General features: G+C 72.6%; 37 protein-coding genes. 11 read left to right on the top strand and 26 right to left on the bottom strand.

Going from position 1 to position 43,696, the window contains the following annotated elements:
- The 3 genes from ABGB16_RS07090 to ABGB16_RS07080 all read right to left on the bottom strand — a co-directional run.
- The coding region (locus ABGB16_RS07090; protein ID WP_347667151.1) for a transposase at window positions 1-601 on the bottom strand (601 nt) is incomplete at its 3' end.
- Window positions 598-1,017, bottom strand: coding sequence for an IS200/IS605 family transposase (tnpA, locus tag ABGB16_RS07085; RefSeq protein ID WP_347667150.1), 420 nt, complete (start codon window positions 1,015-1,017; stop codon window positions 598-600). The genes tnpA and ABGB16_RS07090, both read right to left, overlap by 4 nt.
- A 53-nt stretch (window positions 1,018-1,070) precedes the next feature.
- Window positions 1,071-1,904, bottom strand: a complete 834-nt coding sequence (locus ABGB16_RS07080) for an extracellular solute-binding protein (RefSeq protein WP_347667149.1) — start codon at window positions 1,902-1,904, stop codon at window positions 1,071-1,073.
- Window positions 1,905-2,061: 157 nt separating this feature from the next.
- On the opposite strand from ABGB16_RS07080, the gene ABGB16_RS07075 reads away from it, so the two are divergent.
- From ABGB16_RS07075 to ABGB16_RS07065, 3 genes are read left to right on the top strand one after another with little or no spacing between them, the layout of a single operon-like run.
- Window positions 2,062-3,111, top strand: coding sequence for a zinc-binding alcohol dehydrogenase (locus ABGB16_RS07075; protein WP_347667148.1), 1,050 nt, complete (start codon window positions 2,062-2,064; stop codon window positions 3,109-3,111).
- Complete coding sequence (locus ABGB16_RS07070; RefSeq protein ID WP_347667147.1) at window positions 3,108-3,926, top strand: sugar phosphate isomerase/epimerase family protein; 819 nt, start codon at window positions 3,108-3,110, stop codon at window positions 3,924-3,926. Before ABGB16_RS07075 ends, ABGB16_RS07070 begins: the two co-directional genes overlap by 4 nt.
- Entirely contained in the window at window positions 3,923-5,251 is a 1,329-nt protein-coding gene (locus tag ABGB16_RS07065) for a trehalase family glycosidase (RefSeq protein ID WP_347667146.1), read from the top strand. Before ABGB16_RS07070 ends, ABGB16_RS07065 begins: the two co-directional genes overlap by 4 nt.
- A gap of 131 nt (window positions 5,252-5,382) precedes the next feature.
- On the opposite strand, the gene ABGB16_RS07060 is transcribed toward ABGB16_RS07065, so the two are convergent.
- The 8 genes from ABGB16_RS07060 to ABGB16_RS07025 all read right to left on the bottom strand — a co-directional run bounded on the left by ABGB16_RS07060 (window position 5,383) and on the right by ABGB16_RS07025 (window position 12,408).
- The gene (locus ABGB16_RS07060; RefSeq protein ID WP_347667145.1) at window positions 5,383-6,528 is read right to left on the bottom strand and encodes a polysaccharide lyase family 7 protein; all 1,146 of its coding nucleotides are present in this window, start codon (window positions 6,526-6,528) and stop codon (window positions 5,383-5,385) included.
- Window positions 6,529-6,661: 133 nt separating this feature from the next.
- Window positions 6,662-7,060, bottom strand: coding sequence for a hypothetical protein (locus ABGB16_RS07055; RefSeq protein WP_347667144.1), 399 nt, complete (start codon window positions 7,058-7,060; stop codon window positions 6,662-6,664).
- Entirely contained in the window at window positions 7,057-7,644 is a 588-nt protein-coding gene (locus ABGB16_RS07050) for a hypothetical protein (protein ID WP_347667143.1), read from the bottom strand. The genes ABGB16_RS07055 and ABGB16_RS07050 overlap by 4 nt, the downstream gene beginning before the upstream one ends.
- Complete coding sequence (locus ABGB16_RS07045; protein WP_347667142.1) at window positions 7,628-8,734, bottom strand: hypothetical protein; 1,107 nt, start codon at window positions 8,732-8,734, stop codon at window positions 7,628-7,630. The genes ABGB16_RS07050 and ABGB16_RS07045 overlap by 17 nt, the downstream gene beginning before the upstream one ends.
- A 9-nt stretch (window positions 8,735-8,743) precedes the next feature.
- On the bottom strand, window positions 8,744-9,058 hold the full coding sequence (locus ABGB16_RS07040; RefSeq protein ID WP_347667141.1) for a hypothetical protein: 315 nt from the start codon (window positions 9,056-9,058) through the stop codon (window positions 8,744-8,746).
- Entirely contained in the window at window positions 9,051-9,851 is an 801-nt protein-coding gene (locus ABGB16_RS07035) for a YbaB/EbfC family nucleoid-associated protein (RefSeq protein WP_347667140.1), read from the bottom strand. The genes ABGB16_RS07040 and ABGB16_RS07035 overlap by 8 nt, the downstream gene beginning before the upstream one ends.
- Before the next feature lie 123 nt (window positions 9,852-9,974).
- Window positions 9,975-11,375, bottom strand: coding sequence for an FAD-dependent oxidoreductase (locus ABGB16_RS07030; RefSeq protein WP_347667139.1), 1,401 nt, complete (start codon window positions 11,373-11,375; stop codon window positions 9,975-9,977).
- A 142-nt stretch (window positions 11,376-11,517) separates the two neighbouring features.
- The gene (locus tag ABGB16_RS07025; RefSeq protein ID WP_347667138.1) at window positions 11,518-12,408 is read right to left on the bottom strand and encodes a fasciclin domain-containing protein; all 891 of its coding nucleotides are present in this window, start codon (window positions 12,406-12,408) and stop codon (window positions 11,518-11,520) included.
- A gap of 430 nt (window positions 12,409-12,838) precedes the next feature.
- Here ABGB16_RS07025 and katG point away from each other — a divergent pair, with 430 nt between their 5' ends.
- Both katG and ABGB16_RS07015 read left to right on the top strand, forming a co-directional pair.
- Entirely contained in the window at window positions 12,839-15,034 is a 2,196-nt protein-coding gene (katG, locus tag ABGB16_RS07020) for a catalase/peroxidase HPI (RefSeq protein WP_347667137.1), read from the top strand.
- 227 nt (window positions 15,035-15,261) lie between these two features.
- Window positions 15,262-15,918, top strand: coding sequence for a class I SAM-dependent methyltransferase (locus tag ABGB16_RS07015; RefSeq protein WP_347667136.1), 657 nt, complete (start codon window positions 15,262-15,264; stop codon window positions 15,916-15,918).
- A gap of 108 nt (window positions 15,919-16,026) precedes the next feature.
- Here the strand turns inward: ABGB16_RS07015 and ABGB16_RS07010 are convergent, their stop codons facing one another.
- Window positions 16,027-16,995 carry a hypothetical protein gene (locus ABGB16_RS07010; protein WP_347667135.1) on the bottom strand — a complete coding sequence of 323 codons (969 nt, stop codon included), beginning with the start codon at window positions 16,993-16,995 and terminating at the stop codon, window positions 16,027-16,029.
- A 437-nt stretch (window positions 16,996-17,432) separates the two neighbouring features.
- On the opposite strand from ABGB16_RS07010, the gene ABGB16_RS07005 reads away from it, so the two are divergent.
- The gene (locus ABGB16_RS07005) at window positions 17,433-20,468 is read left to right on the top strand and encodes a glycoside hydrolase family 38 C-terminal domain-containing protein (RefSeq protein WP_347667134.1); all 3,036 of its coding nucleotides are present in this window, start codon (window positions 17,433-17,435) and stop codon (window positions 20,466-20,468) included.
- A gap of 48 nt (window positions 20,469-20,516) precedes the next feature.
- Here the strand turns inward: ABGB16_RS07005 and ABGB16_RS07000 are convergent, their stop codons facing one another.
- The 7 genes from ABGB16_RS07000 to ABGB16_RS06970 all read right to left on the bottom strand — a co-directional run bounded on the left by ABGB16_RS07000 (window position 20,517) and on the right by ABGB16_RS06970 (window position 26,394).
- Complete coding sequence (locus ABGB16_RS07000) at window positions 20,517-21,020, bottom strand: hypothetical protein (RefSeq protein ID WP_347667133.1); 504 nt, start codon at window positions 21,018-21,020, stop codon at window positions 20,517-20,519.
- Window positions 21,021-21,101: 81 nt separating this feature from the next.
- Window positions 21,102-21,275, bottom strand: coding sequence for a hypothetical protein (locus ABGB16_RS06995; protein WP_347667132.1), 174 nt, complete (start codon window positions 21,273-21,275; stop codon window positions 21,102-21,104).
- On the bottom strand, window positions 21,272-22,207 hold the full coding sequence (locus ABGB16_RS06990) for a peptidoglycan-binding protein (RefSeq protein WP_347667131.1): 936 nt from the start codon (window positions 22,205-22,207) through the stop codon (window positions 21,272-21,274). Before ABGB16_RS06990 ends, ABGB16_RS06995 begins: the two co-directional genes overlap by 4 nt.
- The gene (locus tag ABGB16_RS06985; protein WP_347667130.1) at window positions 22,204-22,755 is read right to left on the bottom strand and encodes a hypothetical protein; all 552 of its coding nucleotides are present in this window, start codon (window positions 22,753-22,755) and stop codon (window positions 22,204-22,206) included. Before ABGB16_RS06985 ends, ABGB16_RS06990 begins: the two co-directional genes overlap by 4 nt.
- Window positions 22,752-23,345, bottom strand: a complete 594-nt coding sequence (locus ABGB16_RS06980) for a MauE/DoxX family redox-associated membrane protein (protein WP_347667129.1) — start codon at window positions 23,343-23,345, stop codon at window positions 22,752-22,754. Before ABGB16_RS06980 ends, ABGB16_RS06985 begins: the two co-directional genes overlap by 4 nt.
- 6 nt (window positions 23,346-23,351) lie before the next feature.
- Window positions 23,352-24,059, bottom strand: a complete 708-nt coding sequence (locus tag ABGB16_RS06975) for a hypothetical protein (RefSeq protein ID WP_347667128.1) — start codon at window positions 24,057-24,059, stop codon at window positions 23,352-23,354.
- 187 nt (window positions 24,060-24,246) lie between these two features.
- Window positions 24,247-26,394: a hypothetical protein gene (locus tag ABGB16_RS06970; RefSeq protein ID WP_347667127.1), complete on the bottom strand. Its 2,148-nt coding sequence runs from the start codon at window positions 26,392-26,394 to the stop codon at window positions 24,247-24,249.
- 7 nt (window positions 26,395-26,401) lie between these two features.
- Between ABGB16_RS06970 and ABGB16_RS06965 the strand changes: the two genes are divergently transcribed.
- On the top strand, window positions 26,402-26,983 hold the full coding sequence (locus tag ABGB16_RS06965) for a hypothetical protein (protein WP_347667126.1): 582 nt from the start codon (window positions 26,402-26,404) through the stop codon (window positions 26,981-26,983).
- 10 nt (window positions 26,984-26,993) lie between these two features.
- Entirely contained in the window at window positions 26,994-27,410 is a 417-nt protein-coding gene (locus ABGB16_RS06960) for a glutaredoxin domain-containing protein (protein ID WP_347667125.1), read from the top strand.
- A gap of 27 nt (window positions 27,411-27,437) precedes the next feature.
- Here the strand turns inward: ABGB16_RS06960 and ABGB16_RS06955 are convergent, their stop codons facing one another.
- The 6 genes from ABGB16_RS06955 to ABGB16_RS06930 form a co-directional block, all read right to left on the bottom strand.
- Window positions 27,438-27,932, bottom strand: a complete 495-nt coding sequence (locus ABGB16_RS06955) for a GNAT family N-acetyltransferase (protein WP_347667124.1) — start codon at window positions 27,930-27,932, stop codon at window positions 27,438-27,440.
- Window positions 27,933-27,993: 61 nt separating this feature from the next.
- Window positions 27,994-28,701, bottom strand: coding sequence for a VOC family protein (locus ABGB16_RS06950; RefSeq protein ID WP_347667123.1), 708 nt, complete (start codon window positions 28,699-28,701; stop codon window positions 27,994-27,996).
- A gap of 38 nt (window positions 28,702-28,739) precedes the next feature.
- A complete protein-coding gene (locus ABGB16_RS06945) occupies window positions 28,740-30,734 on the bottom strand; it encodes an EAL domain-containing protein (protein ID WP_347667122.1) in 1,995 nt (664 codons plus the stop codon).
- Between the two features lie 143 nt (window positions 30,735-30,877).
- Window positions 30,878-32,386, bottom strand: coding sequence for an aminotransferase class I/II-fold pyridoxal phosphate-dependent enzyme (locus ABGB16_RS06940; RefSeq protein ID WP_347667121.1), 1,509 nt, complete (start codon window positions 32,384-32,386; stop codon window positions 30,878-30,880).
- 40 nt (window positions 32,387-32,426) lie between these two features.
- The gene (locus ABGB16_RS06935) at window positions 32,427-33,314 is read right to left on the bottom strand and encodes a hypothetical protein (protein ID WP_347667120.1); all 888 of its coding nucleotides are present in this window, start codon (window positions 33,312-33,314) and stop codon (window positions 32,427-32,429) included.
- 627 nt (window positions 33,315-33,941) lie between these two features.
- Entirely contained in the window at window positions 33,942-35,018 is a 1,077-nt protein-coding gene (locus ABGB16_RS06930; protein ID WP_347667119.1) for an FAD-dependent oxidoreductase, read from the bottom strand.
- Window positions 35,019-35,190: 172 nt separating this feature from the next.
- On the opposite strand from ABGB16_RS06930, the gene ABGB16_RS06925 reads away from it, so the two are divergent.
- Both ABGB16_RS06925 and ABGB16_RS06920 read left to right on the top strand, forming a co-directional pair.
- On the top strand, window positions 35,191-35,943 hold the full coding sequence (locus ABGB16_RS06925) for a glutamate synthase-related protein (RefSeq protein WP_347667118.1): 753 nt from the start codon (window positions 35,191-35,193) through the stop codon (window positions 35,941-35,943).
- A gap of 94 nt (window positions 35,944-36,037) precedes the next feature.
- The gene (locus tag ABGB16_RS06920) at window positions 36,038-41,506 is read left to right on the top strand and encodes a carboxyl transferase domain-containing protein (protein WP_347667117.1); all 5,469 of its coding nucleotides are present in this window, start codon (window positions 36,038-36,040) and stop codon (window positions 41,504-41,506) included.
- Between the two features lie 139 nt (window positions 41,507-41,645).
- Here ABGB16_RS06920 and ABGB16_RS06915 read toward each other — a convergent pair whose 3' ends face one another.
- Entirely contained in the window at window positions 41,646-42,230 is a 585-nt protein-coding gene (locus ABGB16_RS06915; RefSeq protein WP_347667116.1) for a suppressor of fused domain protein, read from the bottom strand.
- 237 nt (window positions 42,231-42,467) lie between these two features.
- Here ABGB16_RS06915 and ABGB16_RS06910 point away from each other — a divergent pair, with 237 nt between their 5' ends.
- Window positions 42,468-43,640 (top strand): S8 family peptidase, encoded by a 1,173-nt coding sequence (locus ABGB16_RS06910; protein WP_347667115.1) that lies wholly within the window; start codon window positions 42,468-42,470, stop codon window positions 43,638-43,640.
- Window positions 43,641-43,696: the final 56 nt, after the last annotated feature.

The raw sequence follows: 43,696 nt of genomic DNA, 5'->3' as shown, positions 1-43,696 counted from the left end.
GGGCCAGGGCGACGTTGACGCCCCGGTCGATCCCGACGGCGGGCCCCTGGTGCTGCGCTGGTGTCCCCACCTCCACTTCGGTACGGAACACGAGGTGCCAGCCGAGCGCGTCCTTGACGAGCCGGGCGCCGGTGGTGCGGCCGGGTTCACGGCCGACGCCGGGGATCGGCCCGGACCAGCGGAACCGGACCACGCCGACTTTCGGGATGCGCACCTGACCGACGCGGCGGGACAGGCGGGTGATCGCGAGGTCTCGTCCCTGCGGCACGTCAACGGACATGCGTGACCACAGGCGGGCTTTGAACTCCGGTGCGGACGCCCGGCCTTCCCAGCAGTTTCTCCACGCCCGCACGTACGTTTTCAACACCTGCTGTGCGGCTTGCGCGGGCAGGTCCGCGAGCCACGGGATGTCCTTGCGTGCCTGCCGGATCGCTTCATCGGCCTGCTTCAGAGTGGGGCGTCGGTCGCGTCCGCCGCCCCACGTCCACCACTCGTGCAGCAGGTTCCACATTGCACGGGCCGCGTGGCCCTGAATGTCGAGTGCGGCGGCCTGCTCCGCAGTGGGGGCGAGACGACGTACGTATCCGTGGTTGATCTTCACGACGCGCCTCTCTTCCTCCACGGCCGCTCCCACTGGGTTTCGATGTACTTCTGGATGGTTACGGCGGACACGTTGCCGACCGACGACACAAAGTACGACCGGGACCACAGGGTTGGCAGCCGGCTGCGCAGGTGAGAGAACTCGTCACGAAGCACCCGCGAGGTGAAGCCCTTGAACTGGTTCGCGATGTACGACGGCGAAGCGTTCGGGTCGGCCCGGACGAACAAGTGCACGTGGTCGGGCATGACTTCCAGCGCCACGATCGACCAGCCATGCTCGTCACACTTCTGTCCGATCAGGTCCCGCAGACGTTCGGCGACTGGGCCGACGAGCACGGGGCGGCGGTACTTCGGGCACCACACCACGTGGTATCCGAGGCTGTACGCCGCCCCACGGTTCGTCTGATATTCGGCCACGAATTTAGTATACACACGGCACGTAACTAACAGAGCAGCATCAGGGCAGCGATTCACCTGCCGCCTGAAGACGGCAGCCCTCTCGCCTCAAATCGGTAGGTGGCCCGGGTGGTGTCGACGTCCTGCGCGCCCGGCACCGACCAGTTCTTCACCAGGTCGCCGTAGAGCTGGAAGGTCTCGACGCACTGCGGCGAGTCGAGGGTGACGTTCTTCGCGTCGTCGACGAGCTGGCAGCCGTTGCCGAGGGCGAAGTTCTCGAAGGTCTGCGCGGTGAACGCGTCGTTGGACACCGTCGCGATCGTCACGCCGGCCATCCCGCCGGTGTTCAGCTTCTGCGCCGCCTGGCGGATCTTGTCGAAGGTGTCCGGCGCCGGCAGGCCGGCCTTGTCGAACAGGTCCTTGCGGTAGAACAGCAGCTGCGCCCAGCCGTCGGAGGGCACGGCGAGCTGCTTGCCGTTCTGGCTGACCAGTTCCAGCGCCCGTGGGGAGAACGTGTCGCGGCCGAGCCCGTCGACGACGGACTTGGCCGCGTCGGTGTCGAGCAGGTCGTTGGAGGCCATCTGCGCCACGGAGGCCAGCGGCAGCGCGCCGACCACGTCGGGCAGCGTGCCGGCCGCCGCGGCGGAGGTGATGAGGCTGGTGAACTGGTTCTCGTCGGTGGCGACGATCTTGACCTTGACCCCGGTCTGCGAGGTGAACCTGTCGGCGATGGCCTGGGTCGCCTGCACGCGGTCGGTCTGGTTCTCCAGGCTCCACACGGTCAGGGTGCCGTCGCCCTCGCCGCCGCCCCCGTCGTCGCCGCACCCGGCCAGGCCCGGCACGGCCAGCAGGCCTGCCACGACACCGCCGGCGAGCCAGCGTCGACTGCGGGCGTGATTGGTCTTCACGAAACGTCCCTCCGAGATGTGTCGATGACTTTGCACTCTGAAGTCGTTACGGGCAGATCTCAGCAAGACTTATGCTTGATTGCAAGACATAAATAGGTAACATGTTCGATCAACGCTCGTCACCTTTCGCACCCCTACCCATCCCTTGAAGGCCAGAGTGTCCCAGATAGTCCAGTTCACCTCGCCGCGTCACGTCGAGGTGATCGAACAGTCCCCCACCGAGCTCGGCCCTGGCCAGATCCGGGTCCGCACGAGCTTCTCCGGCATCTCCGCCGGCACCGAACTGACGGCCTACCGGGGCACCAACCCCTACCTGAACAGGACCTGGGACCCGGCCCTGCGGCTGTTCGTGGACGGCACCAGCGGCCTGAACTACCCGATCGCCGGACTCGGCTACTCCGAGGTCGGCGAAGTCGTCGAGGTCGCGCCCGACGTCGCCGGGGACCCGGCGATCCCGGCCGTCGGCCAGCAGGTGTGGGGCATCTGGGGACACCGCGGCGAGGCCGTCCTGCAGGCCGATCGGCTGCGCGGCTGCGTGGTGCCCGACGGCCTCGACCCGGTCGCCGCGACCTTCGCCCGCGTCGGCGCGGTCGCGCTCAACGCCGTGCTCGCCGCCGACATCCATCTCGGCGAGGTCGTCGCCGTCTTCGGCCAGGGCGTGCTCGGCCTGCTCACCACCCGGCTGGTGCAGCTCAGCGGCGCCACCGCGGTCGCCGTCGACACCCTGCCGGCCCGGCTGGCCAAGGCGCGCGAGTTCGGGGCGGAGGCGACGGTGAACGCCGCCGAGGAGGCCGCGGCCGCCGAACTGCGCCGGCTCACCGACGGCCGCGGCGCCGACGTCGCCATCGAGATCAGCGGCTCCTACCGGGCCCTGCACGAGGCGATCCGCTCCGTCACCGTCGACGGCCGGGTCGTCTCCTCCGGCTTCTACCAGGGCGAGGGGGCCGGCCTGCGGCTCGGCGACGAGTTCCACCACAACCGGGTACGGCTCGTCTCCTCCCAGATCAGCGGGGTGCCCCCACAGCTGGCCGGCCGGTGGGACCAGGCCCGGCTCAACCACACGTTCCTCCAGCTCGCCCTCGCCGGCAGGATCGACCCGGTCGGGCTGGTCACCCACGTCATCCCCGTGGAGCAGGCGGCGGAGGCGTTCCAGATGCTCGACCAGCGGCCCGAAGAGGCACTTCAGGTGGTGTTGAAGTTCTCATGATCAAGATTTCCTGCCAGGAACAGCTGCTGCCCGGCGCGACGCTCCAGAACAAGTGGGAGTTCGCGCAGCGCGCGGGCTACGACGCGATCGAGGTACGCGGCCGGGGCGACTTCGCCTTCCGCGACCGGCTGCCCGAGCTGCGCCGCGCCGCCCGCGACGGCGTACCCATGCCGTCGGTGTGCGTGGAGATGCTGCACTTCTTCGGCGCGTTCGACGCGGACCTGCGCCGCGACGCCATCGCCCAGCTGAAGTCCCAGCTGTCGGTCATCGCCGAGATCGGCGGGCCCGGCGCCGTCGCCTGCACCCCCGCCTCCTACGGCATGTTCTCCCGCCGGCTGCCCCCGTTCGAGCCGCCCCGCAGCGAACAGGACGATCGCGCCGTGCTCCTCGAGGGACTGACCGAACTCGGCGCGCACGCCGCCCGGGAGGGAGTGATGCTGGCCCTCGAACCGCTCAACCGCTACGAGGACCACATGGTCAACCGGGTCGAGCAGGCGATCGACCTGATCGAGGCCGTCGGGCTCCCCTCGGTCAAGGTGCTCGCCGACACCTACCACATGAACATCGAGGAGGACGAGCCCACCTCCGCGCTGGTGGCGGCCGCCGCCCACCTCGGACACGTGCAGGTCAGCGACTCCAACCGGTTCCAGCCCGGCGCCGGCCACCTGGACTGGGCGGCGCTGCTCGGCACGCTCGACGCGATCGGCTACGACGGGTATCTTGCCGTCGAGTGCCGGCTGCGCGGCGAACCGGAAACGGCCGTCGCCACCATCCCCGGCTTCCTGCGCCGCCACGCCGCGGGCGTCCCGGCGTGACCCTCGCGCCCACCGTCGAGCCGCCCGCCCGCGCACCGGCGGCCGACCACCCCGACCTCGACCGGGCCGCCCGCCGGGTGCTGGTGACGAACTGGAGGCTGCGCGCCACCGTCCCGGCCAGGCACCTCTACCCGCACCAGTGGAGCTGGGACTCGGCGTTCATCGCCATCGGGCTGCGCCACCTGTCCCCCGTCCGCGCCCAGCGGGAACTCGAGTCGCTGTTCGGCGCCCAGTGGCGCGACGGCCGCGTACCGCACATCGTCTTCGACCCGCAGGTACCGGTCGACGCGTACTTTCCCGGGCCGGCGTTCTGGCGCTCCGGGGCGGCGCCGGGCGCCCCGGCCGTGCCCACGTCCGGGATCGTGCAGCCGCCCGCGCACGCCCTCGCTGCCTGGGCGACGTACCGCGCCGACCCGGCGGTCGCGCATGCGCGCGGCTTCCTGCCGCGGCTCTACCCGAGGCTCGCCCGCTGGCACCGCTACCTGCTCGACCGGCGCGACCTGGGCGGCGCCGGCCTCGCCTCGATCGTGCATCCCTGGGAGTCCGGGATGGACAACAGCCCGGCCTGGGACAGCCCCCTGTCGCGGATCACGCCGGTGCCGCCCGGCTCGTTCACCCGGCGCGACCTGGCGCACGCGGCGGCGGCCGAGCGGCCCACCGACCTCGACTACGGCCGCTACATCCGGCTGGCCGGCGACTACCGCGACGCCGGGTACGCCGACTCCCCCGACGTGCACGCCTTCGCGATCGAGGATCCGCTGTACAACGCGCTGCTGATCGCCGGCGAGCACGCCCTCGCCGACATCGCCGCGGCGATCGGCCGCGACCCGGCACCGCACCGCGCCACCGCCGACCGGCTCACCGCCGCGCTGATGTCCCGGCTGTACGACTCCGCCGCCGGCATGTTCTTCCCCCGGGACGTGCACACCGGCCAACTCGTCCGGTCCTGGACGATCGCCGGCCTGATGCCGATGGTCGTGCCGGGGCTGCCGGTGGCCCGCGAACTTGTCGCCACCGCGCTGGGCGGCCGCTTCCGGCTGCGCGAGGCGTGTCCGCTGCCCTCGTACGACCTGGCCGCACCCGACCACCAGCCGGGCCGCTACTGGCGCGGGCCGGGCTGGGTCAACACGAGCTGGCTGTTCTGGCACGGACTGCGTCTGCACGGCGAGACGGCCCTGGCCGAGGATCTGCGCGACCGGCTCCTGCGCCGGGTGCGCGAGGCCGGATTCCGCGAGTACTTCGACCCGCTGGCCGACACCGGACACGGCACCGACGGATTCAGCTGGACGGCGGCGCTGGCGCTCGACCTGATCCGCGCCGCCTGAGCCCGTCGGTCACGGTCGCCGGGGCGGCCTGGCTGCTGGCCGCCGCACCCGGCGTCGACCTGCGGCGCTCCGGCGGGGGCCGGGTTCCCGTGCCCCCCGCCGGGCGAGCCGACGTGCCGGTGGCGCCGGTGTCAGGAGTGGGTCACCGTCACGTCGTACAGACGCGTCTCGCCGTAGTTGGTGCTGCTGCAGGGCGAGGAGTTGGTGCAGTTGGCCTGGGTGTAGGCGCCCGCCTTGAAGTAGGCGCCCGAGAAGCTCCTGCTGATGGTGGTCTGCAGGACGCCGTTGTAGTACGCCTTCACCTGCCCGCCGCTGACCACGAACTTCGCCTGGAAGCGGGTGCCGAGCTGGTAGCTGCTGGTGACCAGCTTGTGGTGGGTCGTGTCGCCGTTGGTGACGTAGAGGCTGGAGCCCTCGAGCCGGAAGACGGTCACGTCGTCACTGCCGTCGTGGATCTGGGCGATCACCAGGTGCGGCTTGACCGCGGGCAGGGCCATGAACGCGCCGTCCACGACGAGGGTGTGGGTGCCGGACGTCGAGGACCAGCTGGCGTTGGCCGTACCGTTGCTGGTCATCTCCCGCAGCTCGGAGCGCGGATAGCTCGAGCCGCTGGTGGTGACGCCGTTGACGGCGGCGCGGAACTGGACGGCGCGGCAGGAGTCCGCCGTCACGAACCACGGAGAGGTCTGGTACGAGTCGAGCGTCGGCTGCTTGACCTCGGTGGGGCTTCCCGAGGAGCCGGTCGGCAGGGTGATCTTCCAGTTGGTGAGGTCGAGCACGTCGGCCGGGACGGAACAGGTGCCGCTGCTTCCGTCGGGGCCGTAGATCCGGGCCTCGGTGATGCTGTTCCAGTCGTTGTAGGTGTTGCCGTACCCGACGACGCGGACGTAGCGGGCGGTGCGGTCGGCGAAGTCGTACGTCTCGATCTGCAGCGTGCTGCCGCTGCTCTGCCGCCGGGAGACGACGGTGGTCCACGAGCTGGCGTCGGTGGAGGCCTGGACCTCGAAGGTCTCGATGCGCGTGTCGCCGCTGTGCCAGGCGATGCCGACGGAGCCGACCTGGGTGCTCGCGCCCAGGTCGAAGCGGATCCACGAGCCGTCGCCCTCGGCCGACCAGCGGGTGGAGAAGTCACCGTCGAGCGTGTTGGCGGGCACGTTGCCGTCGTGGCTGCTGGCCGTCACGCCGGCCACCGGAAGGGCGGTGGCCGCGTGGGCGGGCGGGGCAACGAGCACCGCGGCGAGCACGATGGGAACGGCGATGATTGCGGTTCGTCGCATGACACGTCCTCCGGAGAGATCCACGAATTTCGCTCCAGCCCCGGAGACCATAGGAGCACACCTTCACCGCCGTCAATGGAGGAAGCCCCCATCGCGAGGCCGGCGGAGGTGGGCGAGACACCCGCGCTCCCCGTTAGCGCAGCTTCGCCGTGTTGTGCCACTGGAGCACCTGGGTGTCGGTGTGATCCTTACGGATCATGATCGATGCCCGGTACTCCAGCCGCACCAGTCCACCGGCGGCGACCTCCACCCGCCGGCGCGCCGTGGCCGGCTGGCGCACCTCGACGTCGTGGGCACCTGGGCGCAGCGGATACCACCACCTCGACCAGCTCGCCCGCACCTGCTGCCCGTCGACGTACAGCAGCGGCGGGGGAACCCAGATGTCGTAGTTGGGGCGGTCGTTGACGAGCATTCCCGACCGGTACAGCTCGACGTGGCTGGTGAAGTGGAACGTGGCCACCACCGCGCCGAAGCCGGCCGGTGGCTGCGGCGCGTCGGCCGCGGCGCCGAGGAAAACCGGAGCCTCCGTCATCGCCGCCCCCGTAACGCCCTGCGCCGCCACCGCACCAAGAAGAGCGCGCCCGCGCCGACCCCGACCACCGGGCCGAGCACCAGCGCCAACATCAGGTGGTCGCCGAGGAGGATGAAGGGCAGCTGCGCGGCGAGACAGCCGAGCGACGCCACGCCCATGGCGGCGGCGATCGCCGCCGGCAGCGGCATCGGTGTGCCGCGCGGTCGCTGGCCGGGGGCGCCGAGGGAACCGGGCGTCACCGCGTCGTACGACGCGGCGTACTCCACCAGCACGATCGCGCCCTCCTCGACGGTGACCATGGTGCTCTGCTGCGGCTCGATGTACTGGACCTCGACCAGCCGCTCACCGGCCGGCACCACGATCAGCGCGTGGCCCCAGCCGTACGTCGCCGGCTCCCCGTCCACACCCACCATCGGCGCGAGGGTGTGCCGCTCCGCCGCCGGCGGACACCAGGCGTGCACGGCGATGCCGCCGTGCCCCGCCGGCAGGTCGGGCGGCGGGGCCTGCGGATCGTACGGCAGCACCCGGTACGCGCTCTGCGGGTGGGCGAGGTCGGCCCTGGCCGCGTCATCGGTTGGGGTCAAGGTTGCGGTCCATCTCCTCGTCGGAGAGCTCGTTGTCGTCGGTGGCGTAGTCGTTGATCCGTTTGCCTTCGTTGCCGCTCGTGGTGAGCAGCTTGTCCAGCGGGCCCATCCACGTCCGCCAGTCCTTGGCCGAGTTTACGAGGGCCGGGCCGGAGCCCTGCCAGCCCGGGGCGAAGCGCCCGTTGGGACTGCGCCGCTGGAAGGAGGCCTGTACGCGGCGCATGATCCGCGGGTGCATCCGCGTCAGGACGGCCCGCAGCCGCCTGAGGATCGCCAGCACGCGGGTGAGGAACGCGGCCCCCCGGCTCATCGCGACGCCGGCCTGGACGGTCGTCGCGGCCCCGGCGGCGGCGGTCGAGGCACCCATGGTGGGTGCGGCGGTGGCCAACGCGGCCGTCCAGGTGAAGACGAGCCACTCCACGAACGTGGCGATCAGGCCGATGACGAACGCCTGCGCCACCTCCATGACCAGCTTGGCGATGTTCATGATCATTACCAGCTGTTTGACGTCGTTCCCGATCCCGGCGACGCCGTCGGCGAACTCCTCGAACCGCTGCTTCGCCGCGTCGGCCGCCTTGCCCTGCCACCCGATCAGGCCCGCGTTCGCCGCCTCGCGGATCTCGTCGGCCAGCGGTTCCAGGGCGTTGCCCACCCGCTCCCACTTGGCGATCTCGCCTTCCATCCGCTCGGCGTTCCCGGTGACCAGGCCGAGCAGGTCTTCCAGCGGCTGGACGACGTCGATGAGGAAGGTCAGCCCCGCGGAGATGAGGAAGTTGAGCGGGTCGGCGGCGTAGACGAGCACGTTCACGCCCAGGTCGCCGGCGGCGCCGGCGATGTTGAACAGCTCGCCCCAGTCGCCGTCGCCGCTGTTCCACTTCGCCCCCGCCGAGATGGCGGTGGGGATTCCGCTCAGGCCGGGAACGTCCTTCACCGGGTCGAAGCGCAGCACGTCGTACCCGCCGACGCTCACCGAGCCGGACCCGCCGTACCCGTCCCAACTCGTGTTCACCCCCACGCCGTGGTGGGTCGACTCGCTGGTGTCGACGTCGTTGCGGACGTCGCTGTCCTTCAGATCGATCTCGTCGGTCACGCCTCCCACTCAGTCCAGCAGGTCCTGGATCGCCTTGAGCGCCTTGGCGATCTGCTCTTCGTTCTGCTTGTACGCCTGCGCCGTGCAGTCGAGCGCCTCGACCCGGTCCTGCAACACCTCGCCCATCAGCGCCAGGTGCTGGTAGATGTCGTCCGCGTACGCCCAGTAGACCGCGGCGGCCGGGGCGCCGATCAGGCCCCAGATGTACCACTCGGGGTTGGCGTCCTCGGCGAGGGTGAGGATGTCCGTCGCCTTCCGGTGGATGTCGGCGAGCCGGTTCCGGCAGGTGATGATCTCCTCCGGATCGACCTGGAAGTCACCCATGTCGGCTCGCCCCCGGCGACTCGTCGCGCAGCTCCGCCGGCAGGTACGAGGCCACCATCTCCTGGATGTCCAGCCGCGGCCCGGTCAGCCGCTGCACCCGCTCCGCCACCAGCATCGCCGCCTGCGCGGTCGCCTGCTGGATCGTGGAGAGGACGAGGGCGCCGAGGGTGTTCGCCCCGTGGCCCAGCATCTCGTCGTCGATCTGGATCCCCTGGAGCACCCCGCCCGCCGCGACCGTGGCGGCGATTCCGCCGTACGGGGAGACGGCGGTCGCGGTGATCTCCCGCAGCTCGGCCTGCGCCTCCGCGTACGCCGCGACCTGCCGATCGGCCTCCTCGGCGAGCCGCCGCACCTTCTCCTCGGTCTCGGCCTCCAGGGCCGTGAGCGGCTCCGACCCGGGGTCGTCGGCGGTGCCGCCGGAGCTGGCGCCGGGGACACCTCCGGTGCGAGCGGCCGGCGGCTCCGGGAGCACGCCGCCGAGCAGCCCGGCCACGTCCACCCGTCCCCGGGTCAGCTCCCGGGCCCGCTCGGCCAGGGCCTCGTCGACCTGCCGGCCCGCCTCGCGGATCGTCTCGACGATGACGGCGCCGAGGGTGTCGCCGTCGTAGCGGAAGGCACGCTGGCTGAGGAGAAGCTCCATGACCGCGTTCCCGGGGCCGACCGTCACGGTGACGGCGTGCTCCGGCGACGTGACCGTGACGACCGATTCCTGGATCACCGCCCGCAGGTCCGCCGCGGCGCTCCGCAACTGCGCCGGCGCGAGAGGTTGACCGTTGTTGTGGACGCCGCTCATCTCACCCCGTTGTCACTCTCGATCTCTTGAGCCGGCGGGGTTGGAGCCTAACAGGATCACGCGGGCCGGGGTGACCCCACTCCACATCGGACACTGCGGCCGGCGGGACCGGACTGCCGCCCGTCAGGATCGCCCGCCGCCGCCCGATCGGCGCGCACCCCGGTTGGCCCGCAGGGCGCCCAGGATCACCCCGGGCGTGGCCAGCGACCTCGGGTGTTCCCGCATGGAGACGACCGCGCTGAACCGCCGGGCGATCGCGACGTCCGTGACGGTCGCCGTGACGATCTGCCGGCTGACCCAACTGGAGAACCGGTACCCGCGCGGGTAGGGCCCGTCGACGTGCGGCAGAGCCAGGTCGGCCGAGGTCGACGTCGACCAGGCGGCGTCGACCACGACCTTCTGCAGGGCGAGGAACCGGTGCGCCGGCAGGCCCAGATCCGGCCCCGACCGCAGGTACGTCGACAGGCAGGCCGCGTGCAGGGCGGCGGCCGTCATCCCCTGCCCGTACACGGGGTTGAACGAGGCGACCGCGTCACCGACGCTGACGAGACCGGCCGGGAACCGCCGCACCGCGTGGTAGTCCCGCCGCCGGCTGTCGGCGTGGCGGTAGGTCCGGACGTCGCCGAGCAGCTCGTTGCCGGCGACCTCGCCGAACTCCGGGGGGAACTGCTCCCGCAGCCGGCGGACGAAATCCTCGGCGGTGCGCCCCGGGCGGTTGTCCCCGTGACCGGCCATCATGGCCATCCACCGGCCACCCTCGACGGCGAAGAACGCGGCACCGGCGACGTCCGACGGCATCCGGGGGCTGTTCAGCGCCAGCGCGATCGTGAGACCGGGGTTCGTCTCCCGACGCCGGAACAGGGCCGTGGCGTAGTTGAGGTTCACCGTCATCCGCCGCGTGACGGGCTGATCCCAGCCGGCCTGCTCCAGCCACTCGGACAGCCGGCTCGACCGTCCCATGGCGTCCACCACGAGATCGCCGCTCTCGACGCCGGGCGCCCCGTCGACGTCCAGGCGGACCCCGGTGGTCGCGGCGCCGTCGAACACGAGCCCCGTGGCGCGCGCGGTGACCGTCTTCACGTTGGGCAGGCGCAGCACCTGCTCGCGGATCAGCCCCTCCAGCAGCGGCCGGGTGCCCGCCAGGCTGTCGGCGTCGTCGGGCACGACGACCTTCAGGCGGCCGTCGAGATAGTTCCGCCTGGTCGCGGGCGGCGCCTCGACGGCCCCTCGGGCCACGGCCCGGGCACGGAATCCCGGAAACAGGTGCTCGAGCTGCAGGAGGCCGCCGGGCAGCAGCGCGTGCAGCTGCGTCCCCTGCGGCACACCGGGCCGCTCGCCGGCTCCCCGCAGGTCGTCGCGTTCGACGATGACGACGCTCTCCGCGTGGTCGGACAGCACCCGGGCGGCCAGCAACCCGGCGACACTGCCGCCGATCACGACCGCCCTGTCCATGACCGGGGACGCCTCGTCGGGCGGTCGCACCGCGTGCAGCGCGGCGAACACCCGGGCCGGGGAAGGGGACATCGTGCTCTCCAAGGGGTACGGGGCGAGCTGGCCTCCTGCGGGCCACCGACGCGTCGAGCAGACCGGCGGACGGGCCGATCGGCACCACGCCCGACGATCGTCGCACAGGCTCCGACCGCCGCCCGGTCAGGTTCACGACGGGTCAGTGGGCCGGGTCGCCCTGACCGGCGGTCGTCGGCAAATCGCCGAGCACGGCGTTGATGATGTGCACCTGGCCGCCCGCGACCCGGTAGTCGGCGCAGAGGGTCTCCGCCCCGGGGCCGAGCCGCGCCGCCGATCCCGCCCGGGTCACCGTGACCCGGGTGCCGTCCAGCGTGGTGACGGTGCCGGCCGCGACCAGCTCGGCCAGCGAGCGCGAGCCCGCCACCAGGTGCGCCCGGACCAGCCCGCGCAGCTCGTCCCTGCGGTGGATCATCAGCTCGTCCAGGTTGTCCTCGGAGAACTTCCGGCCAAACGCGTCGTCGGTCGGCGCCAGCACGGTGATCCCCCGCGCGTCGCGCAGCTCGGCCGACAGGCCCGCCGCCCGTACGGCCGCCTCGAACCTGGTCAGCACGGGAAGCCACTGGAGCGCCACGTCGGCCGGTTCGCCGGTCAGGGACTCCGGGTTACCCGGGTCGGTGCCGGAGGGCAGCGCGGCGCAGAGCGGCCCGGTCACCCCGCCGGTGGTGGTCGCGCCGGCGCCGGCCGCCGCGGCGTCCCGCCCACCGGCTCCGGCGGAGTCGCCGGTCTTCGTGTTCGCCACGGGCGGCCGGGCCCCGGCGTACCAGGGCGACACCGCCTCGGGACCGTGGACGGCCCTCGGCTCCGTACTCGGATCGTTGCCCGACTGGGCCGAGAGCGGCTGAGACGTGATCAGTTGCAGGTCCGAGACGAAGTCGGCCTGGCTGAGGCCGGTGTAGATGTTCAGCGTCGCCGCCCTGAAGGCCGTGTTCGCGGCGACGGCGGGGGTCGCCGGCAGCAGGCTGACCACCAGCGCGGCCGCACTGGCCAGAGCCGCCGCGCCGCGGGCCAACCATCGTCTTCCACTCGGCATGGGTAATCCCTTCCTGGACGTCACGTCGGCGTGACCGCGGCCGACGCGGAAGGACATTACCGCGACGGCGATAAATATCGAAAAATATCTTCGGCATGGCGGCGCCCCCACGTCGGGCGATCCCGCCACTCACCGCCCTCGACGCACCGCCGCTTTTGATGCATTCAAGAAGAATGTGGTGCATACTGCGCACGACACCGGACTTCGAGCGCATGCCGCGCGGGGCCGCGCTCCGCGTCACCCGTCCGCGGCTCGCGGTGCTGGCCACGGCGCACGCGCATCCGTCGGCGAGACTCCGTGCCTGACCGCGTCCGACCACCAGGACTTCTCGATCGACGAGGCCGGGGTCGCCTGGGGCGTTTGTCCCGGATACGTCCGGGCACCGGCAACCAGGAGCAGAACGAGGAATCGAGACAGGAGAGGGACCGACGTGCCTGAGCGCGGCAGCGAGAGCGAGAACCCGGCAATCCCATCCCCCACCCCGGCCCCGCATCGGCCCAGGACGAACCAGGACTGGTGGCCGAACCAGCTGAACCTGCAGGTCCTGCACCAACATTCACCACGGGCCAATCCGATGGGCGAGGACTTCGACTACGCCGAGGAGTTCAGGAGCCTCGACGTGGCGGAGCTCAAGCGGGACCTCCTCGCGGTGATGACGACCTCGCAGGACTGGTGGCCGGCCGACTACGGCCACTACGGCCCGCTCTTCATCCGGATGAGCTGGCACGCGGCCGGCACGTACCGCATCGAGGACGGCCGCGGCGGTGCCGGCGACGGCGCCCAGCGCTTCGCCCCCCTCAACAGTTGGCCCGACAACGCGAACCTCGACAAGGCCCGTCGGTTGCTGTGGCCGGTCAAGCAGAAGTACGGCCGCAAGGTCTCCTGGGCCGACCTGCTGGTCCTCGCCGGCAACGTCGCCCTGGAGTCGATGGGCTTCAAGACCTTCGGCTTCGGCTTCGGACGGGAGGACGTCTGGGAGCCCGAGGAGATCTTCTGGGGGCCCGAGGACACGTGGCTCGGCGACGAGCGGTACAGCGGCGACCGGGAGCTCGCCGGCCCTCTCGGTGCCGTGCAGATGGGCCTCATCTACGTGAATCCGGAGGGCCCCAACGGCACCCCCGACCCGCTGGCCGCCGCCCGGGACATTCGGGAGACCTTCGGCCGGATGGCGATGAACGACGAGGAGACGGTCGCGCTGATCGCCGGCGGTCACACCTTCGGCAAGACCCACGGCGCCGCCCCGGCCGAGTACGTCGGCCCCGAGCCCGAGGGTGCTCCCGTCGAGAGCCAGGGCCTCGGCTGGCGGAACAGCTTCGGCAGCGGCAAGGGCCGGGACACGATCACCAGCGGGCTCGAGGGTGCGTGGACCCCCACCCCGACCACGTGGGACAACAGCTTCTTCGAGACCCTCTTCGGCTACGAGTGGGAACTCACCGAGAGCCCGGCCGGCGCCAAGCAGTGGAAGCCGAAGGACGGCGCCGGCACGGACGCCGTGCCCGACGCCCACGACCCCTCGGTCCGGCACGCCCCGATGATGGCCACGACCGACCTCGCGCTGCGCGTCGACCCGGTCTACGAGAAGATCTCCCGGCGGTTCCTGGAGCACCCGGACCAGCTCGCGGACGCGTTCGCCAAGGCGTGGTACAAGCTGTTGCACCGCGACATGGGGCCCGTCTCGCGCTACCTCGGGCCGTGGGTGCCGGAGCCGCAACTGTGGCAGGACCCCGTCCCGGCGGTCGATCACGAGCTGATCGCCCACGACGACGTCGCCGCCCTCAAGGACAGGCTCCTCGCATCGGGGCTGTCCGTCTCCCAGCTGGCCCGGACCGCCTGGGCGGCGGCGGCGAGCTTCCGCGGCACCGACATGCGCGGCGGGGCCAACGGGGCGCGGATCCGCCTCGAGCCGCAGCGGAGCTGGGAGGTCAACGACCCGGCCGAACTGGCCACGGTGCTGCGGACGTTGCAGGACGTCCAGCGGGAGTTCGACAGCGCACAGCCCGGCGGGAAGCGGGTCTCGCTCGCCGACCTGATCGTCCTGGCCGGGTGCGCCGCCGTCGAGCAGGCGGCCAGGAGCGCCGGGCACGACGTCACGGTCCCGTTCACGCCGGGGCGCACCGACGCCTCGCAGGAGCAGACCGACGTGGCGTCGTTCGCCGTGCTCGAACCGAGGGCGGACGGCTTCCGCAACTACCTGCGCGCCGGGCAGAAGCTGCCGCCGGAAACCCTGCTGCTGGACCGGGCCAACCTGCTGACGCTGACCGCTCCCGAGATGACGGTGCTCGTCGGCGGCATGCGGGTCCTGGACGCCAACGCGGGGCGGGCACGGCACGGCGTCCTCACCGACCGGCCCGGGACGTTGACGAACGACTTCTTCGTCAACCTGCTCGACACCGGCACGGAGTGGAAGCCGTCCAGCTCGGCCGAGAACGTGTACGAGGGTCGGGATCGCGCCACGGGCGAGGTCAGGTGGACCGCCACCGCCGTCGACCTCGTCTTCGGCGCGAACTCTCAGCTCCGGGCCATCTCGGAGGTCTACGCCAGCCGCGACGGGCAGAAGAAGTTCGTCCGCGACTTCGTCGCGGCGTGGGTCAAGGTCATGAACCTGGACCGGTTCGACGTCGCCTGACGACGCGAGAGGGGCCCCGGTCGGCGCGGCGCTGACCGGGGCCCGCGACGCCTTCGGGCCCGCCGGCCCTCATCCCACCGGACGCCGACGCGGCCCGCCGGCTCCTCGGCGACCATCACCCGTTCCCCGTTTTGCCGAACCGGCAAAGATTCTTGCCGCCTGGCGCCCCGGCCGCGCACCATCGCCGGGTCGGGGCGGCGGCCGTCCGCCCGACGGAGAGGGAGACGATGACCGAGCACGGGGCGTACCCGGCGGACCCGGCGGTGGACGCGGGCACCGCCCGGTTCTGGGACGAGCTGTACCAACGGCGCGACCGGGTGTGGAGCGGCCGGGCGAACGCCGTCCTGGCCGAGGTGGCGGACCAACTGCCGCCCGGCACCGCGCTCGACCTGGGCTGCGGCGAGGGCGGCGACGCGATCTGGCTCGCCGGCCGGGGCTGGCGGGTGACCGCCGTGGACGTCTCGGCCACCGCCCTGGGCCGGCTCACCGTCGAGGCGGCCCGGGCCGGCGTGGCGTCCCGGATCACCACGGCCCGGCACGACCTGACCCGGACCTTCCCGGCGGGCCGGTACGACCTGGTCTCGGCGCAGTTCCTCCAGTCCCCGCTGGAGCTGCCCCGGGACGCGGTGCTGCGCTCGGCGGCGCGGGCCGTCGCGCCGGGCGGCCGGCTCCTGGTCGTGGAGCACGGCGCGCCGCCGCCGTGGGCCCGGGAGAGCCACCCGCACGCCCGTTTCGCCAGCCCGGAGGAGATCCTGGCCGCGCTCGACCTCGACCCCGACGGCTGGCACACCGAACGGCTCGGGGCCGCGCACCGGGCGGGCACCGGCCCGGACGGTGAGACGGGCACCCTCGTCGACCATGTCGTCCTGGTCCGTCGCCGCTGAGCCGCTCGGCCGGCCCCGGGTCTCCTGCCGGTGGCCTCCGAGTGCGGGCGTCGCGTCGTCAGGGGTGGCGGGTGCCAGGTCGAGCCTGGCACCCATCGAGGTCGGTGGTCAGCTGGAGAGGTAGCGGATCGCGTTGTACAGGTTCGCCACCTGGTTGCCGTAGTACGGCGAGTAGACGCACTGGGGGCAACTGCCGGACCTGGCGACGCTGTACCCGTTGAGCAATCCCCAGTTGCCGTCGAACTCGATCAACCAGGGGCCGAGGAAAGTGCCAGGAGGCATGGAGACGACCAGGTAGTAGTCGCTCCCATTGCCGTAGGCGGGGCTGCGCCCGGCGACGAGTTCCGAAGCGTAATACCCAAAGACGTACACGTCCGCGGGGAGCCCGCGATTCCAGGCGATGCCCTGACCGCCCAGGTAGTCGCAGATGCGCCAGCCGTTGTTGCGGGCAAGCACCGCCGCGCCGACGTCGTTGGCCGGGGTCGTGAAGAGTCGGGTGGGGTACCAGTAGCCGTACGGGGCCGAGCCGTTCCAGTTGGGCACGAACACCCAGTTGGTCGCCCAGAGGCCATCCCAGATGACGCAGTGGCCGGCGGTCCACACCGCTGACTTGCCCTCGGTGTTCACGATGGTCCCCATGCACGTGTAGTTGCCACCGTTGACCGTGAAGAACACCTTCCCCGTGGTGCGGGCAACCGGATGCCCGACCGGGTAGCCGGCAATAATCGGCTCGGCCGCCGGCGCGGCGGGGGCGATCGTGCCAGGCGGCCCCTGCGGCTGGCTGGCGCGCTGCCCGGACTGCCCGGCCGCGCGCGCCGCCTGCACGGCGGGGATCTCGCTCTCGGGCTTGGCCGCCCGCATCCGGGCCGGCGTCCAGTACTCCGCCAAGGCCCGCTGCCGGGCCTCGACGCCGGTGCCGGTCACCGTACGGGCGACCTCGGGGCTGAGCTGGGCCACGGCACTCACGACCGGGCCGTCGCCCGGCACGGATCTGGCCTGCGCCGCGCCGGGCGCGGCGAAAGCGACCGCGGCGGTCAGCACAACGACCGCCAGACTTCCTGGCAGTTTTCGGGACACGTTCCCACCTCCCTGAAGGGGACAGGGGGTAAAAATACGTCCCGATCACGTCGACACATCGGTCGTGTTCAACATCAATCACATCGAGAAAGACGTAACCAATAACCAGATATTGGCTTCGTTGTGAAACCGCCACGCCCGGCAAGTTCGGCAATTCGCAAAGGCCGGTGGATGGGTTTGTTCGCGGCCAGGAATCCAGGCGCGCCAGAACCGCACAACCGCTTGGGATTTCCCACCGCCGGAACACCCGGGCCGATCGAGACGGAAGAGCCAGGGCCGGGGCCCGCGACAGCGCCCGCAGCGGCACCGATTCAGCCCCGGCGGGCGTCGACCCGGGCGAACCTCGCCCACACCCTCACCTGCCCGCACCCGATGACATAGAGATCTTTACATGATTTGATATATGGCAACATTCCCACGCCCCGGCGGAGTCGCGGATGCACCGGTCGCTGTCCAGCCTGACCCAGCGGATCGAACGAGCGCTCGACGAACGGCTCATCCCGGCCATCCACCGGGACGTCGAGCCGGTGCACGTCGAGGCGGCACACCTGCCCGGCGAGCCGGTACCGGCCGGGGAGGGGTTGGCGCTGACGTACACGCCCTTCGCCGTGGGCCAGCCGTGGGGGCCGGCCTGGAGCACGACCTGGTTCCGGTTCACCGGCGAGGTGCCGGCGCGGATGCGCGGCCACCGGGTCGAGCTCCTCGTCGACCTCGGCTTCGACAACGCCGGGCCGGGGTTCCGGTCCGAGGGGCTGGCGTACACCGCGGACGGCGCGCCGATCAAGGGCATCGAGCCGCGGACGGCCTACGTGCCGATCGCCCGGCGCGCGGCCGGGGGCGAGCGCGTCGAGGTGTACGTCGAGGCCGCCGCCAACCCCCGGTTCACGGGCGCGGTCTCTCCGTTCGGGGACCGGGAGACGGCGCCCGACGTGCCGCTCTACCGGCTCGACCGGGCGGAGCTCGCCGTGCTGGACGAGGAGGTGCACGGACTCGTCCTGGACGTACGGGTACTGCACGAGCTGGCCCGCGAGTTGGCCGAGGCCGACCCGCGGCGGCACCAGATCCACCGCGCCCTCGAGCTGATGCTCGACGAAATCGACGTCGCCGACGTCTCCGGCGGCGCCCGCGCCGCGCGATCCCGGCTCGCCGGCGTACTCGCCGCCCCCGCCGTGCCCAGCGCCCACCGGGTCTTCGCCGTCGGCCACGCCCACATCGACTCGGCCTGGCTCTGGCCGGTACGCGAGACGATCCGCAAGTGCTCGCGGACCTTCTCCAACGTCGTGGCGCTCGCCGACGAGTACCCGGAACTGGTCTTCGCCTGCTCCTCCGCCCAGCAGTACGCGTGGCTGCGCCAGCACCACCCGCAGGTGTACCGCCGGGTCACGGAGAAGGTGGCGAGCGGACAGTTCGTGCCGGTCGGCGGGATGTGGGTGGAGTCCGACACCAACATGCCGGGCGGCGAGGCGATGGTGCGCCAGTTCACCCAGGGCAAGCGGTTCTTCGCCGCCGAGTTCGGCGTCGAGCCCCGGGAGGTCTGGCTGCCCGACTCGTTCGGCTACTCGGCGGCGCTGCCCCAGCTCGCCCGGCTGGCGGGTTTCCGCTGGTTCCTGAGCCAGAAGATGTCCTGGAACACGACCAACCGGTTCCCCCACCACACGTTCTGGTGGGAGGGCATCGACGGCAGCCGTGTCTTCACGCACTTCCCGCCGGCCGACACCTACAGCTCCGAGCTGTCCGGGCGGGAGCTCGCGTACGGGGTGCGCAACTTCGCCGAACACGGCCGCGCCACCAGGTCGCTGCTGCCGTTCGGCTACGGCGACGGCGGGGGCGGCCCCACCCGGGAGATGCTCGAGACGGCCCGCCGGGTCGCCGACCTGGAAGGCTCGCCCCGGGTCAGCGTCCGCGCGCCCGCCGAGTTCTTCGCCGAGGCGGAACGGGAGTACCCGGACGCGCCGGTGTGGAGCGGCGAGATGTACCTCGAGTACCACCGGGGCACGTACACCAGCCAGTCGGCCATGAAGCGCGGCAACCGGCGGACCGAGCACCTGCTGCGCGAGGCCGAGCTGTGGTGCGCGACGGCGGCGCTGCGCGCCGGGCACCCGTACCCGTACGACGAGCTCGACGCGATCTGGCAGGAGACGCTGCTGCTGCAGTTCCACGACATCCTGCCCGGCAGCTCGATCGCCTGGGTGCACCGGGAGGCGCGGCAGACGTACGCGCGGCTGGCCGAGCGGCTGGAGGCACTGATCGACCCGGCGCTGACCGCGCTGACCGGGGCCGGGTCGGTGCCGTTGACCGGCAACGCCGCGCCGCACGAACGGGCCGGGGTGCCGGCCCTCGCGCTCGGCGTGCAGCGTGCCGTCGAGGCGCCCCCGGTGTCGGTGCGCACCGGACCGGACGGCACCGTACTGGACAACGGCCTGCTCCGGGTGCGCGTCGGCGCGGACGGCACGGTGTCGGCGATCCGCGACCTGGTCGCCGGCCGTGACGTGCTGCGCGCCGGCGCGGCGGCCAACGTCCTGCAGGTGCACCCGGACACGCCGAACAAGTTCGACGCCTGGGACATCGACGAGTTCTACCGCAACCGGCGCCGCGACCTGACCGGGGTCACCAAGCTCATGGTCGACACGGCCGACCCCCGGCAGGCCCGGGTCCGGGTGACCCGCCACGACGGGGACTCGGTGTACGTGCAGACGGTGTCGCTGGCGGCCGGCGAGCGGGTGCTGCGGTTCGAGACGGAGGTGGACTGGCAGCAGCGGGAGACGCTGCTGAAGGTCGCCTTCCCGATCGACGTGCACGCCGCGCACTCCAGTTCGGAGATCCAGTTCGGTCACGTCCGGCGGCCCACCCACACCAACACGTCCTGGGACGCGGCCCGGTTCGAGATCTGCGCCCACCGCTGGCTGCACGTCGGCGAGCCCGGGTACGGCGTCGCGCTGGTCAACGACGGCACGTACGGCCACGACGTGACCCGCGACCCGCCCGGGGACGGGCTCGGCGCCTTGGGCACCACGGTCCGGCTGTCGCTGCTGCGCGGTCCCCGCTACCCCGACCCGGACACCGACCGGGGCACGCACCGCTTCGGGTACGCGCTGGTCTGCGGCGCGGAGATCCTCGACGCGGTACGCGAGGGCTACCGGAGCAACCTGCCGCCGCGCGAACGCACCGGGGCGAACCCGGTCGCCCCGCTGGTCGAGGTGGCGGACCCCGCCGTCGTGGTCGAGTCGGTGAAGCTGGCCGACGACCGCGGTGGTGACGTCGTGGTCAGGCTGTACGAGGCGCTCGGCGGGCGCGCCCGCACCCGCCTGACCGTCTCCTTCGACCTGGCCCGGGTCGAGGTCTGTGACCTGCTCGAACGGCAGAACGCCGAGATCGCCGCGCTGGCCCCGATCTCGGTCGACGGCCGTACCGTCGACCTCGCGCTGACCCCGTTCCAGGTGGTCACCCTCCGGCTCACGCCGGCCGGTCGCTGAGCCCGGGCGGGCGGGGGACGCGCTCCCCCGCCCGCCGGTTCGGTGGAGTCAGAACTGCCGTACCGCCAGCAGGCCGAAGGCGACCACGAGCACGGCGCACGCGGCCACGGTGATCGTCCGCAGGCGTACCCGCAGGTCTTCGTCCCACCGGTCGCCGTCGCCGGCGGCGCGGCGGGCCAGCGGGGTGAACGCGCGCCCGAGGCCGAAGCCGAGGCCCGCGAGCAGCGGGACGTGCAGGCGCTGACCGCCGAGCAGGAGCGCGACGGCCAGCACGTACGGCGCGCTCGCCGAGACGTAGGTGCGCAGTCCGGTGCCCAACTCCAGGCCGAACTGCAGCGCCCCGCGCCGCACGTTGCGCTGCAGCACGTCCTGCGGTATCTGCCGGGCGTTCTGCGGCAGCCGGATCGGTACCAGGCCCACCTCGCGGAGCAGCCCCAGCACGGCCACCGCCACGACGGCCGCGTACCGCCACGGGGCGGGCAGGGGCGCGGACAGGCCGGAGAGCAGCCCCAGCAGCAACGCGGTGAACAGGCCGCCGGCGACCAGTCCCACGGTGAACAGGGCGAGGACGATCCCCTGCCGATCCCGATCTCGCCACCCGGGCGAGGCCAGCGCGTACGCGCTGTTGCGCGTTCAAACCGAGCCGGAGAGGCTGTAGCCGGCGAGCCCGCCGATCATCGCCCAGGTGAGCGCGCTCCCGTACCCGGCGGCGACCAGCGCCCCGGCGGTGAGCAGCAGGAACGGCACGAGCGGATCGGTGATCCAACGGCGTACCGCCCGGGCGGGCGGGGCCGGCGTCCGGGTCATACCGCGCCGCCGGTCATGGTCCGCCAGGTGTCCCGCCCGACGATGCCGTCGGCCGTCAGACCGTTCTGGAGTTGGAAGTCCCGGGCCGCGCTCTCCGTCGCCGGACCGAAGATCCCGTCCACCGTCAGCTTGTAGGCGTACTTGTTGAGTTGGCGCTGCACGCCCCGGACGACGTCACCCGTGCTCCCGGACCGGGCCGCGATCACGAGCGCCGGCCAGGTGGTCGCGTCCACGACGCCGGTGGCGGCGAGGCCGGCCGCCGTCTGGAAGCTCTTCACCTTCGTCTCCGTGTCGCTGCCGAAGATCCCGTCGATCGCGGTCGCGTGGCCCCGGGCGGTCAGCAGGTGCTGCACGGTGTAGACGTTCACCCCGGACTCGCCCCGCCGGGTGGTGGGCCAGCTGACCGTGGTCAGGCACCCGCACTGGGTGTTCCACCGGCAGATCGAGTTCACCCAGCCCGAGCTGGTCTTCCGGTACCCGTCGTGGCAGCGGCGCTCGACCGAGCAGGCGCAGGCGCCGCACGCCCCCGTGTAGCGCCACAGCCAGCCGTCGTACGTCCCGGCGTAGCACTGGTTGGGCCGCAGGATCCAGGTGACGCCGTCGTCCTTGTGGAATCCCGTGTACGTGCCGCTGGTGTTGCAGGCGTCGGCGAAGATAGTGCTCGGACCGCACCCGGGCGAGCAGTTGTGATCGCTGGCGTAGGTGGGGCAGCTGCCGTAGATCGTGTAGCCGTCGGCGTACGCCCGGCGGGCCGCCGGGAACACGCTGAGGGCGGCCATCCCCACCGCGGTGCCCGCCTGCAGCAGGGTGCGCCGGGACAGCGCCCAGCCCGTCCGGCTGCGGCCGCCGGCGTCCGCCGGCAGGCGCCGGACGGCGGCCCCGGTCCCCGGGTCGGCTCCGCGCAACGAGGGCACGGCGTCGAGAGCGGTCATACCTGACCTCCGTGGTGATTCGTGGCGACGGCCGGTCCCGGGCCGCCGGATGGGCGGTCGAGCCCGTCGAGCAGGCGGCGCAGGGCCGCGCGGGACCCGAGCGGCTCGGCGCGGAGCACCCGTCCGGCGCGGTCGACCACGGTGGCGAACGGGGTGACGAGGACGTCGTAGCGCTCGAACAGCTCCCCCTGCCCGCCGAGCACGGTGATCGGCAGTCCCGCCGCGTGGGCCGGCGGGTCGTCCCGGTAGAGGACCCGGAACTCCAGGCGGGCGGGGTCGACCTGGCCGGCCGCCTCGGCCAGCACCTCGGCGCAGGTCCCGCACTCCGGGTCGAGGAAGAGCAGGACCAGCGGGACCGCCGTGGGCGCCGGCACCAACCGGGCCAGTCCGGGGGCGGGCGATCCCGGCCGCAGGCCGACCGACTCGGGGCGGCGCTGGACGGCCCCGCTCGACAGCGCGTGCACCTGGCGCACCAGGCCCGACACCACGAGCGCCAGCAGGAGGATCGCGATCCAACTCAGGATCAGCGCGCTGGTCTGGAAGCTCATCCGGCTACGCCGCCTCTCTCCGTCATGCTTCGGTCTCGCCGGCCGGCCACGGCCGGCTCGGCCGCGCCGGGCGGGACGTACATCGCGGCGGGCAGGTGCCACAGCAGCGCGGTGAAGGTGGCCGCGGCCAGCAGCACGACGGCGTGGGTGGCGTCGGCCCGGTCCAGCAGCGGCACGACCGAGCCGGACAGGATCACCGCGAGCAGGGCCAGCCCGGCGAGGACCACCGCCCGCGCCACCACCCAGCCGGTCATCGGCAGCTCGATCCGGGAGCACCCGCACGATCCGGTGCGCCCGGTCGACGTCACGTGCCGGCCGTAGCCGGCGTACAGGCCGAACAGCGCGAAGCTGCCGACCAGGACCGCGACGAGAACCGCGCCGCCGTCGCCGAGCGCCGCCACCAGCCCGACGCCGGCGAGCAGCCCCTCGGCCGCGATCACCGCGGCGGCGACCGGGACCGGCGCGGGCAGCACCCGGTGCGCGGCCAACGCCCGCGCGAGCGCCGCCGGCCGGGACAGGTGTTCGGCGACGGCGACGAGCAGGGTGAACAGCACGGTGTACGTCGCGACGCCGGCCACCAGGGCGGACACCCCGGCCTACCCGGCGCTGGAGACGCGGAGCTGGTTCACCAGGGTGGGCACCTGCTCCAGGTCGGTGTCGGACAGCGGCACCAGACTGAGCCAGGTGTCCTCCGTGGCCAGGACGAAGTACGGCTTCCCGTCGGAGAGCGTGTCCCGGAAGAGCTCGCCCGCCTGCGTCCGCAGCCCCCGCCAGGACGGCAGCTGCGCGGCCCGCTGTCGGGTCAGCGGCGCCATCTCCAGCAGGCCGAGGCCGGGGACCTCCTTGAGCACGGTCGCCGGCGCGGCGAACTCGGCGCCGCCCCTGCCGGCCGGGCGCAGGGTCAGTCCGTCGTCGTGCTCCTCGACGCGCAGCTTCCGCAGCACCCCGAGGAGGTCGACGGTCGCCGCGCCGTACAGCTCGGTCAAGAAGCAGTACCGCCGCCCCCGCCAGACCGCCACCAGCCGGTCCTCGGTCAGCCGGATCTGCGGGTCGTACGGCCGGGTACGCGCGGTCAGCAGCGAGCCGCCCTGGTAGGTGAGCTCCTCGTCGAACCGGTCGACGCCGAGCGCCCGGGCGACGTCGTCGGCCAGCCCGCTCACGCCGGCCGTGAACTCGTGCAGCCGGCCGTCGATCGTCACGTCGGCCACGGACGTGAACGGCGCGGTGAGGTCGAGCGAGCCGTCGAGTACGAACCGACGTCCGTCGACCGCCCGATGTGCCACCGGTACCGCTGCGGCTGCCATTCCGACCACCCTCCGCCCGGGTCCGGCGCTTCACCGGCACGATATAGCGACGTGGAAATATTTGACAAGCTCAATCATGGTCCGCGAACGGCGAGAACGCCCGGCCGGCGCTGACGCACCGGCCGGGCATCCCCGCGTGGTGTTGCCGGTTCGGCGGGCCGACCCTGGAGGACCGGTCCGCCGCGGCTCAGGCGGCCGGCGTACTCGCGTCCCGGTGGGTGAGCTGGTACGTCGCATCGACCGCGTCCGTTTCCAGGATCACCGTGACCTGTCCGGGCGGCAGCGAGCAGGAGATCGTCCGCTCGACGGCCTGGCTGGTCGGGCCGCAGTACCGGCTGCCGGTCGCGCTGAAGACCGACAGCCTGGCGTCACCCGCGCCGGAGGTCCGCTTCCAGCTGATCGCCTCCTTCGCGGCGTGCTGGTCCGCCGGGATCGAGAAGCAGACGGCGAAGCGGTCCGCCGCGGTGGTCACCGTGGCGCCGGTCGCGTCCCCGGGCAGCACCGGGCAGGCCGGCGGGCCGTCGGTCCGGGCGAAGGCGAGCGAGTAAGCCGCGGTCGGCGCTCCGTCGGGCGAGTTGAGCACCGCGAAGAACGGCGCCTCGCCGGTCAGCGTGCACTGAGACTGGCGCAACGAAGAGGACGAACTGCACACGTAGGCGCCGGTCGAGTCCAGCACCGTCACCTCGGGTGAGCCGGCACTGGTCGCGTCACCTGGCAGCAGCTCGACGATCCGGGCGCCCACCGGGCTGGTCAACTGAAGGCAGTTGTGCTGGCCGACGGCGGTGAACTCGCCGCGGTGCGGCGCGTCCTGCCAACCGGTGTCGGAGACCGGCTCACAGCCGGCGGGTAGCCACGGCAGCAGGGCGACCGCGTATCGGGATTCCATATCGATGACCGAGTCCGCGCCGTTGCCGCCAAGCACCAGGGTGTACCTCCCGGCCGCTGGAATCTGGCACTGGATGCCAGTGCAGAGCTTGTGGCCGGTGCTGTCGTAGACGGTGCCGTACTCGCGGTAGTTGTCGACCCGGACCGCCTTCACGAGGAAGGTGCCCTCGGTGGGGATGTCCAGGCTGCGGCACCGGATGCCCCCGAGCGCGCCGGCCGGCGCGGCGTCGTACGCACCCGGCGTGATCGTCGGGCAGCCCACCGGGTTGGACAGCCGCCGAACCTGCATCATGTACGTCAGGTCCGTGCTGCCGGCGTCCCAATACAACAGGTGCGAGATCACCCGGAAGGTGCCGGTGGCGGGCAGGACGCACCCGTCGTCCTCCGACCCCTCCGTGCAGAGCACGGTCCCGTGCTCGTCCACCAGCCAGGACCACACCTCGTTGTAGGTGGTCGGCCCCCGGTACACCATCACCCGGTCGCCGGCCTCGCCGTGGAACGGCTGGCAGTTCGTCTGCACGGCCGAGGTCTGGTGCGGCAGCAGGGTGGGCTGGTCCCAGTTGGTGCCGGTGGCCGCGGCGCAGCCCTCGGTGCGGTGGAGCGCGGTCGCCGCCACCTGGTAGGACACCGGCTCCCAGTACTGGTTCTGCGTCAACAGAGTGTAGGAGCCCGCCACCGGCAGGGCACACGAGCGGGCGGCGAAGTACTCCTCGCAGACCCGCCGGCCGTCAGCGTCGTACACCCGCCAGTCGAGATGCTGGTTCGCGTCCTGGTTGAAGCGGACCACGACCGTGCCAGCCTCGGTGCTGCTCAGGGCGTGGCAGGTCACGCCGTCGTAGCCCGGCACGGTCCCGCGGCCCACGGCGGCACCGGGATCGCCGAAGGACGCCAACGGCAGCGTCGGGCACCCCACGGAGTGTGAGATACGGGGCATCCTGAGGGTGTACAGGGCCTCGTTCCCGTACGTCTCCTCCAGGAAGAGCCGGTACGGCCCGGGGCCGCTCAGCGTGCACTCGGTCGTGTGGTGCACACGGCATCCCGTCAGCTGGTACTGCGCGTCGAGAATCGGACCCTGCACGTCACCGGTGCCGTTCTGGTCCATCATCTGCAGCACCGTGCCCGTGGGCTGGTTGAACTTGAAGCAGTGCACGGCCAGCCCGGCGGGCAGCGTGCCGCTACGGCCCGCGGACGCGAAGGAGAAGAAGCTCTCCGGCAGGTTGTCGCACTCCGACGGAGCACGCATCGACTCGACCGAGAGGGTGTAGGCCCCCTCACCGTGGCCGTAATAGAGCGTGACGGTGACGGTGTAGGTGCTGGCGACGCCGAGCCGACACTCGTCGAGGTAGGGGCCGAGGTAGCAGACAACCTCGCCGTCAGGGCCGCTCACCCGGGCGTCGAGGCTCTCGCCCGAGATCCTCCTCAGCCGGGCGTACAGGGTGTCCCCGTCCACGGTCGAAGTGACCGTCCAGACGTTCTCCTCCTCGCCGCTGATCGACGGACAACTCTCGATCTTGCCGAAGGCGAGCTTGCCACCGCAGCCGCCGGAGCCTGTCGTACGCGAGCCGTCCGGCTTCGCGCCGCCGGTGCTCCTCGTCGGCGTCCCATCGGGGGTGGACGCCTTCGCGGCGCTCGTCGTCGTGGCCGGGGTCGCGGCCGCTGACGGAGACTCGGACGGCACCGGCGACGGTGCCGTGGTGGTGGCGAGTCGGGACGGCGACGGTGCTGCGGTGGCGGTGGCCGGTCCGGTCAGGACGCTCGACACCGCGGCGATCGTTGCGGCGAGCATCGCCACCCGCGAGAGCTGCTTTCCGGACCGGCTCCTCCGCCGGGTTGGCACAGTTGTTCTCAACATCGACTCCCGTCTGACGCGGCGGAAACGAGGTCACTGGACATCGATCGCCATGGTGTCATCGTGGAACAAGGTGGCCTGTGGCCAGCGAACCGACTGGACGCGACGCACCAGTTGTCCCGTGTTTCGGATCGGTGCCGTTGCCAGCGGCGAGATCCGGGCGCGCGAGGGCGACCGACGCCGGCGGTAGCATTCGGCGCGTGCTGCGGAGTTGGCGGTTCGCGGGCGTGATGCTCGCGTGTGGGTTGCTCGTCGCGCTCAACCAGGACACGTGGGTGCCGGCGGTCATCGCGTTCCTGTTCTTCCTCGTGCCGGCGGTCCTGTTCTCGCCGCTGGCCTTCCCGAGGTCCGTGTCGGCCGCGCAGGCACAGCAGCGCAGCGCGCGGGACGGCCGACCGGTGGTGTACTGGCGCCCCGGCTGCCAGTTCTGCCTGCGGCTGCGGCTGCGGCTCGGACGCAGGGCCGGCCGGGCGTACTGGGTCGACATCTGGCGTGATCCGGCCGGGGCGGCGGCGGTCCGAGCCGTCACCGGCGGGAACGAGACGGTCCCGACGGTGGTGGCGCGCGGCGAGGCGGTGGTCAACCCGGACCCGGTCTGGCTGTTGCAGCGGCTGTGACGCCGGCGCCGCTTCACGGGCCGGCCGTCAGGCCAGCAGGCCCTTGGCCATGATGTGCTCCCGGCGCACGCCGTCGGGCATGAGGTCGCCGAGCTCACCAGTGTCGCGGAAGCCGTTGCGCCGGTAGAGCGCCCGGGCGTTCTCGTTGCCCGCCGCCACGGCCAGCCGCAGCGTCCCCGCGCCCGCCTGCCGGGCCCACCGCTCGACCGCCCGCACGAGGTGATCGCCGACGCCCCGGCCGCGTCCCGGCGGCGCCACGTACATCGAAATCAGCTCGACGACGCCGTCCTGGTCGGTCGGCACCCCGCTGGCCATCCCGACGGGCTGCCCGTCCAGCACCGCCAGGATGTTGTACGAGCCGGGAATGCCCAGCCGGCCGCGCCAGCGTTCCGCGCGGTCGCCGTCGCCCTGCCAGTCCGCCAGTCGCGCGCCGAAGGCGTACGGTGCCTCCGCCAGCGCGGCGAGCCGCAGTTCCCGCCACATCCGCCAGTCGCCCTCGGCGAGCACCCGCGTCTCGATCACGCCGCGAACGGTGCCGCAGGCGAGGGAAGGAGGCAACCCGTTATCCGGTACCCGTCGGCTCCTACCCGCCCGTCCCCGCGGGCCGGATGACCGTGAAGACCGCGCCCGCCGGGTCGGCGAGCGCGCAGACCCGGCCGGTCACCACGTCGCGCGGTGGCACCAGCAGCCGCCCGCCCAGCCGGCGGGCCCGCTCGGCCACGTCGTCCGGGTCGGGTACGGCGAAGTACACCATCCAGCCGGTGGGCAGCAGGGTGTCCAGCGGCGGGGGCGTCGCGAGGCGGCCGGCGACGGGTGGGCCGTCCGAGGCCAGCAGAGCATACGAGTCGTCGGGGGCGCCGGGCGGCACGGTGGCCCGCAGGCCCAGGGCCGCGCCGTGGAACCGGTCGGCCGCGGCCGGGTCCGACGTCATGTACTCGTACCAGCAGGGCCGGCCGGGACCGGGGGCGGTCGCCGCGACGCCGGTACGGAGGCGGAAGCCACCGCCGAGCGGGTCGTGCACCTCGTCGCCGTCCAGGCGGGCTCCGGCCCGGCCCGCGGCGGCCCGGACGGCGCCGGCGTCGTCGGCGCCGAAGACCGTCCACCACCGGGCCGGGCCAGGGCCGGCACGCAGCTCGGCGGCGGGAACGCCCTCAGCGGAGGCGGTCAGCCCGTCGGTGGAGGTGGTGCAGGTCCAGCCGAGCAGGTCGGCGTAGAAGGCGCCGGCGGCGGCGAGGTCGGTCGTGACGAGTTCGGCGCCGGCCGGGAACGGCGACGTGAGGGGTGCGTTCACCTGGGCCTCCAGAGCGGACGTTAGGCCACCAGGATGCCCTACGGGCGTCGTCCCGGTGGGGCGGCGCCCTGCCATTCGCCGCCGGTGGGACGCAGCAGCTCGTCCAGTGGCACCGGCCGTCCGAGGTGGAAGCCCTGCCCGGCGTCGACACCCAGCGTCCGCAGTGCCGGCACCAGCGCGGCGTGCTCGACCGACTCGGCGACCGTACGCATGCCGAGCCCGTGCGCGGCGCGGACGACCGCGTCGATGAGCACCGGGTCGGCGCCCCCGTGGTCGGCCTGACGGACGAAGTCGCCCGCGATCTTGACGGTGCTGAAGGGCAGGTGCTTCAGATAGGCGAACGAGCCGAAGCCGGCGCCGAAGTCGTCGAGGCTCAACCGGCAGCCGGCGTCCCGCAGGGCGCCGGCCAGGTTCCGCACCGCGGCGACGTTGGTGATCGCCGCGGTCTCCGTGATCTCCAGGCCCAACCGGCTCGCCTCGATGCCGGCCGCTCGGAGGGTCCGCACCACCCAGTCGCCGAAGCCCGGCGACTCCAGGGACCGGGCGGAGATGTTGATGTCGAAGCGCATGCCGGCCGCCGCGGCCACCGGGTCGGCCAGCGCCGTGGTGGCGGTGGTGACGACCCACCGGTCGAGTTCGCCGATGAGGTCGTCCCGTTCGACGGTGGGCAGGAACTCGGCCGGCGGCAGGGCGGGCTCCTGGCCGTCACGCAGCCGGATCAGCAGCTCGCGGCTGACCACCTCCCCGGTCGACAGGTTGATGATCGGCTGGGCGTCGAGGCGCATCCGGTTCTCGTCGAGGGCCTTGCGCACCCGGGTCACGACGTTGACCCGCTGCACGGCATGCCGGTACTGCTCCGGCAGGTAGAGCCGGGCCCGGTTGCGCCCGGCGTTCTTCGCCTCGTACAGGGCGAGGTCGGCGTGGGCGAGCACGGCGTCCCGCGTGTCGCCGGGCTCCACCGACGCGGCCCCGATGCTCAGGGTCACCCGCAGCCCGGTCCCGGCCAACGGCATCGGCGTGCGGACCGCGGCGTTGCACAGCGCCTCCGCCACAGCGAGAGCGTCGTCGGCGTACGCCCCGGGCAGGACGACGGCGAACTCGTCGCCCCCCAGCCGGCCGAGCACCGTACCGGGGGGCAACTGGCGCAGCAGCAGCCGGGCCAGGACGCGCAGCACGTCGTCACCCACCCCGTGCCCGTGCACGTCGTTGATGTCCTTGAAGTTGTCGATGTCGATCAGCAGCAGCGCGCCGGACGGCTTGCGCCCCTCGGCGAGCAGGTCGTCGAGCCGGGCCAGCAGGGCCCGCCGGTTCGGCAGGTCGGTCAGCGGATCGAGCTCGGCCAGCCGGGTCAACTGGTCCTGGACCTGCTGCGTCGCGGTGATGTCGTGGGCGGTGCCCAGGACGCGCACCGGCGCGCCGGTGGCGTCGGCGAAGACCTCGCCGTAGCACTCGAAGACGCGCAGGGTCACCCGGTCGGCGAGGTACATGCGATGGGTGTAGGCGAACGGCCCACCGGTGCGCAGCGCGGTCTCGAGCGTCCGCTCGATCATGGCGACGTCGTCCGGGTACAGCAGCTCCCGGTACGACTCGTAGTCCAGGTTGGTGCCGGGCGGGAGGCCGAACATCTGCAGCAGCACGTCGCTCCAGACGACCGTGTCGGTCAGCACGTCCCACTCCCAGGTGCCCACCTTGGCGAGCTGTTCGATGTGCGCCAGCCGCCACCGGAAGTTGCGCCCCCGCTCGCGCTCCCGGCGCTCGTCACTGACGTCGCGCATCTCGTACAGCCGCAGCGGCTGCCCCTCGTGCTCCACGCCGTGGCAGCGGACCTGCAGCCACCTGGTCGCCCCGTCGTCACCCGGCACCGGTAGTTCCACGGCCGGCCCGTCCGGTTCGACAGGCGCCAACGGCAGCTGCTCCGGCGCGACGCCCAGCCGGCCGCCGGCCGGATTGGACCAGAGGCACCGGCCGTCGGGTGCGACCATCACCATGGCGGTGAAGGCGGCGTCGGCCGCGAGTGCCGGCAGAGTGCTCACCTGGTGGCCACCCACTTCCTGTGCGGATCAGGGCGCGGCCGACGACGGCCGACGCACCGTCATCCAGCCGAGACGGGGAGTCTACCGAGCGGTGCGGGCGCTCAGTCCTCCGCACCGGGTCGGAAGCGGGCCGACGTGAACGCTCAACGCGTCTCCCCGGTCACCTGCTTTGCGGCGCGGCGTACGTCGTCGAGCAGGATCTCCATGTCCCGTCGGGTGGTGCGGTAGTTGAGCACGCAGCCGCGCAGCGCGAAGCGGCCGTTGACGGTGGCGTTCGACAGGTACGAGCTGCCGGCCTGCTGCAGTGCCACCATGATCCGCTCGTTGAGGCGGTCGAGTTCCTCCTCGTCCACCCGGGACCACGCACCCGCACGTGCGCTCGGCGGCAGGTAGCGGAAGCAGAAGATGGACAGTTCGACCGGGGCGAGCAGCTCGAAGTCGGCGCTGGCGTCGACGAGCCCGGCCAGGTGACGGGCGCGGTCGAGGTTGCCCTCGATCGCGTCGCCGACCGCCCGCGAACCGGCGTGCGCCAGCGTCATCCAGACCTTGAGCGCCCGGAACCGCCGGGACAGGTCGGGGCCGTAGTCCCAGAAGGCGAAGGCCTCGGCCGGCTCGGTCTGCACGACCCGGGTGTAGTCGGCGTCCAGGCTGAACGCGGGGCGCGCCGCCTCGGGGTCGCGGTAGATGAGGCAGCCGCAGTCCGCGGGCAGGTAGAGCCACTTGTGCGGGTCGAGGGCGATCGAGTCGGCCTCCGCCATGCCGTCGAAGAGCGGACGGGCCGAGGGGGCGAGCCGCGCGAAGCCGCCGTAGCAGGCGTCGACGTGCATCCACAGCCCGTACCGCCGCGCCACCACCGCGATCTCGGCGAGCGGGTCGACGGCGCCGGTGACGACCGTGCCCGCGTTCGCCACCACGCAGAACGGTTCCGCCCCGGCGGCCCGGTCCTCCTCGACGGCGCGGACGAGGGCGTCGACGTCCATCCGGAAGCGGGCGTCCACCGGGATCTCGCGGACGTTCGCCCGCCCGATGCCGAGCAACGCGGCGGCCTTGTGGATCGAGTGGTGGGTCTCGGTGGAGGCGTAGACGCGCAGCGGCGCGGGGTGTGCTGCGGCACCGTGGGTGGCCACGGCGTCGCCGCAGTGGCGGTGGCGGGCGGCGGCGAGCGCGGTGAGGTTGGCCATCGAGCCGCCGCTCATGAACAGGCCACCGGCGTCCGGGGCGCAGCCGATGGCCTCCTTGATCCAGTCGATCGCCACGTGCTCCACCTCGGCGGGGGCCGGCGCCGACCGCCACGCGGTGAGGTTGGCGTTCAACGCCGACGCGAGGAAGTCGGCCACCGCGGCGACCGCGGTCCCCGGTGCCGACACGTACCCGAAGAAGCGGTGATGCCCGTTGTGCCGGCTGCCGGGCACGACCACCTCGCGGAAGGCCGTGAGCAGGTCGGCGAAGTCCCGGCCCTCGACGGGCAGCGGCTCGCCGAGCAGCTCCTTCAGCGCGGCGGCGGAGGTACGCGGGGCGATGGGCAGGTCCCGGATCGAGTCGTGGTAGCCGGCGATCCACTCGACGGCGCGCGCACCCATGTCCCGGATCTGCTCGGGCGAGGGGTCCAGGGCGGAGTCGACGCCACGCCCGTCCGGCGAAATCGAGGTCATGGCCCGCAGGATACGGGGCGGACGTTGCCCAGCCAGCCGGTCAGCTGCCGGCTGGCCACCTCGCCGAGCGCCGGTGCGGCTCGGGCAGCCAGCGGGTCACGTCCGCCCTGCCGCGTTCGGCCAGGCACGGGTCCGCGTCGAGGGCGAGGATCAGTGCCGCGCGCAACGCGGCGGTCACCTCCCGGACCACCGCCGGCGACGGATCCCGCAGCAGCGGAGCAAGCTCTCCCACGACGACCGCGTCCAGCAGACGCAGGCCCCGGACCGCCTGGGCGCGGACCCCGGCCCGCTCGTGTACGAGCAGCGGCCGCAACAGCGGGGCGTCCGCGGCCGAGCCGGTTTCGGCCAGTCCGGCGATCGCGCCCAGGGCGGGGGCACCGGTGCTGACGACGGTCCGGTAGTGCGCCCGGGCGTCGACACCGAGTCGGCGGGCGGCGTCCCGGGCCACCGCCCGGACCAACGGTGCGTCGTCGTTCAGGTACGCGGCGGCCTCGTCGTCCTGGCCGCCCCGGACCAGTCCGGTCACCGCGACCACCCGCACCTCGGGCCGGGCCGCCCCGGCCAGGCGCCGCAGGACGTCGAGCCGGCGGGTCCAGACCGTCTCGCGGCACGCCGCCTCGGCCGCCCGGGCTCGGATCCGCACGTCCGGATCCGTCTCGGCACAGGCCACGAGGTCGGGCAGGCGCAGCCGCCCCTGCGCCAGCGCGGTGTCGAACACGAACCGGCGCTCCCGGCGACCGCCCGAGGCGAGCAGGCCGCGCCACACCTGTTCCGCCGCCGAGAGCAACGCCGCCCGCACCTGGTCGACGGCGAAACCACCGCGCAGACGCGCGTCGAGGCGCAGCACCGTCGGCAGCACCGTCGGCAGACAGGCGCCCGGATCGTCGGTGAGCAGCAGCGCCAGCCCGGCCCGCGCCCGGTCCCGCACCGGCTTGGCCCAGTCGGCGGTACGCGGCCCGCACCGCCCCGACTGACCCGTCCTGGCCCACCACCGGCGGCGGCTGAACCCGACTGCTCCGTCTCCCCCAGATCACCGCGCCATCCTCTCCGGAACCGTCAGCCGACCCGCTTCCACCGGCGCTACCTTGCGTCACCTTCACGGATGCCTTTCGCCACCACTACGCACCGTCGCCGGAGCTGCTGGCACCCACACGCTCTCCCGCTCCCTTTGCTCTGCACCCACCACCGCAACACCGCGCCGTCCTGGGCCTTCGGCGTCCAGCCGTGGCGGCAGGCGCCCTGGCGGCGACGACGGAGGGTGACCGCTGCGTCCACGGGTGCAGAGCAAAGGGACGACACGTCCACGTGGCCTGCACGCGGTCGATGACACGGTGTGATCCCAACACATCGGTGGGGCGGAAGGGGAAGCCGCGGTAGACCGGGCCGGTCGAGGACCGGAGTCCGCGGGAGGACCAGGCCGAGCCACCTGGTGAGGCTGGCGGAAGCACCGCCCGGGCCGACGCGCTCCCAGCCGGATCGGGTGCGACCAGCCTGTGGAGGCATGGGCGCAGAAGGAGCGCGTCGACCAATCGGAAGGCCACTTCGGACCCGGCACTCAGACACCGGTGCCGGTGCGGGCGCCGAACCTCGCACCGCGGCAGGCCACCTCCTTGAGCACGGCCGCGGTACGCCCACCGAGGTAGGCCCGTCGGAGGGTGTCGTCGCGTCGGGTGAACTGGACCACCGCGTCCCTGCGTCCGACGCTGACGCAGACCGCGAGGTAACGCAGCGAGTACGGCTCGGGCTCACGACCCTCGACCAGGCGGACCAGGGTGTCGGCCGCGTGCGCGGCCTGCGGCTCGGCGGACTGACACGCGAAACGGGCTCCCGGCACCGCCGCGCAGTCGCCCACCACGAAGATCCGTTCGTCGGTGACGCTGCGCAGGCACTCGTCGACGATCGCGCGGCCCTCCGAGTCGACCGCGAGGCCGCTGCGGGCGGCGAGGTCGGGGACGCCGGCCACGATCGCCCACAGGGTCAGGTCGGAGGCGAACGCCGTTCCGGACCGGAGGTGCACGGTGCCATCGCACCGCCCCGGGCCCGCGGCCACCTCCGTGACGTCGTCGTCCACGATGTCGACCCGCAGCCGCTCCAGTCCGGCGCGGGCGCGCTGCCGCGCGCCGTGGGAGAAGCACCCGGCGACCGACGAGCCGACGAGGCGTACCCGGACGTCCGGCCGCACGCCGGCCACCTCCGCCGCCGTCTCGATGCCCGTCGGACCGCCCCCGACGACCGTGACCGTGCCACCCGCGGGAAGCGCGGCAAGCGCCACCCGGGCCTGTTCCGCCCCCTCCCACGTGCCCACCGGGACCGTTCCCCGCATCGGCCGGGCCGTGCTGCCCACGGCGAGGAAGGCGTAGTCGAAGTCGACGCTCTCGCCGTGGTCGAGGACGACGCTGCCGTGGCCGATCTTGTCGACGGTGCCGACGCGCGACGTGATCCCGTCCCGCAGCATCGACGCGAGGGGCGCCGCGGCGGTGGCGGTCCCGGCGAGCTGCTGGTGCAGTCGTACGCGCTCCACGAAGTCGGGTCGCGGGTTGACCACCGTGATCTCGGCAGACTTCAGCTTCCTGGCCAGCCGGTTCGCCGCGAATGTGCCCGCGTAGCCGGCGCCGATTACCACGATCCTCATCTTGGCCTCCTGTCCCGGATGACTCTGTCGAACACGGGACGACGGCGACCCGGCCCTTGTGACACGGCGCCCGCGTGACGTGCGACACGAGCAGGCCGCGGCAAGTTGACCGTCCCTCGTCGCCGCCGCGGCCCTCGCCGCACGCGACCTGTTCCAGCGCGACCACGCGCTGTTGCGCAACTTCCCCGTCCTCGGCCGCGCCCGGTACCTGCTCGAGTCCATCGGGCCGGAGCTGCGCCAGTACATCGTGGCCGGCAACAACGAGGAGCGGCCGTTCACCCGCGACCAGCGGCGCTGGGTGTACGCGTCGGCGAAGCGGGAGAACAACTACTTCGGGTTCGGGACCGACAACGACATCGAGTACACCCCCGGCTATCCGATCATCAAGCACCGCACGTTCGGCCGGGCGATGCCGCCGTCCTTCCCCGGCGCCGGGCACGACGTCGCGCTGCCGTGCGCGAAGGTGCTCGGCGCCGCCCGGCGGCGGGCGCGCGCGTTCCGCCCGGAGTCGGTGGTCAACATCTCCGGCATGAGCTTCGGTTCGCTCTCGGGCAACGCGGTGAAGGCGCTCAACCGGGGTGCCGCCCTCGCCGGCTGCCTGCACAACACCGGCGAGGGCGGACTGTCGCCGTACCACCGCAGGGGTGGCGACCTGGTCTTCCAGGGACCTGCACGAGCAGGTGGTCTTCGTCGGCGCCGGCAAGCTCGGGCTGCCGGACAACGCGGTGGTGGCGTTCGCCCTCGGTGCCGACATGGTGAACGTCGGCCGGGAGCGTGGCCGGCCGGGCCGTGGTCGCGCCGCACGGCCGCTGACGCAACCCAGCCACGCCACCCGCCTCGCGACCTGACCAGAGGCGGGGGCTGCCAAAAAGTTTTGTTCGGTTCCTACAAATGCTCCCGCCCGGGTTCGGTGGTTACGACATAGCGCCGCCAGCCGGAGCGCGGAAGGGTGATCCGTACCGAGGGTCGCCGTCGTCCCCGGTGCGTACGTCATGGGTCTACCGGAGGGGTTGGGTCGGGTGTTCAGCCGTGTCGCCATCGTCAACCGTGGTGAGGCCGCGATGCGGCTCATCCACGCCGTCAGGGAGCTGGCCGCGGAAACCGGGACCCGGATCGAGACGGTCGCCCTGTACACCGACGTCGACCGGAACGCCACGTTCGTGCGCGAGGCCGACATCGCCTACGACCTCGGTCCCGCGTCCGCGCGCCCGTACCTCGATCTGAAGACGCTGGAGCGCGCGCTGGTGGAGACCGGCGCCGACGCCGCGTGGGTGGGCTGGGGCTTCGTCGCCGAGGACCCGGCGTTCGCGGAGTTGTGCGAGCAGGTCGGCGTCACCTTCGTCGGGCCGAGCGCGGAGGCCATGCGCAAGCTCGGCGACAAGATCGGCGCGAAGCTGATCGCCGAGGAGGTCGGCGTGCCGGTCGCGCCGTGGAGCCGCGGCGCGGTCGAGACCCTGGACGCCGCCCTGGCGGCGGCGACCGAGATCGGCTACCCGCTGATGCTGAAGGCGACCGCGGGCGGCGGCGGGCGCGGCATCCGCGTGGTCACGAACTCCGCCGAGCTCGCCGACGCGTACGAGCGCACCAGCCAGGAGGCCGCGCGGGCGTTCGGTAGCGGCATCGTGTTCCTGGAGCGGCTGGTCACCGGCGCCCGGCACGTCGAGGTCCAAGTGATCGCCGACGGCCAGGGAACCGCGTGGGCGCTCGGCGTCCGTGACTGCTCGGTGCAGCGGCGCAACCAGAAGGTCATCGAGGAGTCGGCGTCGCCGGTGCTCAGCCCGGCGCAGGCCGCCGAGCTCAAGGCGTCGGCGGAACGGCTCGCCGTCGCGGTCGGTTACCGGGGCGCGGCGACCGTCGAGTTCCTCTACCACCCCGGCGACCGGCTGTTCGCGTTCCTGGAGGTCAACACCCGCCTGCAGGTCGAGCACCCGATCACCGAGCTGACCACCGGGTTCGACCTGGTCAAGGCGCAGCTGCACGTGGCGTCGGGAGGACGGCTCGAAGGCGAGCCGCCGGTGGAGCGCGGGCACGCCATCGAGGCCCGGCTGAACGCCGAGGACCCCGACCGCGACTTCGCGCCCTCCCCGGGCCGTATCGCGCGGCTGGACTTTCCCGCCGGGCCGGGCATCCGGGTGGACACCGGCGTCAGCGAGGGTGACACCATCCCCGCCGACTTCGACTCGATGATCGCGAAGGTCATCGCCTACGGTCGCGACCGCGACGAGGCGCTGGGCAGGTTGCGCCGGGCGATGGCGAACACGACGGTGGTCATCGAGGGCGGCGCGACGAACAAGAGCTTCGTGCTGGACCTGCTCGACCAACCCGAGGTGATCGACGCCAGCGCGGACACCGGCTGGATCGACCGGGTCCGCGGCGAGGGCCGGCTGGTCGCGCACCGGCACTCCGCCGTCGCGCTCGCGGCCGCGGCCGTCGAGGCGTACGAGGAGGAGGAGCGCGCCGAGCGGCAGCGGCTGCTGTCGACGGCGTCCGGCGGTCGCCCGCAGGTGCAGCACTCCAGCGGCGGACCGCTGGACCTGAAGCTGCGCGGCGTGGGCTACCGCATGCGCGTGGCGCGGGTCGGCGCGCATCGGTTCCGCGTGGGCATCGAAGCGGGCGAGGTCGTCCGCACCGCCGACGTCGAGCTGGACCGCTTCGACCGGCACACTGGGCAGATCGTCGTCAACGGCGTCCGGTACCGCCTGCTCACCGACACGCACGGACCGATCCACCTGGTCGAGGTCGACGGTGTGACGCACCGGATCAGCCGCGACGAGGGCGGTGTCGTCCGCTCGCCCATGCCCGCGCTGGTCGTCGCCACGCCGCTGGAGGTCGGCGCCGAGGTCGAGGCGGGCGCGCCGGTGCTGGTGCTGGAGGCCATGAAGATGGAGACGGTGCTGCGGGCACCGTTCAAGGCGCGCCTGAAGGAATGCGTCGTCTCCGTGGGCAGTCAGGTGGAGGCCGGCGCGCCGCTGGTGCGGCTGGAGCCGGTCGCCGACGAGGCCGCGGAGGCCGCGGACAGCCCGGCCGCCGCTTCCGTCGAGCTGGACCTGCCCGCCGCGCCCGAGGAGATCCCGGTGCTCGAGCGCACCCGGCGCGGCCAGGAGGACCTGCGCAGCCTGCTGCTCGGTTTCGACGTCGACCCGCACGACGACCGCCGGGTGCTCGACGAGTACTTCGCCGCGCGGCGCGCGGCCAGCGCGCACGGCCGCCGGCCCCTGGCCGAGGAACTCGAACTCGTCAACGTGTTCGCCGACCTCGCCGAGCTGAGCCGCAACCGGCCCACGGGAGAGGACGGCGGCGACGGCCACGTGCACAGCGCCCGCGAGTACCTGCACACCTACCTGCAGAGCCTCGACGTCGAGCGGGCCGGGCTGCCGAGCGCGTTCCAGGCCAAGCTCGTCAAGGCGCTCGGGCACTACGGGGTCACCGACCTGGAGCGCTCCCCCGAACTCGAAGCCGCCGTGTTCCGGATCTTCCTCGCGCTGCAGCGCGCGTCCGCCGACGCCACGGTGGTCGCGACGCTGCTGCGCGCGTGGCTGCGGGAGCCCCCGCCGGACGACACGCTGCACGAGCCCGCCGGCCTCGCGCTGGAGCGGCTGGTGGCCGCCACGCAGGTCCGCTTCCCGGTGGTCGCCGACCTCGCGCGCGGCGTGGTGTTCGCCTGGTTCGCCCAGCCGCTGCTGCGCCGCAACCGCGCCCGCGTCTACGCCCAGGTCCGCCGGCACCTGCGGCACCTGGACGCGCACCCGGACGCGCCGGACCGCGCCGAGCGCGTCGCGGAGATGGTGCGCAGCACCGAGCCGCTGGTACGGCTGCTCGGCCAGCGGCTCGTGCGCGACCACCTCGACAACGCGGTCATGCTGGAGGTGCTGACCCGGCGCTACTACGGCAACAAGGGGCTGACCGGCGTCCGCACCCACGAGGTGGCGGGCTGCACGTTCGTGGTCGCCGAGCGCGCGGACTCGACCGTGGTGTCCGCCGCGGTGAGCTTCGACGCCCTGGACGGCGCACTGCGCGGGCTCGCCGAACTCGGCGGCGGCGGGGACGCCATCGACGCCGACATCTACCTCGGGTGGGAGAACCAGCCGGAGGACTTCGACGCGATGGTGGCCGCGCTGCTGGAGGTCGTCAACGCGCACCCGCTGCCGCACCGGGTCCGCAGGCTGACCACGACCGTGGCGGGCCGCGCCGGCGCCGTGATGCACCACCACTTCACGTTCCGCCCGTCGGGCGCCGGGATGGCCGAGGAGCGGCTGATCCGCGGCCTGCACCCGTACATCGCGCAGCGGATGCAGTTGGAGCGGCTGCGCAAGTTCGACCTGACCCGGCTGCCGTCCCTGGACGAGGAGGTCTACCTCTTCCAGTGCGTGGCGCGGGAGAACCCGTCCGACGAGCGCCTGGTCGCGTTCGCGCAGGTGCGCGACCTGACCGCGCTGCGCGAGCACGACGGGCGGCTGGTCGCGCTGCCGACGGCCGAGGACACCGTTGCCGCCTGCCTGGACTCGATCCGCCGCGCGCAGTCGCGCCGGGCGTCGAAGACGCGCTTCAACACCAACCGGATCGTGATCTACGTCTGGCCGCCGAGCGACCTCACCCGCGAGGAGATGGAGATGATCGCCGGGCGCGTACGCCCGACGACCGCGGGCGCCGGCCTGGAGGAGATCCTGTTCATCGCGCGGGAGCGCGACCGCGAGACCGGCGAGTTGAGGAAGATCGCCCTGCGGATCTCCTTCGACGCCACCGGCGGCGCCCACCTGACCGTCGGCGAGCCTCCGGTCGAGCCGGTCGAGCCGCTCGACGACTACCGGCTGAAGGTGCTGCGCGCGAGCAGCCGCAACACGGTGTACCCGTACGAGCTGACCGGCCTGCTCGGCGACTTCGTCGAGCACGACCTCGACGACGACCACGCGCTGGTGCCGGTCGACCGGCCCAGGGGGCGCAACAGCGCGGCGATCGTCGCCGGCGTGGTCACCACGCCGACCTCGCGGCACCCGCAGGGCGTCACCCGGGTCGTGCTGCTCGGCGACCCCACCAAGGCGCTCGGCGCCCTGTCGGAGCCGGAGTGCCGCCGGGTGATCGCCGCGCTGGACCTGGCCGAGCGGATGCGGGTGCCGCTGGAGTGGTACGCGCTGTCCGCCGGCGCCCGGATCTCCATGACGTCGGGCACGGAGAACATGGACTGGGTGGCCGCGGCGCTCAAGCGCATCGTCGAGTTCACCCAGGACGGCGGCGAGATCAACATCGTGGTCGCGGGCATCAACGTCGGCGCGCAGCCGTACTGGAACGCCGAGGCGACGATGCTCATGCACACCAAGGGCATCCTGGTGATGACGCCGGACTCGGCGATGGTCCTCACCGGCAAGCAGTCGCTCGACTTCTCCGGTGGCGTCTCCGCCGAGGACAACTTCGGCATCGGCGGCTACGACCGGGTGATGGGCCCGAACGGGCAGGCGCAGTACTGGGCGCCGAACCTGACCGCCGCGCGGGACGTGCTGATGGCGCACTACGACCACACGTACGTCGCGCCCGGCGAGGACGCGCCGCGGCGGGCGGGCACCACCGACCCCGTCGACCGCGACGTCTCCGCCTTCCCGCACGCCGTGGCCGGCAGCGACTTCACCACCGTCGGCGAGATCTTCTCCGCCGCGGCCAACCCGGACCGGAAGAAGCCGTTCGACATCCGGACCGTGATGCGGGCGCTCTCCGACCAGGACCACCCCGTGCTGGAACGCTGGGCGGGCATGGCCGACGCGGACACCGCGGTGGTGCAGGACGTGCACCTCGGTGGCATCCCGACGTGCCTGCTCGGCATCGAGTCCCGGGCGGTGCCGCGGCGCGGCTTCCCGCCCACCGACGGCCCGGACACCTACACCGCGGGCACGCTGTTCCCGCAGTCGTCGAAGAAGGCCGCCCGGGCGATCAACGCGGCCAGCGGCAACCGGCCGCTGGTGGTGCTGGCGAACCTGTCGGGCTTCGACGGCTCGCCCGAGTCGATGCGCAAGCTCCAACTGGAGTACGGCGCCGAGATCGGCCGCGCCATCGTGAACTTCCGCGGGCCCATCGTGTTCTGCGTGATCTCGCGGTACCACGGCGGGGCGTTCGTGGTGTTCTCGAAGGCGCTGAACCCCAACATGACCGTGCTGGCGCTGGAGGGCTCGTTCGCGTCGGTGCTCGGCGGCGCTCCCGCCGCCGCGGTGGTGTTCTCCGGCGACGTCGACCGCCGCACCGCGGCCGACCCGCGCGTACGCGACCTGGAGGCCCGCGCCGCGGCTGCCTCCGGCACGGACCGCGCCGCGTTGACCGCGGAACTCGACGAGCTCCGCTCGTCGGTGCGGGCGGAGAAGCTCGGCGAGGTGGCCGCGGAGTTCGACCGCGTGCACAACATCCAGCGCGCCGTCGAGGTCGGCTCCGTCGACGCCGTCATCCGCGCGGCCGAACTGCGGCCACGCGTCATCGAGGCCATCGAGTCGCACCTGCGCAGGTCATGAGCAGGAGGCAGGCAACCGGCTCGCCCGAACCGCGTCACCGGCGCGGTTCGGGCGAGCCGTTCTCCCAGCCGCAGGTCGAGCTGCCGACCAGGTAGACGTAGGTGGCCGGCTCCCACCAGGCGTACGGGGCGCGACCCGATCAGCGCGCCGGGTCGGTCACGAGCGCGGGCGAGCGCTCCGCGAGTTCGCTGAGCACCGCGGCCGCCGTCGTGGCCTTCATGCGTTCCAACTCGTCGGTGGTGATCCCGACGACGGTCAGGAACCGCGCCGAGCCGTACGGGGAGTCGATGGGCGGCAGTTCGGGGTCCGCGGCGAAGGCCACCGCGCGGAGCCGGGTGGTCGCCTCACCGGTGATCGGGCCGCCCGGGTCCATGCGGTGGCCCTCGGCGAACGACTTGCCGCTGGTGAACACGTAACCGACCAGTCGTTCGAGCAGGCGCAGGGACCAGGCGGGCGGCTGCTCGTCGTCCATGGGGACCCGCATCGTCAGCTCGTATCCCCAGCCGCTGACGTCCGGGTCGTCGCTGCTCTTGGAGAACAGCTCGGTCATCCCGAACGTCACCAGCAACCAGTGGTCGGCGGAACGGTACGCGCCCAGGCCGTAGAGGCCGTGTCCCGGGAGGTTGTTGGTCGCCCAGTGCAGCGGGTTCTCGTCCGCCACCCTGGTGGCCACCGCCGCCTCGATCGCGGTCCAGCCAGGAGCCTCGTTCTCCGTCTCGGCCATGAGCTTCCTCTCCGGGGGTTCGCGACGCCGATCATCCGATGTGGCCAGGCTAGTGCCTCGTCTTCGAACGTCGATCGGGTAGTCGGTCGGAACCGGTTAGCACCGAAACGCCCACGTCGGGACGACCAAATCCGGGGCAGGCCATTGACGTCTCAACATCTGTCCACTTAGCCTGCCTGCTCACCACGGACGTCATCGCCCCAACCCTGATGACGCCGGGCGAGTCTGGGAGGCAACATGAGATCACGGGTCCTGATGGCCTCGCTGGTGGCCGCGGGCAGCGCCCTGGTCGCCGTACCGGCCGCGGCGGCACCCGCGGCGGAGCCGCTCGCACCGCTCAGCGCGGCGTCGGCCGCGCCGGGCGTCCGGCCGGCCGCGGGCGAGTACATCGTGCGGCTGCGGCCGGACGCCGACCCGCGCGGCCTCGCCCGTGCCCTGGCGGTCACCCCGCGCTTCGTCTACGAGCGGGCGGTCAACGGATTCGCCGCCGAACTGACCGCCGGCCAGGTCCAGGCGCTGCGACGCGATCCCGCGGTGCTCGGCGTGGAGCAGGACGCCTGGCTCGACGACGTCACGGAGGGCACCCAGGCGAACCCGCCGTCCTGGGGTGTGGACCGCATCGACCAGCGGACGCTGCCGCTGTCCGCGAGCTACACCACCACCGCGACCGGCGCCGGCGTGCACGCCTACGTCATCGACACCGGCATCGACGTCACCCACCCGGACTTCGAGGGGCGGGCCAGCTTCGACTACAACGCCATCGACCGGCGCAACACCGACTGCGACGGGCACGGCACCCACGTCGCCGGCACGATCGGCTCCCGGACGTACGGGGTGGCCAAGGGCGTCCGCCTGCACGCCGTGAAGATGCTCAACTGCCAGGGGTCCGGCAAGACCTCGGCCACCATCGCCGCGATCGACTGGGTGACCGCCAACGCGGCCAAGCCGGCGGTGGCGAACACGTCCTGGAACTGGACGTACTCCGACACGATGGCCACCGCGATCACCGGGATGATCAACTCCGGGGTGTTCCTGGCCACCTCGGCGGGCAACACCGGCGCGGACTCCTGCGACCGGCTGCCCCGGGCGGTGACCGCCGCGGTGGCCGTCGCCGCCACGACCAGCACCGACGCCCGCGCCAGCTACTCCTCCACCGGCGCCTGCGTCGACCTCTACGCCCCCGGCTCGGCGATCCTGTCGACCCAGCCGAACAACACCACCGCCGTCTTCAACGGCACCTCGATGGCCACCCCGCATGTTGCGGGCGTCGCCGCGCTCTACAAGAGCGCGAACGGCGACGCCTCCCAGGCCGCCCTGCACGACTGGCTGGTCGGCGGCGCCACCACCGGGGTCGTCCAGGGAGACCTGGCCGGTACGCCGAACCGGCTGGTGTTCACCAACGGCCTCTGACGCCTCACCGCCCACGTGGGGCGGCCGGTTCCCCACCGGCCGCCCCACGCCCCGTT

Source organism: Micromonospora sp. B11E3, from assembly GCF_039871625.1.
In the GTDB taxonomy this organism is placed as follows: Bacteria; Actinomycetota; Actinomycetes; order Mycobacteriales; family Micromonosporaceae; genus Micromonospora.
This window is presented reverse-complemented; position numbering and strand designations above follow the sequence as displayed.

Bases quoted from the DNA above. Each gene is read 5' to 3' on its own strand.
- ABGB16_RS07070 (WP_347667147.1), top strand. From the start codon at position 3,108: ATGATCAAGATTTCCTGCCAGGAACAGCTGCTGCCCGGCGCGACGCTC.
- ABGB16_RS07060 (WP_347667145.1), bottom strand. From the start codon at position 6,528: ATGCGACGAACCGCAATCATCGCCGTTCCCATCGTGCTCGCCGCGGTG.
- ABGB16_RS07055 (WP_347667144.1), bottom strand. From the start codon at position 7,060: ATGACGGAGGCTCCGGTTTTCCTCGGCGCCGCGGCCGACGCGCCGCAG.
- ABGB16_RS07040 (WP_347667141.1), bottom strand. From the start codon at position 9,058: ATGGGTGACTTCCAGGTCGATCCGGAGGAGATCATCACCTGCCGGAAC.
- ABGB16_RS07035 (WP_347667140.1), bottom strand. From the start codon at position 9,851: ATGAGCGGCGTCCACAACAACGGTCAACCTCTCGCGCCGGCGCAGTTG.
- ABGB16_RS07030 (WP_347667139.1), bottom strand. From the start codon at position 11,375: ATGTCCCCTTCCCCGGCCCGGGTGTTCGCCGCGCTGCACGCGGTGCGA.
- ABGB16_RS07025 (WP_347667138.1), bottom strand. From the start codon at position 12,408: ATGCCGAGTGGAAGACGATGGTTGGCCCGCGGCGCGGCGGCTCTGGCC.
- ABGB16_RS07015 (WP_347667136.1), top strand. From the start codon at position 15,262: ATGACCGAGCACGGGGCGTACCCGGCGGACCCGGCGGTGGACGCGGGC.
- ABGB16_RS07005 (WP_347667134.1), top strand. From the start codon at position 17,433: ATGCACCGGTCGCTGTCCAGCCTGACCCAGCGGATCGAACGAGCGCTC.
- ABGB16_RS06995 (WP_347667132.1), bottom strand. From the start codon at position 21,275: ATGACCCGGACGCCGGCCCCGCCCGCCCGGGCGGTACGCCGTTGGATC.
- ABGB16_RS06990 (WP_347667131.1), bottom strand. From the start codon at position 22,207: ATGACCGCTCTCGACGCCGTGCCCTCGTTGCGCGGAGCCGACCCGGGG.
- ABGB16_RS06985 (WP_347667130.1), bottom strand. From the start codon at position 22,755: ATGAGCTTCCAGACCAGCGCGCTGATCCTGAGTTGGATCGCGATCCTC.
- ABGB16_RS06975 (WP_347667128.1), bottom strand. From the start codon at position 24,059: ATGGCAGCCGCAGCGGTACCGGTGGCACATCGGGCGGTCGACGGACGT.
- ABGB16_RS06940 (WP_347667121.1), bottom strand. From the start codon at position 32,386: ATGACCTCGATTTCGCCGGACGGGCGTGGCGTCGACTCCGCCCTGGAC.
- ABGB16_RS06930 (WP_347667119.1), bottom strand. From the start codon at position 35,018: ATGAGGATCGTGGTAATCGGCGCCGGCTACGCGGGCACATTCGCGGCG.
- ABGB16_RS06915 (WP_347667116.1), bottom strand. From the start codon at position 42,230: ATGGCCGAGACGGAGAACGAGGCTCCTGGCTGGACCGCGATCGAGGCG.
- ABGB16_RS06910 (WP_347667115.1), top strand. From the start codon at position 42,468: ATGAGATCACGGGTCCTGATGGCCTCGCTGGTGGCCGCGGGCAGCGCC.